The sequence below is a fragment of the Streptomyces sp. SS8 genome, assembly GCF_054072955.1.
This window is the reverse complement of record NZ_JBSVCZ010000023.1, coordinates 54,201-110,152: the sequence shown is the minus strand read 5'-3', so window position 1 is coordinate 110,152 and position 55,952 is coordinate 54,201. Positions and strand designations below refer to the sequence as shown.

The window sequence follows — 55,952 nt, the reverse complement described above, 5'->3', positions numbered from 1 at the left end:
CGGCCAGCTTCCACGCCAGGTTGTGCGCGTCCTGGATGCCGGTGTTGGAGCCGAAGGCGCCGGTGGGGGACATCTCGTGAGCCGAGTCGCCGGCCAGGAGGACACGGCCGGCCCCGTACCGCAGGGCCACCCGTTCCGCCGCGTGCCACGGCGCCCTTCCGGTGATCTCCACGTCGATCCCGGACACTCCGACCGCGCGGCGGATGTGCTCGGCGCACCGCGCATCGGTGAAGTCCTCCAGCGTCTCGCCCCTCTCGGGGTGCCAGGGGATGTGGAAGACCCAGTGCTCCCGGTTGTCGACCGGCAGCAGCGCCCCGTCCGCTTCCGGGCCGGTCAGATAGCACATGACGAAGCGCCGGTCGCCCACCACGTCTGCCAGTTCCCGGGAGCGGAAGGTGACGCTCACGTTGTGGAACAGCTCGCCGGGGCCGCTGTGGCCGATGCCCAGGCGCTCGCGCACCGGGCTGCGCGGGCCGTCCGCGGCGATGAGGTAGTCGGCGCGGACGGTGGTGCGCCCCCCGGTCTCCCTGCTCCCGACCACGGCCGTGACCCCGTCCGGGTCCGGTTCGAACCTGATCAGCTCGGTGGAGAACCGCAGGTCGCCGCCGAGTTCGCGGGCGCGCTCCAGCAGAACCGGTTCCAGGTCGTTCTGGCTGCACAGGCACCACGCGCTGGGGCTGATGCGGGCGAGCGCGCCGTCCGGGTCGATCTCCTGGAACAACCACCGGCCCTCGTCCCCGGTCAGCGAGGGGGTCTGGAGGATGCCGTGGTTGCCGGACAGGACCGATGCCGCCTCCCTGATCCCCGCTTCGACGCCCGCCACCCGGAACAGTTCCATCGTCCGCACGTTGTTGCCGCGCCCCCGCGGGTGGGTCGAGGTCCCCGCATGCCGTTCGACAAGGGTGTGCCGCACACCGAGGCGGCCGAGGAACAGCGAGGCGGACAGGCCCACCAGGGAACCACCGACGATGAGGACGGGGGTCCTGTGGTCGGCTTCTTCGTTCATCTCTTTCCTCCAGCACATCGATTCCACGGTTGCGCGCACACACGCGCCCCGGACGGTTATGGATGCCACCGAGGCATCCTTTTCGCCCGCCCTTCACCCGGTTGATTCCGACGGTTTGCGGGACCGGAAAGAGCGTCACATGATCAGTTCTCATGACGACTGACGCCGAGTCAACGCCCTCGGCAGTCCCACCGTTCGCCAACGGAAAGGTTCCCAGGATGACGCTCCCGGGTCGCGCGCCCCAGGTGCCGGACCGTGTCTCCCAGTCGGTGTTCGACGGCTCCCGGCTCCGGGCCGTCCTGCTGGTGGACCTTCAGGAGGGAGCCCAGCAGCGCTTCCTCGACGCCTACGAGCGCATGTGCGCCCAGGTGGCCTCCGTGCCCGGCCACATCAGCGACCAGCTCTGCCAGTCCATCGAGAACCCGTCCCAGTGGCTCATCACCAGCGAGTGGGAGAGCGCGCCGCCCTTCCTCGCCTGGGTGAACAGCGAGGAACACCTGGAGACGGTCAGGCCGCTGCGCGCCTGCGTCCGCACCATGCGGCCGCTGCGTTTCGGCATCCTCAGGGAGACCCGCGGCGGCGGGCGCGCCGCGGCCGCTCCGGACGGGGAACGACCGCCCGTCCGTCTGGGCGACGGAACGGTGCACCACGCCCTGACCTACACCGTCCGGCCCGGCAGCGAGTCCAAGGTCGCGGAGATCCTGTCCGGCTTCGCCCCGCCCGACCCGGAGGTGGACGAGACCACCCGGCTGCTGCGCACCTCGGTGTTCCTGCACGGCGACAGGGTCGTGCAGACCGTCGAGGTGCGAGGCGACCTGTCCGCCGCCCTCGGCCACGCCATCGGTCGGCCCGAGGTCCGCGCGGTCGAGGAGGCCCTCGCCCCCCACCTGGAGCGGGAACGCGACCTCGGCGACCCGCAGTCCGCCCGGGTCTTCCTCACCCGTGCGGCGATGCCGGCCGTGCACCGCACCGCGTCCGGCGGGCCGAAGCCGCCCCGGGCCCGGCGGCACGCCCTGTACTACCCGGCCCGGGAGGGACGCGGCACGGACCTGGCGCGGCTGATCGCCCGGCAGGAGGAGAGCGCCGCGAACGACCCGCACGATCCGGTCCGCGCCGTCACCGTCTTCCAGCGCGACGACATCGTCGTACGGATGGTCGAGATGGAGGCCGAACCGGACTCCGTCCCCGCCCGGGTCCTCGGCCTCGGCGAACCGGACGCCCTCGGCGAGGCCGCCGGCCTGCTCGACCTCGAAGCGCTCGGCCTCGACAGCCCCCCGGCCGACGAACGCGGCCTCCTGCGCCTGCTGGCGCACGCCGGCATGCGGCTGCTCACCGACCGGGGAGCACCGCACTCCTGAACCCCCGCCGGCCACAGCGCCGGCCGGCCCCGCCCGCGCACCTCCCGCCCCTTTCCACTCCCCTGGAGCGAACGACCATGACCCAGCAGCCCCCTCGCATCGTCGACCTCTCTGAGACCGCGCCCAACCGCAGGCGCGGAGGAGACCTGCGCGCCATGCTCACCCCCACCACCGTCGGCTCCACCAGCGGCTTCATGGGCCTGGCCATCGTGGAGCCCGGCGACCGCATCGGCGAGCACTACCACCCGTACTCCGAGGAGTTCGTCTACGTCGTCAGCGGCCGCCTCGAGGTGGACCTGGACGGGGAGCCCCACCCCCTCGCCCCGGACCAGGGCCTGATGATCCCCGCCTACATGCGGCACCGGTTCCGCAACGTCGGCGACACCGAGGCCCGCCTCGTCTTCCACCTGGGTCCGCTGGCCCCCCGCCCGGAGCTCGGGCACGTCGACACCGAGGAGACCACGGCGGACCGGGCCGCCGGCGACCGGGCCGCGCAGCCCACCGGAGTGTCCTCGTGACGCGACGCGTGGCCGTCACCGGCCTGGGCGTGGTGGCCCCCGGCGGCATCGGCGCCGGGGCCTTCTGGGACCTCCTGGCCAACGGCCGCACCGCGACCCGGGGTATCACCCTCTTCGATCCGGCGGGCCTGCGCTCACGGATCGCCGCGGAGTGCGATTTCGAACCACTGGCGCACGGCCTGACGGTGGAGCAGACCGAACGCTGCGACCGCTACGTGCAGTTCGCGCTGGTCGCCGCCGCGGAGGCGGTCGGCGACGCCGGTCTGGACACGGAGCGCGAGAACCCCTGGCGCCTGGGTGTCAGCCTGGGGACCGCGGTCGGCGGCACCACCCGTCTGGAGCACGACTACGTCCTGGTCAGCGAGCACGGCTCGCGCTGGGACGTCGACCACCGGCGGGCCGGTGCGCACCTGCACCGCGCGTTCTCGCCCAGCACGCTCGCCTCGGCGGTCGCCGAGGAGTTCGGCGCCCGCGGCCCGGTGCAGACCGTCTCCACCGGCTGCACCTCCGGGCTGGACGCTCTCGGCTACGCCTTCCACGCCATCGAGGAGGGCCGCATGGACGTCTGCCTCGCCGGCGCGGCGGACTCCCCCATCTCACCGATCAGCATGGCCTGCTTCGACGCCATCAAGGCCACCTCCCCCAACAACGACGACCCCGCGCACGCGTCCCGGCCGTTCGACGCCGACCGCGACGGCTTCGTGATGGGAGAGGGCGGCGCGGTACTGGTGCTGGAGGAGCTGGAGCACGCCCGGGCACGCGGCGCACGCGTGTACTGCGAGATCACCGGCTACGCCACCTACGGCAACGCCTACCACATGACCGGACTGACCGGTGAGGGCCTGGAGATGGCGCGGGCGATCGACACCGCCCTGGACCACGCCCGTCTGGACGGCACGGACATCGACTACGTCAACGCACATGGCTCGGGCACCCGGCAGAACGACCGCCACGAGACCGCGGCGGTCAAGCGGTCCCTGGGCGCCCACGCCTACGACACGCCCATGAGCTCGATCAAATCCATGGTGGGCCACTCCCTCGGCGCCATCGGCTCCATCGAGGTCGCCGCCTGCGTCCTGGCACTGGACCGCCAGGTGGTGCCGCCCACCGCGAACTACGAGACCCCGGACCCCGAGTGCGACCTGGACTACGTGCCGCGCGCGGCGCGTGAGCGGAGGCTGCGGAACGTGCTGTCGGTGGGCAGCGGCTTCGGCGGCTTCCAGTCCGCGGTGGTGCTGAGCGGGCCGGGCTGGAGGACACCATGAACCCGCCAGGCGCGCGGCGCGCGGTCGTCACCGGCATCGGAGTCGTCTCACCGGGCGGAGTCGGCGCGGATGCCTTCTGGAAGTCGGCCGCGGAGGGCCACAGCCTCCTGGACCGGATCTCCCGGGAGGGCTGCGGCCATCTGCCGCTGAAGGTCGCGGGCGAGGTCCGCGGCTTTGACCCGGCCGCCGTGATCGAGGGCAGCCACCTCGTCCAGACCGACCGGTTCACCCACTTCGCCATGGCCGCCACCTCCCTCGCCCTGGAGGACGCCCGGCTCGGCCACGCCGACATCGGTTCCCCGTACTCGGTGGGCGTGGTCACCGCCGCCGGGTCCGGAGGCGGTGAGTTCGGGCAGCGCGAACTGCAGAAGCTGTGGGGACAGGGCTCGCGCCACGTCGGCCCGTACCAGTCCATCGCCTGGTTCTACGCCGCCAGCACCGGCCAGATCTCCATCCGCGGCGGTTTCAAGGGACCCTGCGGTGTGGTGGCCGCCGACGAGTCGGGCGGTCTGGACGCCCTGGCGCACGCCGCCCGCGCCGTGGTGCGTGGCACCGACACCGTCGTCGCCGGTGCGGCCGAGGCTCCGCTGGCCCCGTACTCGATGGTCTGCCAGCTGGGCTATCCCGAACTCAGCACCGAGGGCGACCCCGAGCGCGCCTACCGGCCCTTCACCGCCGATGCCCGCGGCTTCGTCCCCGCCGAGGGCGGGGCGATGCTCGTGCTGGAGGAGGAGGGCGCGGCCCTCGACCGCGGGGCCGAGCCCCGCGCCGTGGTGGCCGGCCACGCCGCCACCTTCACCGGGGCATCCCGCTGGGATCGCTCCCGGGCGGGGCTGGCCCGGGCGATCGGCACCGCGCTGGCAAAGGCGGGCTGCGCACCCGAGGAGGTCGACGTCGTGTTCGCCGACGCCCTCGGCACGGCCGAGGCCGACCGGGCCGAGGCGCTGGCGATCACCGACGCCCTGGGCCCGCACGGCCGGCGCGTGCCCGTCACCGCTCCGAAGACGGGGACCGGCCGCGCCTACTGCGGGGCGCCCGTGCTGGACGCCGCGGCGGCCGTGCTCGCCATGGAGCACGGTCTGGTACCCCCCACACCCAACGTCTTCGAGGTCTGCCACGACCTGGATCTGGTGACCGGCCGGGCGCGCTCCGCAAAGCTGCGCACCGCCCTGGTCCTCAGCCGGGGACTGATGGGCTCGAACGCGGCGCTCGTGCTGCGGCGCGGCGCCGAACCCTCCACCGACCGAAGGAGTGCATCCGCATGACCGACCAGATGACGGGCCAGGTGACCGTCGAGGAACTGGCCGCGCTGATGAAGCAGACGGCGGGCGTCGCCGTGGACCCCGGTGACCTGCGGCAGCGGGCCGGCTCCGGTTTCGACGCCTTCGGCCTCGACTCGCTCGGGTTGCTGGGCGTCGTGGGCGAACTGGAGAAGCGCTACGGCCGGGACATGCCGGAGCGGGCCGAGCAGTGCAGGACTCCCCGCGAGTTCCTCGACTTCGTCAACGGCGTTCTGACAGCGGAAGCATGAGATGGCCGGGCACACCGAGAACGAGATCGTCATCGACGCGCCCCTGGACCTCGTCTGGGAGATGACCAACGACATCGAGAACTGGCCGCGGCTGTTCAGCGAGTACGCCTCCGTGGAGATCCTCTCGCGCGACGGCGACACCACCACCTTCCGCCTGACCATGCACCCCGACGAGAACGGCACGGTGTGGAGCTGGGTGTCACAGCGGACCGCCGACCGCGACGCCCTCACCGTACGGGCCCACCGCGTGGAGACGGGCCCCTTCCAGTACATGGACATCCGCTGGGAGTACGCGCAGACCTCCGAGGGCGTGAGGATGCGCTGGACGCAGGACTTCGCGATGAAGCCGGACGCACCGGTCGACGACACGTGGATGACGCGGAACATCAACCGCAACTCCCGCGTCCAGATGGCCCTGATCCGGGACCGGATCGAGCAGCGCGCCCGGCGGGCCGGCGAGCCCGCGGCGATGGCCGACTGAGAAGGGATCCCTTCCGTGCACCACACCCTGATCGTCGCCCGGATGGAACCGGGGGCGGCCCCTGACATCGCGAAGGTGTTCGCCGAGTCCGACCGCGGCGAGCTGCCGCATCTGGTGGGCGTCGCCCGGCGCAGCCTCTTCCAGTTCGGCGACGTGTACATGCACCTCATCGAGAGTGAGCGGGACCCCGGACCGGCCATCGCCCGGGCCGTGGACCACCCGGAGTTCCGCTCCGTCAGCGAGCGGCTGACGGCGTACGTACGGCCCTACGACCCCGAGACCTGGCGCGGCCCGAAGGACGCCATGGCGCGGTGTTTCTACCGCTGGGAGCGCGACGGCGCGACCGTGCCGCCGCGCTGACGGGCCCGCCCTGTCTCAGGGGCCGGGACGACCGGGCTGACGGGACCGGTGGAACCGCTCTCCGTCCGCCCGGTCGTCCTGATCTTCCGCACTCCTTCGGATGCACCGTCCCCGGAAGACGGGCCGGCCCGCGCCGCCGGGGCGTGACGGCCCGGTGCCGCCGCCCGTTGCGGGCCGGCCGGGGGCGGTGACGGACGCGGCGGAGGCCGACTCGCCCGGCAGCCTCCGCCGCGTACCGGTCCCGTCACGTCCGGGCGGGGAGGGGCGGCGGCACCGGTTCCTCCGCAGCGGCGGGGGAACCGGTGGATCACGGAACGCACGACGGGGGTGTCCGGCCGGGGCGGCGGGGTATCCGGCGTACCGGTCGACCGCTTCACCGTCCTGTCCGTTCCGTGTCCCCCGAGGAGTCCACATGCCGTCCGCCGAGTCCGACGTCGTCGAACTGATCCTGCGCGACCACCGCAGGATGGAGGACCTCTTCCGCACGATGCGCAACGCCGAGGCCGACCGGGCCGGCGCGCTGGGCGAGTTCGCCGGCCTGCTGGTCGCCCACTCGCTGGCCGAGGAGGAGAAGGTCTACCCGGCCCTGCGGCGCTACAAGAACGTCGACGACGACGATGTCGAGCACAGCGTGCACGAGCACGGTGAGGCCAACGAGGCGCTGCTCGCCCTGCTGGAGGTGGAGGACACCTCCTCGAAGGAGTGGGACGAGAAGCTGGAGGCGCTCGTCACCGCCGTCAACCACCACGCGGACGAGGAGGAGCGCACCCTGCTCAACGACGCCCGCGAGAACGTCGCCGGCAGCCGGCGCGCCCAGCTCGGGGAGGCCTTCGTGAAGGCGCGTGCCGGACACCTGGAAGCCGGCTGCGGAAGCGTGGAGAACGTCCGCGAGATCGTGGCCTCCAGCGGCGGCTGACCGGACGGCGCCGAAGGGCGCGGGCGGACGGGCGGGCCCGCGCCCTCTCACCGGCCGGCCGCGGCCGGCCGTCCTCCGCCGTGGCCGTCGCCGAAGACCGTTCCGCGTCCGGTGGGCGCCTGGTTGAGGACCCACAGGCCGATCAGGGTGGCCAGCACGAACACGACGGTCACCAGGACCGCCAGGACCAGCCGGCGTCTGCGCTCCCTGCGCAGCCAGCCGCCGCGGGCGGCGCGGTAGGCGTCGGGGGCCGCGTGAACGCCCCCCGCCATGGCCTCCAGTGCCTCTTGGAGTCTTTCCTCCGTGCCGGGGTCGCCCGGGGCGCCGGGTGTGCGGGGGGTGCTCATCTCCGGGCCTCCATCGCCTGGGTCAGGGCCGCGATGCCGCGCGAGGTGTGGGTCTTGACCGAACCGGCCGATATCCCCATGGCCGCGGCGATCTCACTCTCCTTCAGTCCCAGCCAGTGACGCAGGACGAGGGCCTCGCGCTGCCGGGTGGGAAGCCGCTGGAGCGCGTCGATCAGCACCCGCTGGTCGTCGCGGAGGAGCGCCGAGTTCTCGGCGGAGGCGACCGGCTCGGACGGCGGCGGCTCCATGTGCTTGCGGGCCACCTGGAGATGGCGTATGCGCATCCGGGTCAGATTGCAGACCACGGACCGCAGGTAGGCCTCCGCGGAACCGGGCTCGCGCAGCTTCCTCCACTTCCGGTAGATCTGGTAGTAGGCCTCGGCCACGATGTTCTCGGGGTCGTCGGCGCCGAGCAGTGTGGCCAGCCTCAGCATCGGTGTGTAGTGCAGGCTGAACAGGCGGGCCACCTCCGCCTCGCGCTCGGGCTCCAGCCCCTCGGCGGCCGCTCGCGGCGGCGCCGGCAGTGCGGACGGACCCGGCTGCACCGGACCGCGCCCGGCCGGGGCGGGTGGCAGGACGGCGGCGCGGGCGTCCCTGCCGAACCGGCCGCGGATGGGTCTCATGGTGTGCTCGCTCCCGTCTCGGGACGGTGTCTGAGGACGATCCGGGGCGGGAGGGTGGTGGTGTCCGGACCACGGGGGACCCCGGCACGGTCGAGGGCGAACGTGGCGGCCACCGCGACGGCCAGGTTCGGCAGCAGGGCCGCGAGGCCGGCGTAGACCTCCAGGCCGGACGACCCGAAGGGCACCACCGGGGAGAACCCCTCGCGTACGACCATGAAGGTGCCGACCACCATTCCGGCGGCCCAGCCGGCGAGCAGCGCTCGGTGGTGCAGGCGGCGGGTGAAAAGCCCTGCCGCCACCGCGGGGAGGGTCTGCAGGATCCATACGCCGCCGAGCAGTTGCAGGTTCACGGCGTCCTGGTCGCGCAGGCCGAGGACGAAGGCGATCGCCCCGGCCTTGGCGGCGAGCGAGACCGCCCTGGCGACCCTGACCTGGTGCTTGGGGGTGGCCGTGGGGTGGCAGTACTCGACGTACACGTTCCGCACGAACGAGGTCGCCGCAGCGATCGACATCACGGCGGCGGGCACCATCGCGCCCACCGCCAGTGCCCCGAAGACCAGTCCGGCCGCCGGCCCCGGCATCAGCCGGTCGACCAGCATGGGCACCGCCGCCTCCGCGCCGCCGTGCGGGGTGTGCACCCCATGGGCCAGGGCGGCGATGCCCAGCAGCCCGAACAGTCCGAGCACCGCCGTCCACAGCGGCAGGGCGGAGGAGACCCTGCGCAGCACCCCTGTGCCGGAGGCTGCGAACCCCGCGGTGAGCACGTGGGGGTACATCAACAGGGCGAGTGCCGAGCCCAGCGCGAGGGTGGCGAAGGCCGAGCGCTGGCCGGGGGCGAGGACGAGCGGGGCGCCCTCCGCGCCCCGCTCGGCAAGCGTGCTCCCGGCCGCGGCGAACATGGCGCCGGGGCCGCCCAGGTGGTCCAGGGCCAGCCAGACGGTGGCCAGGACCGAGCCGAAGACGGCCACGCCCTTGAGGGCGGATATGACGGTGGGAGCCCTCAGCCCGTGCCGGTAGGTGGCCACCGCCAGTCCGGCGAACAGCGCTGCCGTCGCCAGGTCCCCGGTGACCGCGTCCGGGTACAGGCCGCCCGCTGTGAGCACCGCGCGGATCCCCAGCAGTTGGAGGGCCAGGTAGGGCATGGTCGCGAGGATGCCGGTGAGGGCGACCACCAGCGCCAGCGGCGGCGAGCCGTAGCGCCCGCGGACGAAGTCGGCGACGGTGACGTAGCCGTGGCGGCGGGCCACGGACCACAGCCGGGGCAGCAGGGCGAACGCCAGCGGGCAGACGATCACGGTGTAGGGGAGGGCGAAGAAGGCGGTGGCCCCGTTGCCGTAGGCCAGCCCGGGCACGGCGGTGAAGGTGTAGGCGGTGAAGACCGTGCCGCCGAGCAGCAGCCAGGTCCACACGGTGCCCAGGCTCCGGTCCGCCAGCGCCCAGCCCTCCAGCGACGGCAGGCGGTCGCGGGTGTGGAGGCGGCGGGCGGTGGCCGCCAGGAGCGACGCTCCGCCGATGACGGCGAGGAACGCCGTGGCCATGGCGCCGTCGGCCATCGATCACCGTCCTCGGGGTGCGCGGGCCCCTCGCCCGCCGGTTACCGGCCCGCTGCCTTCCGCCGGCAGGGAGACCAGGGAAATCCGCCGTGAATCCGTTGTCAACCCGATCGCGGCGACCGGCAACTCTTGCACAGACCACAGGAGCCGGCCGGCCCCGCGGCCTGTGGCCCTGATACCGCTGTCCACCGGGGCTGTGAACCAGTGACGAGTCAGCGACGACCCGGCAAGGAGCCGCCATGTCCACACCCTCCGCACCCTCCGCACCCTCCGCACCGACCGAACCACCGAAGAACAGGCCGAGATCGGTTCTGCTGTGGATCGTCGTCGCCCTCCTCGGCGCGGCCGGCTGGGGCATGCTGGCCCTGGCCCGGGGGGAGGAGATCTCCGCGATCTGGCTGGTGGTGGCCGCCCTGGGCTCGTACGCCATCGCCTACCGCTTCTACGCCCGCTTCATCACACGGCGCGTCCTGCGGCCCGACGACAGCCGCGCCACCCCGGCCGAGCGGCTGGAGGACGGTGTCGACTACCACCCCACCGACCGCCGTGTGCTGTTCGGCCACCACTTCGCCGCCATCGCGGGGGCCGGACCGCTGGTGGGCCCGGTACTGGCGGCCCAGATGGGTTATCTGCCGAGCACCATCTGGATCGTCGTCGGTGTGATCTTCGCCGGGGCGGTCCAGGACATGATGATCCTGTTCTTCTCCATGCGCCGGGACGGCAAGAGCCTGGGCCAGATGGCGCGCGACGAGATCGGCAGGGTGGGCGGCGCCGCGGCGCTCATCGGCGTCTTCGCCATCATGGTCATCCTGCTGGCGGTGCTCGCGCTGGTCGTGGTCAACGCCCTGGCTCACTCCCCCTGGGGCACCTTCTCGGTCGCCATGACCATCCCCATCGCCCTGTTCATGGGCTTCTACCTGCGCTACCTGCGGCCGGGCCGGGTCGTGGAGACCAGCGTCATCGGTGTGGCCCTGCTGCTGCTGGCCATCCTCGCCGGCGGCTGGATCCAGGCCTCCTCGCTGGCCGACGCCTTCGTCTGGAGCCCCACGACCCTGGTGTTCTGCCTGATCGGCTACGGTTTCGTCGCCTCCGTGCTGCCGGTGTGGATGCTGCTGGCCCCCCGTGACTACCTGTCCACCTTCATGAAGGTGGGGACGATCGTGCTGCTGGCGGTCGGTGTGGTGATCGCCGCACCGACGCTGAGGACCGACGCGGTGACCCCCTTCGCCTCCTCGGGCGAGGGCCCGGTCTTCGCCGGCGCGCTGTTCCCCTTCCTGTTCATCACCATCGCCTGCGGCGCGCTGTCCGGCTTCCACGCGCTGGTCTCCTCCGGCACCACGCCGAAGCTGATCCAGAAGGAGTCGCAGGTCCGGATGATCGGCTACGGCTCCATGCTGATGGAGTCCTTCGTGGCCGTCATGGCGCTGGTCGCGGCCTGTGTCATCGACCCGGGCCTGTACTACGCGATGAACGCCCCGGCGGGCATGCTGGGCACCACCGTGGAGAGCGCCTCGCAGGCGGTGGCCAACCTGGGCTTCAGCATCACTCCCGAGCAGTTGGCCGCGGCGGCCAAAGCCGTCGAGGAGGAGACCCTGATCGCGCGCACCGGCGGCGCGCCCACCCTGGCGGTCGGCATGGCGGAGATCTTCTCCCAGGTGTTCGGCGGCGCCGGGATGAAGGCCTTCTGGTACCACTTCGCGATCATGTTCGAGGCGCTGTTCATCCTCACCACGGTGGACGCGGGCACCCGGGTCGGCCGCTTCATGCTCCAGGACATGCTGGGCAACGTCTGGAAGCCCATCGGCCGGGTCACCTGGAAGCCGGGCATCTGGATCACCAGCGCCCTCGTCGTCGGCGCCTGGGGCTACTTCCTCTACGTCGGCGTCACCGACCCGCTCGGCGGGATCAACCAGCTCTTCCCGCTGTTCGGCATCGCCAACCAGCTGCTCGCCGCGATCGCCCTCACCCTGGCCACCACCTTGCTGATCAAGGCCGGGAAACTGCGCTGGGCGTGGGTGCCGGGCCTTCCGCTGGCGTGGGACGTGGCGGTCACCTTCACCGCCGGCTGGCAGAAGATCTTCTCCGGCGATCCCAAGGTGGGCTTCTTCGCCAACCGCGAGCGCTTCGTGGACGCCATCGAAGCCGGTCAGGTGCTGGCCCCGGCCAAGAACATGGACGAGATGCACACGGTGGTGCTCAACCAGACCGTCGACGGCGTGATCATGGCCCTGTTCCTGCTGGTGGTCGCCACTGTGATCGCCAACGCGGCCGTGGTGTGCGTACGCGCCGTACGGTCCGCCGAGCCGCTGCCGACCACCGAGGTGCCCTACGTGGAGTCCCGGATCGAGGTCCCGGCCTCGTGGTCGTCGGGCGAAGGAAGGGAGAAGGACCGGGAGCCGGTGGGGGCGGGCGAACGATGACGGCCGCACTGCTCGACGGGGCGGCCCGGCTGCTGCGGGGGGTGCGCTGGTATCTGCGCGAGTTCTCCGGTGAGGCGGACTACGAGCGTTTCCGCCTCAGGCACCTGCGCGAACACCCGGGCGAGCCGGTCCCCTCCTGGCGCGACTACGAACGGCAGCGTGCCCGGCACCGGGAGGAGCACCCGCAGAGCCGCTGCTGCTGACACCCTCGGGACGGCCCTCGGCCGGCGCCGGCTGAGGGCCGTCCCGGCTTCCCCGGTCTCCCGCCCGGATACTGGTCCCCATGGGCTCACCCGCACCGGGCGGGAAGCCCGTGGGGAGGTGTGCGGTGCCGCGGCGGCCTACGGCGAAGTCCCTCACCCCCGCGCAGCGGCGGGCGGTCCTGGCGTCCGATCCCGCGACGGGGGAGCTGGCGGGGAGCCCTGCGACGGGTGCCGCGCTGCGGGACAGGGGCCTGGCCGTGGCGTACGGCCCGGCGGGCAGGTACTACCTGACCGAGGCGGGGCGGGCGGTGCGCGAGGGGTTGTACGCGGAGTCGAGTCAGGGGTCGGTTCCGGCCACGTCCGGTCCCCCGGCCACTCCCGCTCCGGCCACTCCCGCCGGGGTCGCGGGTTCCGGCGCGTTCGCCGCGGCGACCGGCGACGGGCCGCCGCAGGAGGAGGCCGGGCGGCGCGCCGCCGCCGTGGCCCGCGCCTGGGCCGGGGTGCTGGAGATACGCCGTGTCACGGACGGCTCCACCGGCACCGGTCCGGGTGTCCCGGCGCCCTGGGAGCGGACACGGATGGTCTGGGCGGTGTCCCTGGCGCTGGAGGCCGCGGGCATGCCACCGTCGGCGGTGGACGCGGACGGACACCGGATCAGCGCGGGGTACCGCGTCCTCGACTCCGGCGAACCGGGCACGGTACGTGTGGAATGGCGGGGCCCCACCGCCTCCACCGGACGCGAGCGGGCCGAACGGGAGCTGAGGGCCTGTGCGGAGCGTCTGACCGGGTGCGGCTGGGAGGCGTTGCTCTACTGGGGGGCTCGCCGTACCCCTTTCCTGCTGGTCACACCCGGCGGGCCGTGAAACTCCGGGTGGCGCGCCGCCCTTCTGGACCTGTGGAGGTGCCGCGCCGGGGCCGCTCCGGGGACACGGTCAGCGCACCGGGGCGGAGACCGGATCCCCGTGCCCGGCGAACGCGTCGGCGCGGACGTTGGGCGTGGGGCTGCCGGTCACACGGTAGCGGCCGTTGGGCAGGTCGTCACAGACGGTGACGCGGACGGTGAGCGGGCCGGCCCACTCGTAGCCCTTCCGCTCCCCGTGGCGCGCCAGGCTGTCCGCCAGGAGCTGGCCTATCTGGCCGCCGCGCCGCGCCAGTTTCCCGTGCGCCGCGGCGGAGAGTTCGACCTCGTAGGCGTTGGGGACCACCACACGGCTGTGGCTGCACACCACGGCGTGGTCGTCGCACTCGCGCCGCAGGGCGTCGAGGAGTTCGACCGGTTCCCTGCGGAGCATCCTGGCCAGCAGCGAGTGCTCCCAGCTCTCGACCTTGCGTTCCCATCGCTTCAGAGTTCCCATGACAGATCGCGTGCCCGGGGCGGATCGCCACATGCGCACCCGGATGGCCGGATACTTCCGGTTTCGCATCCGCGCGCGGATGCCACCCGCACATCCGGTGAACGGCGCCCCCGTTCCCGCGGTGGCCGCACGGCGGGAACGGGGGCCGGGGGCGTTGGGCCGGGAACGGAGGGGGCGGGCCGCGGAACGGGGCAAGGCCGCCGCTTCCCGTGAAGCGGCGGCCTTGCCCCGTCACGGATCACCCGGCGGTTCGGCCGGCCGGCTCGCGCCGGCACCGGGGCGGGCAACGGCGGGGTTCCCGTCCCGTGGTGGCCGCGTCTCACGCGGCGCGCTCGTCCTCGAGCGGGGCGGCGGACCGCGACGGCCCGTCCGCCGGAAGGTCCGGCACGGCCCTCAGGTGGCGCTCGCCCGGGGCCTCGGCCGCGGACTCCGGGCCGGCCTCGCCCAGCATGCGCTCCTCGTACCGCCCGAGGGCGAGCATCACGCACAGCAGCAGGGGAGGTATCACAAAGGCAGTGACAGCCACGGGGGACTCCTTCGGGAAGGAACGGGATCGACTCTGTTCCGCGTTGCCTCCCTCACCGGACGGAAACCCCTTAAGGCCCCTTTCGGGGCATTCGGGCGGCCCGTGCCGGCCGTCACAGCCATCCGTTGCGGCGGAAGGACCGGTACAGGAAGCCGGAGGCGGCGGCCATCGCGGCCAAGGCCAGCGGATAGCCGAAGTCCCAGCCCAGTTCGGGCATACGCTCGAAGTTCATGCCGTACAGGCCGGCGACCATGGTGGGGATCGCGAGGATCGCCGCCCATGCCGAGATGCGGCGCATGTCGTCGTTCTGCCAGGTGCCCACCCTGGCCAGGTGGGCGTCGAGCGCGGAGTTGAGCAGCTCGTCCAGGGACCGGACCTCGGTGTCGGTACGGTTCAGGTGGTCGGCCACGTCCCGGAAGTAGGGCAGCAGCTCCTGCGGCCACCGCGACCGGGACTGGGCGGCGAACTCCTGCACCACCGGGACCAGGGGGCGGACGGCGTCGCGGAACTCCAGGACCTCGCGCTTGAGCGAGTAGATCTCCTCGGTGAGGTCGTCGCGGGACGCGGAGAAGACGCAGCGCTCCAGCCGGGTGAGGTCGGCGCGCACCTTCTCGGCGGCGTCGCCGTAGGCGTCCACCACCACGTCCAGGACGGCGTGCAGGACCGAGACGGGGCCGAAGCGCAGCGTCGCCGGGTCGGCGGCCAGCCGGCGGGCGGCCTCGGCGGCCGGGTCGGCCGGCCCGTGACGGACGGTCATCACGAAGCGGGGGCCGAGGAAGACCATCATCTCCCCCGTCTCCACCTCTCCCGCCTCCGCTCCCGGCCCCTTCCCGACGTACCACAGCGTCCTGAGCGCCACCGCGTGCACATCGCCGTACCGCTCGTGCTTGGGGCGCTGGCGCGCGTGGACCGCGTCCTCGACCGCCAGCGGGTGCAGCCCCAGCTCGGCGGTCAGCTCGGCCACCTCCCGCTCGGCGGGAGAGTCCAGGCGCACCCAGCCGAACTCCCCCTCGCCAAGATCTCGCAGGTGCTTGAGCACCGTCCGCCCCGCCTCGTCGGGCCGCTCGCAGCCGGCCTGCCGGGCCGTGCCGTCCTCTTCCCGGTAAATCACGCACTCCATGTCACACGGATGCTTCACCCGCCCCGTTCCATGCGTGACCGCCCCATGGCTCCGGTACCCGCGCCGCCTCGAGGGCGCTGCCGAACGCCGCCGCGACACGGGCGGCCGAGGTGCCCGGGCCGGTCGGCCCGTGGGGGAGGCGCGGCGGCCCTCCCACCGGACGGCGCAGCTCGGACTCCGTGTAGCGGCGGCATCCCTGGTGCCAGATGAGGATGCCGGCCATCCAGTGCTGGAGCTCGCGCGCGTAACCGGTGAGCGTGGCGCGGACCTCGGCGTCGAGGGCGAGGTCCGCGAACATCCGGGGCAGCTCAGTGGAGACGACACGCTCGAACTCGCGCATCCGGGAGTCGGCCAGATCCCCGACGATCTTCAGGGCCTCGGCCGTGCCGCAGTCGAGGAAGTTCCGCACGACGAACACGCAGTTGTGGATCTCCCCCTCGAACTCGATCTCCTTCCGGTAGGAGAACAGGTCGTTGAGCAGGCCCGCGTAGTCCCCCGCCGCGTGCTCCATCGCCATGACCGGACGGGCCCGGTAGATCTCGGCCGGCACCGTTCTGCCGTGGGAGAGCCTGGACAGGCTCATCGTGAAATCCGCGCCGAACGTCTTCCTGCGCATCTCGACGTAGTCGACCGGGTCCGGGACGCGGTGCGCCGCCTGGTTGGCGAGCTCCCACAGCCAGCTGCCGACCATCTCCTCGATGGTGCCGCGGAAGGTGCGGCGGGCGTCCACCGCCATCGGGCCCGTCGTGCGGGCCCACAGGTCTGCAAGACCCCGTTCCAGCGCGTTCGACGGCGCCGGGACGTCACCGGAATCCACCGGCATGAAGGACGACAGGCGCGCGGTGCACACCTTGGCGCCCGCCATGTCGCCGGTGCGTCCGAAGACGACCGGGTAGTAGTCGTCGCCGTAGGTGCCCCAGGTGAGCCAGCCCGTGGTCAGGTCCAGTCGCGCGGGCGAGGCGTCGGGGTGGATCCCGGCCGCGCAGAGGGCGAAATCGAAGGCCCTCAGCTTGTGCTCGTCCCAGATACCGGAGAAGGGGACACCGGGCACGGTGTCCAGCATCCCCATCCGGTGTGCCCAGCCCACGACGTTCTCGCGGGAGGCGTCCAGGTGGGGGCTGAGCCGGGTGGTGTACGGCATGCGCAGTTTCGGGACGCGCACCGGCCCGACCCTCTCGTACGGGGGGTGCGCATGGCTTCTGAGTCTGGCCGGCAGGGTTGACGCCACCGAGGCTGCGATGCGGGCGGCCGAGGTGCCCGGGCCGGTCGGCCCGTGAGGTAGCCCCGCCCCGCCCGGCAGGGGGGCGCCGCGCCCACCGGCCGGGCCGTCGTTCATGTAGCGGCTGGAGCGCATGTGCCACTCGTGGCCGCCCGCCTGCCAGTCCTGGAGGCCCTTGGCGTACGCGAGCACGTCGGCGCAGGACGAGTGGTCCAGGCCGTGTTCGGCGAACAGCGGTGGCAGTTCGGTGAGAACCGTGTGCTCGAACTGGTGGAGCCGGGAGGTGATCAGGTCGTTGACGGCGTCGGCGGCCTGCTGGGTGCCGCAGCCGAGGAACGTCTCGAAGACCAGGACACCGTTGGAGAGTTCGCCCTCCTCCTCCACTTCACGCTGGTAGGAGAAGAGGTCGTTGCGCAAGTGCACCGCGTCCGAGAAGGCGTCCCTGAGCACCCGGACCGGGCGGCTCGCCGCGACCGCCCCGGGCACCTCGGCTTCCGCCGCGAACTCCACCAGGCCCGCCGACCAGGGAGCGCCGCCGACCTTGCGGCGCATCTCGATGTACTCCAGGGGGTTGGCGATCCGCCCCTCGCTGATGTTGGCCAGTTCCCACATGCTCTCCTCGAGCAGATGGCGGGTGGCCTGCGCGAACCGGTTGCGCCAGCCGTCCGACATGGCCGGTACCGTGCGGGCCCACAGGTCGGCCAGACCCCGCTCCACCGCGTTCTCCGGCGCACCGGGGGTGTCGGCGCCCCGGGCCGTTCCGCCGGGACCGGCCGGCATGAAGGCCCGCAGCCTCTCCAGGTACTCCCCGGCACCCGCGATGTCCCGGTCGCGTTTGAAGCTCTCCAGGAAGTGGTCGTCGAAGAAGAACACCCACACGTACCAGTCGGTCACCGTGGCCAGCCGATCGGCGGACGCGTCCGGATGGGTGTAGGCGCACAGCAGGGCGTAGTCGTGGGAGTCGTAGTCGTCCTCGTCCCAGACCCCGGAACCCTCGATCATCCCCATCCGCCGGGCCCACTGCTTGGAGTGCGTCCTGGCCGACTCCAGGTGGGGGTTCAGCCGCGCCGGATACGGCTCGTAGAAGTCCGGCAGTTCGAAGGGCCGCGACACGCGCGCCTCACTCTCCTCGTGTCGTCCCGGACCGCCCATCACTCCCCTTCGCGGGCGATCTCGACGTTCTCCAGGACGCCGAGCGCATCGGGCACGAGCACCGCGGCGGAGTAGTAGGCCGTGACGAGGTAGGAGATGATCGCCTTCTCGTCGATGCCCATGAACCTCACCGACAGGCCGGGTTCGTACTCGTCGGGGATCCCGGTCTGGTGCAGACCGATGACGCCCTGGTCGTCCTCCCCCGTACGCATGACGATGACGGAGCTGGTGCGCTCCCTGGTGATGGGGATCTTGTTGCACGGCAGGATCGGCACGCCCCGCCAGGCCGGTACGTGGTTGCCCATCAGGTCGACGTGGTCGGGGTAGAGGCCGCGGGCGTTCATCTCGCGGCCGATGGCGGCGATGGTGCGCGGGTGGGCCAGAAGAAATTTCGAGCCACGGCGACGGCTGAGCAGTTCGTCCAGGTCGTCCGGGGTCGGCGGTCCGGAGTGGGTCTGGATCCGCTGGCTGTACTCGGCGTTGTGCAGCAGGCCGAACTCGGGGTTGTTGACCAGCTCGTGCTCCTGGCGCTCGCGCAGCGCCTCGACGGTGAGCCGCAACTGCTGTTCGGTCTGGTTCATCGGCTTGTTGTAGAGGTCCGCCACGCGGGTGTGAACCCGCAGCACGGTCTGGGCGACGCTGAGTTCGTACTCGCGCGGGCGGAGTTCGTAGTCCACGAACGTGCCGGGCAGTTCGGGCTCTCCGCTGTGGCCGGACGCCACGGCGATCTCGGCCTCGCCCCGTTCGTTCTGCCGCTGCCGGGGGAGGGCGGCGAACTGCGCGACGTGGTCCCGCAGGGCGGGCGAGCTCTCCATGACGGAGGTGAACTCCCGCCGCTGGAGGGCGAGGAGAGTGCCGCCGGTGACGGCCTTGGCGGTGTACTCCCAGACCGCTTCACCGTCGAGCAGGCTCTGCTCGCCGAAGCGGTCCCCGTCGCCGAGCACACCCAGACGGGTGGGCTCGCCGTACGGGCCGCTACCGGTCTTCTGCACCTTGCCGTGCGCGATCAGATAGATGTGGTCGGCCGCGCCGCCCTCCTCCGCGAGTACCTCGCCCGCCTCGAAGTCGCGCTGGACGAAGCGGTTGGCCAGGGCCGTCAGCACGCCCACGTCCCCGAAGCCGCGCAGTACCGCGAGTTCGCCCAGCTCCCGCGGGATGACCTGGACCCGTGAGCCGGTCTTCACGAACTCGATGCGGCCGTCACCGACCGTGTAGGTCAGACGGCGGTTGACACGGTAGACACCGCCCTCGGTCTGCACCCAGGGGAGCACCTTGAGCAGCCAGCGCGAGGTGATGCCCTGCATCTGGGGTACGGACTTGGTGGTGGTGGCGAGGTTCCGCGCGGCGGCGGTGCCGAGGCTGAGGCTCTGGTCCTGCTGCGCTTCACCGGCTGCTTCTACCGACATCGGCCGTGTCTCCTTCAGGTGGACGTGCGCGGTGTGGGACATACGGCGAGGACCCGGCTCCCGGGCGTGGGGCGCGGGGTCCTCGGCGGTCGAGCAGCACGCTAGGCGGGCGCCGGGGGCCGGGGCCATGGCGGTCCGGTCCTTCCCACACCATCGGATGCTCTTGATCGCCAGACGTTTATCGATCTTGGCTCTGAAAGGGGGTCCAAGACCGGATGAAGTCCCGTCGACCGGGGCAGAGCGGGCAGCAAGCACCACCTGATCACCGACGCCACCGGCATCCCGCTCGCCGCCAACCTGACCGGCGGCAACCGCAACGACGTCACTCAGCCGGTCCCGCTGCTCCAGGCCGTGCCGCCGGTGCGGGGCAAGCGTGGCCACCCCGGCAGCGCCCGGACGCGGTGCCGGCTGACCGCGGCTACGACCACGACAAATACCGCCGCATGGTCTGGGACCTTGGTGTGAAGCCGTTGATCGCCCGCCGTGACACCGAGCACGACTCCGGGCTGGGAACCCAACGGTGTTTCGTGGAGCGCGCGTTCGCCCGCTTGCGCTGGTTCCGCCGCCTGCGCATCCGCTGGGAGATCCGCGACGGCATCCACGAAGCCTTCCCCACCCTGGGCCGCGCGCTGATCTGCCGGCGACGTCCGAACCACACATCGCGATGAGCTTCAGGACGGCGCGGGGCGTAGGTGAGAACCTCCTGGGCCGACGTGCCGTCCTACGCTGCACGCCGTCGCTTCATCGGGAGGTCGTCCGTTACCGCGGACGGCAAAAGCCAAAGGCAAGGAGGTTCCCACTCCTTGCCATGCTCAACGTATAGCGCACCGGGGGGCTTGCGGCAAGGCCCCCGTCAGGCCGCAGAATCGCCGACCGAGGCCAGTACCTGCAGAAACGGGAGTCGCGTAGTGCGTGTGTTGTTGTCGACGTATGGGTCGCGCGGGGATGTCGAACCGCTGGTGGCGCTGGCGGTGCGGTTACGGGAACTCGGCGCGCAGGTGAGGGTCTGTGCGCCGCCGGACGAGGTCTTCGCCCGGCTGCTGGCCAGGGCCGGCGTGGAACTGGTGGCGGTCGGCAGGCCGATGGGCACGATGACGGCGCCGTCGACGGAATCGGCGGCCTCCCGGCGTGTGACCGAGCTGGCCGCGCAGTTCGGCACGGTCGCCGCGGCCGCCGAGGGATGCGACGTCCTGCTGGCGACCGGTCTCGCGCACTTCTCCTCGCGGTCGGCGGCCGAGAAACTCGGTATCCCCTACGTGTACGCGACCTTCTGCCCGTTCCTGCTGCGGTCGCCGCACCAAGCGCCCCCCGCGCTGCTGGCGGGCCAGTCGTTCCCGCCGGAGGTGACCGACAACCGGGCGCTGTGGGACCTGAACGCCCGGACCTTCAACGCGCTGCACGGCGGGGCGCTCAACGCCCACCGGGCCTCGGTTGGTCTGCCGCCGGTGGACGACGTCTACGGTTTCATCTTCACCGACCGGCCGTGGCTGGCGTCGGACCCGGTCCTGGGTCCGTGGCGGGAGACCCCGGAGCTCGACGTCGTGCACACCGGGGCGTGGATCCTGCCGGACGAACGTCCGCTGGCGGACGACCTGCTGGCGTTCCTGGACACGGGCACACCTCCGGTGTTCGTCGGCTACGGCAGCATGCGCGGCGTCTCCGCGGACATCGCCCGGGTGTCCATCGAGGCGATCCGCGCGCACGGCCGCCGCGCACTCGTCGGCCGCGGCTGGGCCGAACTGGCTCTGATTGACGACCGGGACGACTGTTTCGTCGTCGGCGAGGTCAATCAGCAGGCACTGTTCGGCAGGGTGGCCGCCGTCGTGCACCACGGCGGCGCGGGCACGACGACGACGGCCGCCCAGGCCGGAGCGCCGCAGGTGGTAGTGCCCCAGGCGGCAGACCAGCCCTACTGGGCCGGCCGGGTGGCCGCCCTGGGCATCGGTGCGGCACACGACGGCTCGGCTCCGACCACCCAGTCCCTGTCAGCCGCACTCGGGACGGCCCTCGGCCCCGAGACCCTCGCACGGGCACGGGCCGTGGCCGACGGCATCCGCACCGACGGAGCGGCAGTGGCCGCGAAACTACTGCTCGACACCGTCAGCCGGGAAAGGCCGTCGGTGCCCGCGTGAACCCCCACACGGGATCACCGAGCCGGGAAAGTGCCCAGCGCCGGGCTGCACCGCCGACGCGGCGTGCTCGAAGAGACCGGCGTACTCGGCGGCTTTCTGGTCAACGTCGGATACTCACCAGCGAGCGACAGCACTGGCCTCCGAAGAGCATTCGGTTAGGAGTCCCAAGCGCTCCGGCCGCTTCCGGGCACTTCGGGGCCGGACGCGTCCGCCCTCCCCCCAGCCGGCGCCGGCAGCCCCATCGGGTTGGGGAACCGCAGCGCCGCGGCGCTCGCGCGGGCCACGGGGGCGAGCAGCCGGCGCAGCCGGTCCCCCGTCGCCTCGTCCAGCTCCCGCCAGGGACGTGCGGCGGCACGGTCGGTCGCCTCCTCGACGGCGCGGTGGACCAGCCGCCCCTCGGTTGTCGCCCTGCCACCGGGCCCCAGCAGGCCGCGGGCGGCCAGCCGGCGTTCCGCGGCCCGCCACTCGTCGTCGCTCCAGCCCCGATAGGGCTGGAGTTCGCCGCGGGGGAGGTCGATGCCCGCCCGCAGGACGAGGACCTCGCAGCCGTCGAATCCCGCGGCGACCAGGGCCGCGACGTGTCCGTCGCCCCGGTGTTCGCGCAGTACGGTCGCCGCGTGCCACAGGCTCTCCACCGGATCCTGCGGAACGGGCAGCGCCCGGTTGGCCGCGGCCAGCACCCGCCCGGCGCAGTCCAGTTCCCGGATCACGGGCAGCAGGAGACCGGCCGCCTCCTCCACCTCGCGGCCGTACCCGGACAGCAGGCGCCGCAGCGCCGCGCCCGCTCCGGTCCGCCGCGCGTCGAGGGCCCGCCCGGGCGTCACCGCCGCCCAGAGGCCGGGCAGGGCCCGGGCGACCATGGCCGGGGCGAAGCCGAAGAACGCGGCCGTGACCGGTCCGGGCCCGCTCTCCCCCAGCGGCGCGGCGCGCCCGGCGAAGTAACCGCGCCAGAAGCCGCGCAGCCCCGCGGCCTCGAACGCCCCCCGGGCCTCCGGCGCGAAGTAGGTCACCGCGTGGATCGGTTCGAGCAGGGCCCACAGCGCGCGTGCGGTGTGCGACGGATCCTCCACGTCCTCTCCCCTCCCCTTCTCTCCTCGACGGCTCACCAGCTGTTGCTTCCCGCCCGGCGACCGGTTCACCCGGTGCCGGGGTGTCCCGTTCCGCCTTGTCCGGCAGGGATCCTGAGCCGATGTCACGGTTGCCCGCCCTGGGCACCCCGCGTCCGGAAGAACGGCCGCACTCGCGTGATCGAACGTCTGGTCAGGTCACATGATCGTGGCTACGCTCCTGCGTGGCCACCGGCTCCCCGGCGGCCGCGGCGGCCCCGTGTCCTGCTCGGGCGCCGCCTCCGAGCACGTACCCGAACACCTGAACACCTGCGAGGAAGAGGAATCGGCGGGCGCCCTGTCGTCCCCGGTTCAACGCGCGTCGACCGGCGTCGTCACCCGACGGTCCGGTCGGCCGGACCGTCCCCCGGCCGGGCCCCACCGGTCCGCCGCGGGAGTTCGATCAGCGACTCGTGCCGGCTCCGATCGCCGGCGCCCGGGAGGCTGTGTGAGGCACGACAGCGGCAGGAGCGCAAAGAGCGGCGGGAAGATCCCGGACGACGGGATGGAGGCGGTGTTCACGGAAGTGGACGCGATCCGCCGGGAGCTTCCGGACCGCTCGTCGTTCCGCGAGAGGGACACGCTCAAGATCCTGGCCGAACGGATCGAGGGATCCCCGGAACTGTCCCGCAGACCCGTGGTGCGGGCCTTCCTGGAGGACATCGGCTCCTTCACCCCCGGCGACCGGCTGGACACCGTCAAGGGTCATGTCAACGGCCGCCACGACAACCACGTCTTCTCCCTCTTCGACGCCTCCTACTTCCCGAAGCTGTCGCTGGACTACCTCACCTACGAGGAACTGCCCGCCGATCCCCACCTGGCCGAGCGCTACGCCAGTCCGACGGCCCCGGTCGTCATCACCGGGCGGTCCCAGGGCTTCACCTCGCGCGTGGTGGTGGCGCTCTTCCCGGAGAACCACATAGACGGCCTTCAGCGGCCGGACGACCTGATCTTCTACTTCATCGACAAGTTCGTCGAACGGCACAACCGCATCACGCGGAAGATGATCGACGCCGTGATGGCCGAGGACAGCTTCCCGCGCATCCAGGGAGCGCCGGACGAGCGGATCCGGCAGGCCTCGTCCTGGTGGGTGCGGCTGCACGAATACCACCACCGGCAGGGCGACATGCCCATCCCCGAGTTCCTCCCGGCCAAGAAGTACAAGCCGCTGGCGGGTCTGGAGGAGCTGCGCGTGGACGTCTCCGCCATGCTGGCCCTGCTCGGCGACCGCGCGCTGCCGCGCGAGGAGGCGTACACCGCCTACGAGTACATCCTGGCCGAGCGGCTGCTGCGCTACGCCGTGGAGGGCATCCCGCGCCCCAACTACGACGCCGTGGCGTCCCAGTTGCTCTTCGGCTATCTGAGCGAGCACGGCGGCATCCGCGTCAGGGACGGGGTGATCGAGCTCGGCGCGGCGGTCCCCACGGCCCTGGCCGAGTTCCTCGGCGAGATCCAGCACATCGAGGCCGCGATCCACCGGGAGCCGGTGGAGGCCGTCCGGGGGCGGCTGCTGGAGTTCACCAACCGGTACACCGACTACGACCCGGTGGCCCGGGACTACCGGTACGTGCCGTTCTTCGCCGAGGTCAAGGAGCGGCTGGGCGTCTAGGCCCACTCCCGCCGCAGGTCCCCGCCCCCGGCCCGGCGTTTCCCGGCGGGCCCCTGCGGCGGGGCCCTGCTCCGTCCGTGTCCGAACGCCCCCTTTCGCGCACCATCCGTACCCCTGCGCACACCACCCGTCGGATCCCCTGGAGTGATCGTGACCATTGCCCCGGAGTTCTCGCCCGCCGACCGCGACACGCTCGACGAACGGATCGAGGAGGAGATCGACAAGGCGCGCCTTCGGCGCGCGGACAACGGCTTCTTCGGTGCCGCCCGGAGCGTCGAGGCCGTCAGCCCGCAGGCCGGACTCGCCATCGCCCAGTGGTGGCGCGCGATGACCAAGGGCTTCATGTTCACCACCCTGGCCGGACTGGGGGTGATGGCCCGCTCCTTCGCCGGCGAGAACCCCTCGCGCGAGGTCCTGGGCGCCTTCCAGACGGTGTACCAGGTCATCGGCGACGACCTGGACAACGCCGCCCCGGAGTTCCGGGCGGTGGCGCCGCGCGGACCGGCCGGCATCCACTACGTGTGGTGGGAGGACACCGTCATCGCCCCGCTGCTGCCGCACGTGTCCGAGGAGGAGCGGCGGGCCGCCGCCGAGCTCCCCGCGCCCGTGAGGGACCTGCTGGAGAACATGGACCGCCTGGCGGCCTCTCCGCTGGGCGCGGCGGTGCAGCTGCGGGTCGTGGAGACCATCGCCCTGGACATCGCGGTGGGCTTCCGCCGCATGTACGCCAAGGTCCTGTCCGGCGGCGAGCAGGTCTTCACCGACAAGGAGCAGTTCGCCTGGATCGACGCCCACATCAAGGCGGAGACCGTCCACGCCCAGCAGGTCAGCGACGACGAGACCGGTATGACGAGCCTGGTCGGCGACAGTGCGCGGGCGGCCGAGTTCGTGGAGCTGGTCACCGAGTACGCGGACAGCTGGTCCCGCGCGCTGGAGTGCTTCGGGGACCGCCTGACCCGGCGGGCCTGAGCCCTCCGGAGAGGGAGATCACGCCGTGCCGGTCCTCCCCGGCGGGGAGGACCGGCACGGCGCCCGGCAGCAGCCAACCGTCCGGCCCGGGAGTGGTGCATGGAGATCGTGGACAGATACGGCCTGTCGCTCGCCCTGATCGAGCCGCACGAGCTGGCCGCCGAGCCCTGGACCGCGGCGGCCGGGCGGACCGCGGGCGTGGGCGTGGATATGGACGTGGACGTGGTCAGGATGGAGCGCCCGCCCGCCGGGTTGTGGGACGAGCTGGCCCGGCGGGGCTTCCTGCGCAAGCCCGCCACCGTCACCTGGGTGGCCGAACTGGCCCGAGACGAGGAGGAGTTCCTGGCCCGGCTGGACACCAAGGCGCGGCAGGACGTACGGCGCGCCCGCCGCCGGGCCCAGGCGGCCGGGCTGCGCGAGGTGGTCGAGGAGCCGGTCTCGGAGCGGACCCTGGAGGCGTTCCTCGCCCTCTACCGGGAGCGTGTGGCACGGATGCGCTTCGGCGTCCCCTTCGCCCTCGGGTACCGGGACGCGGTGCTGCACGGACCGGAGAAGTTCTGCGGGGTCTTCGCGTACGCCGGGGACGAGCTGGCCGGGGGCTGCCTGGTGCTGGAGCTGCCCGAGAGGGACGCCGCGGTGGTGCGCTTCTCCGCGGTCAGCGCCGAATGGCGCAGGCACAGCCTGGCCCGCGCCCTGTACTTCTCCGCGATGCGCGTCGCGCGGTCCAAGGGCTACGCCCGGGTGACGCTGGGGAACGAGCCGAACCTGCTGGGCCATCTCACCCGGCCGGGCCTGTTCCACTTCAAGACCGGCATGGGCTTCACCGCCGTCCCCTCCCAGGAGTTCGGCGACCCGGACGGCCATGACGAGGCGGACCTGGTGCTCTCCCTGCGCACCCTGGGCGATCCCGCCCTCGTGCTGGCCTACGCAGGTCCCGGCGCGGACCCGGAGCGTCCGCTGGCGGCACGTCTGATCAGCGACTCCCCGGTTTCCACCGCGCCGTACCGGGCGCCGTTCCTGGCAGAGGTGACCCGGTCCGCCCCCCTTCCCGGAAGGCGGACCGGTGCCTGAGCCGATGCCACTGGGGCGTGTCGCAGAGGCCTCGTCCGCGGGGCGGACGGCGCTGCTTTCAGCACCCGCCCTAGGCCACGGGCACGGCGCGGGCGGCCACCCGGTCCGGGTCTCCGCCGAGCACGGACCCGCGCACCAGTGCGTTGATCTCGTGCGGTGTGCCGAGCGGTATCTCTCCCGCCTCCTCCAGGCGGCGCGTCTGCTCGTCGGTGAGCGCGATGTCGAGCGCCGCGAGGTAGTCCTCGAGCTGGGCGGTGCTGCGCGGGCCGATGACGGGGACGAGCGCGGTGGTGGAGCGCGCGGCGCGGGCGCGCAGCCAGGCGAGCGCTATCCGGGCGGGCGGGGTGCCCGCCTCGTCGGCCACCTCCCGTACGACGTCGACGACGGCCGCGATCCGGTCGGTGTTGTTCCGGGGGTGGCGGCGGTTCTCGTCACTGACCCAGCCGGCCTCGGTGCGGCGGTACTTGCCGCTCAGCAGCCCGCCGCCCAGCGGCGACCACAGGGCGGCCCCGAGGCCGAGCCCCTCGGCCATGGGCAGCAGTTCGCGCTCGGCGGTGCGGTTGAGCAGGTTGTACTCGGCCTGGATTCCGATGACCGGCGACCAGCCGCGCAGTTCGGCGATGGTGACGGCGCGGGAGGTGCGCCAGGCGGGGAAGTTCGACAGCCCGGCGTAGAGGATCTTGCCGCTGCGTACCAGGTGGTCGACGGCGGCCAGGATCTCCTCGGTGGGGGTGAGGGTGTCGGGGAAGTGCGCCCAGTACAGGTCGATGTGGTCGGTGTTCAGGCGGCGCAGGCTGCCCTCGACCGAGCGGATCATGTTCTTGCGGCTGTTGCCGGTGTCGGAGATCCCCGGGTTCCGGGAGTCTCCGCCGCTGTACTTCGAGGCCAGGACGAAGTGGTCGCGGTCGGCGGCGAGGAACTCGCCCAGCAGGCGTTCGGCCTGGCCGAAGTGGTAGCAGTCGGCGGTGTCGATCAGGGTGCCGCCGGCCTCGGCGAAGCGCTCGAAGATCCTGCGGGCCTCCTCCCGGTCGGCGCCGTCGCCCCGTCTGCTCCACATCAGGTCGGCGCCGCCGGCGTTCTCGCCGTAGGCGGCGCCGAAGTTGGCGGTTCCCAGGGCGAATTCGGAGACCCGCAGCCCGGTGTTCCGTCCGAAGGTCGTGTAGCGCATGGTTCTCCCGGTGCTCGGTGTCGTACGGCCGGTGCTCCGGCCGGCGGCCAAAGCGGGGTTCGGCGGTCCGCCGTCAGGCGGAGGGGCCCTCCTGGACCTTCCGCTCCACCCAGTCGTAGACGCCGGCCAGCACCTGCCGGTGCTGTTCCGTGCCCAGGACGCTCAGAAAACCGGGAACGGGATTGACCTCGAGAATCATGTAACCGCCCTCGTGCGGAAGTACGTCGAGCCCCGAGAGGGTCATTCCCAGGGCCCGGGTGGCGCGGACCGACAGATCGACCAGTTCGTCCGGCGCGTCGATCCGCTCGAAACTCGCACCCTCCAGTGTCTTACAGCGCCAGGAGCCGACCGGAGGGAGCTTGAGCATGTTTATCGGCGTGGTATCCCCTGCCACACTGATGCGGTATTCACCGCCCTCTGTCGGGTAGTAGGGCTGGCAGAGGACGGTGGAGAACCGTGTCAGCAGATCCTCCGCCACCTCTTTCTGTGAACCGAAATCATGGATGCGCTCGACATCCTGCCCCCGGTATCCGTAGGAGGGTTTGAGGATGATGTCGCCCCATTCCTCGATGGCGGTCTCCACATCCGCGAGCGAAACCGCCGAGCGCACCGGTGGGACGGGCAGTCCGGCGGCGGCGAGTTTCTGCGCCATGAGGAACTTACTGTAGCCCGTCAGCCATGCGTCCACAGGGTCGAACAGCATCGGACCTGCGGCGTTGCTCAGCATGGCCAGCCGCTCGACCCGGTCGCGCCAGTCGTCCCCGTAGAGCTTCGAGCGATTGATCACAGCGTCGAAGGAAGCGGCCGGCTCCCCCTTCAAAGTCAGCTCCACCCCTTCCGGACCGGGATGGTACGCGATTTCCTCGAGCGTGAAGAAGGAGGTGTCGTGACCGCGCTCCCGCCCGTATTCCACCAGGCTCGTTCCGTCGGGGTCGATCCCGGAATAGTCCCATCCGAGCAGGCCAATCTTCACGGTGCCTCCAGAAGCGCTCTCGTGCGCTGCAGACAGTGTCGGACGCACGGCGCAGCCTGACCTTGCAACTTCCCATCTGTCAAGGCGCCAAATCCTCTGCCCATGCGAAAGCCCGTTGCTCCCCGATGGGTCGCCATGCCCACTCCTGTCGCTTTTGCGACACGTTTACATGAATTACACGTCCGCCGAACAGGATGTTATTCGAAGGGGGTACCGCGATCCGTGTTCCGTACTCTAGGCTCGGCGGTCGGATTCGTGCTCGAGTACGAGAGGGACCGCTTGTGGGCGACTGGGAGACGCTGGTCAGGCCGAGACCCGAACAGGCCGCCGAGTACCGGGCCGCGGGCTGGTGGCGCGAGGAGACGTTCCTCGACGACCTCGACGAGGCGGCGCGCCTCAGGGGCGGGCACCCCGCGATCATCGCCTACGAGGGCCGGGACCACTCGCGCACCATCGACTACTCCGGGCTCCGGCGCCTGGTCGAGCGCTTCGCCGCCGCCCTGGCCGAACTCGGCGTGGGGCGCGGGGACGTGGTCGCCCTCTATCTGCCGAACCGCTGGATGCTCACTCCCCTGTACCTGGCGTGCCACCGCGTCGGCGCCGTCGGCTGCCCGGTCATCCCCGCGCTCGACGTGCGGGAGCTGTCGGACGTGCTCACCCGCAGCGAGGCGAAGGTCTGCGTGACCGCCGACCGCATCGACGGGACAGACTACGGCGCCCGTCTGGCCGAGGCCGCGCCCGCCTCCCTGAAGCACCGGGTGGTCGTCGGCGACGCCGACGCGACCGGCGCGGTCGACTTCGAGGACTTCTTCGTCCGCACGCCCTGGGAGGAGCGCCGCACCGTCGCGGAGGCCGACCGGCTGGGGCCCGACGACCCGTCGCTGCTGCTGTACACCTCCGGCACCACCGGCCGGATGAAGGGCGTGGTGCACAGCCAGAACACCCTTCACGCCGCCGTGCTCGCGGTCTCCGTACCGCACCGGCTCACCGCGGACGACGTCATCTCCATCCCCAACTACGCCACCCACATGGCCGGGCTGACCTACGCCTGCTACATGCCGCTGCTGCTGCGCGCCACCTGCGTGATGCAGGAGGCGGGCCGCGACATGGAGCTGCTGCTGGACCTGCTGGCCGGGCACCGCGTCACCTGGGCGTACGTGCCGCCGGCGTTCCTGGTGTCGATGCTGGAGGCGCAGCGCGGGAAGCCGCGCGACACCTCCAGTGTGGTGCAGGTCGTCTCCGGCTCGGCGCCGATCGCGCCCCAGCTAATCGCCGAGATGCGGGAGGTCTTCGACGTCCCGGTGCGCGCCCTGTGGGGCATGACGGAGAACGGCGCGGTCACCGTGACCCGCGCGGACGACCCGGAGGGCTGGGCGGCGCACAGCGACGGGCGCCCCGAGCCGTCGATGGAGATACGCATCGACACCGCGCCCGGCGAAGACACCGGCCGGCTGCTGGTGCGCGGCGCCTCCCAGTGCCTGGGGTACCTGGGTCAGCGTGAGGTCTACCAGGCGTGCCTGGACGAGGAGGGCTGGTTCGACACCACCGACCTGGCCCGTGACGACGGGCGCGGCGGCATCCGCATCACCGGCCGCAGCGTCGACCAGATCACCCGGGCCAACGGCATGAAGGTCTCCACGCTCTACGTGGAGTCCGTGCTGGTGCGGCACCCCCTGGTGAAGGAGGTCGCCCTGGTGGGCTACCCGGACCCGAAGGTGCCCGGCGCGGAACTGGTGTGCGCCGTGGTGGTGCCGGGCGATGAGCCGCCCACCCTCCAGTCGCTGCACGCGCTGCTGGCCGGGGAGAAGGTGGCCCGGGCCCTGTGGCCGGACCGGGTGCAGTTCGTGTGGGAGCTGCCCAGGAACTCGCTGGGCAAGATCCTGCGCCACCCGCTGCGCCGCCGCCTGGAGATCGAGTACGAACGCGCCGCGCGCCGATGACGGCGGCGGCCCGGGTCGCGGCGGACGCCCAGGAGCGGGGGCGTGTCCCTCGACGGCGGTCGGCCGCGCTGGCGGTGATCTCCGCGGCGCAGCTGATGTTCCTGCTGGACGCCACCATCGTCAACGTCGCGCTGCCGAGCATCCAGCGCTCCCTGGGGCTGGACGGGGCGGGCCTGGAGTGGGTCGTCGCCTCGTACTCCATCGCCTTCGGCGGTCTGCTGATGCTGGGCGGGCGGGCCGGGGACATCCTGGGCCGGCGGCGGATGTTCGCGGCCGGGCTGGCGCTGTTCACCTGCGCCTCGCTGCTGGGCGGCCTCGCCTCCGAGCCGTGGCTGCTGGTGGTGTGCCGCGCGGCGCAGGGCGCGGGCGCCGCCGCGGCCTCGCCCGCCGCGCTGTCGCTGATCGCCGTGACGTTTCCCCAGGGGCCGGAGCGCGACCGGGCGATCGGCTGGTACACGGCCGTCGCCACGGCCGGCGGCGGCCTGGGCCTGCTGGCGGGCGGTGTGATCACCGCCTGGCTGTCCTGGCGCTGGGTGATGCTCGTCAACGTGCCGATCGGGGTGGTGCTCCTGGCCGTCACCCGGCGGGTGCTGCCCGAAACGCCCCGGCGGCACGGGGTGTTCGACGCCTCCGGCGCCGCCACCGGCACCCTGGCGGCGCTGCTGCTGGTGTACGGGCTGGTCTCCGCCTCCTCCGGGCACGGCGGCCGGACGCGGCCGGAGGTGCTCGCCGCGCTGGGCGCCGCGACCGTGCTGCTGGTGGTCTTCGTGGCGGTCGAGCGGCGCGGGGCGCAGCCGCTGGTCCCGCCGCGGCTGTTCACCGGCGGGCGGCGGGCCGGCGTCTACGCGGTGCTGGCGCTGACCAGCACCGCCATGTTCGGCGTCTTCTTCTTCCTCACCCTCTTCCTCAGCCGGGTGTGGGGGTACAGCTCCCTGCGGATCGCGGTCGTCTACCTCCCGCTGACCTGCCTGCTGGTCGCCGGGGCCAGGGTCGGTCCGCGTCTGGTGGCCCTGTTGGGGGCCCGTACGCTGGTCTGCTGCGGTCTGCTGACCGCGGCCGCCGGAATGGCGTGGCTGTCGCGCATCGGTGAGTCCGGCGGTTACACCACCGGGATGCTCGTGCCGACCGTGCTGGTCTACGCGGGGCTCGGTGTCACCGGCGTCCCCCTGACGCTGGCCGCCCTGGCGGACGTCGCCGACGAGGACTCCGGCGCCGCGTCGGGCCTGCTCACCATGGCCCGGCAGATCGGTGGCGCGACGGGGCTGGCCGTGCTGGGCGCCGTCGTCTGGGCGGCGGCCGGCTCCGCCGGGCACAGGGGGACGGAGGTCACGGACGCGGCGCTGTCCTCGGGGATCTCCCAGGGCTTCCTCGCGGCGGCCGCGGTCACCGCGCTGTCGCTGCTGCCGGCGGCCCTCGCCGTGCCGGGAAAGCCCGCCGCGGACGTCTCGGACGGTGCGGACCTCCCGGACACCGGGAACGCCGAGGGCGCCGGGAACGCCGGGAAAACGACCGGACCGGACGAGGGGTGAGCGGCGTGGACGACTTCCTGGTGGTCGGCGGCGGCATCGCGGGCGCCGCGGCCGGCTGGTTCCTGGCCCGGCACGGCCGGGTGACGCTGCTGGAGGCCGAGCGCGTCCCGGGCGCGCACTCGACCGGGCGGTCCGCCGCGGTGTTCTCCGAGTACTACGGCGGCCCGGTGGTGCGAGCCCTGACCGCGGCCGGCCGCGCCTTCTACACCGATCCTCCCGAGGGCTTCTCCCCCACCGCCCTGCTGCGTCCGCGCGGCGTCCTGGCCCTGGAGACCCCGGGGAGCCCCGGCCTGTTCGAACAGGCGCTGGCCGAGGGGGCGCAGGCTCCCGAACCGGCCGTCGAGATCGGCCGGCCCCGCGCCGTGGAGCTGTGCCCGGTGCTGCGCCCGGACTCCTTCGGCCGCGCCCTGTACCGGCCGGGGGTGTGCGACATCGACGTGGACGCCGTCCACCAGGGCTTCCTGCGCGGTCTGCGCGCGGCGGGCGGGACCGTCGTGACCGGGGCCCGGGTCCGCTCCCTGCGGCGGCGACGCGGCCGCTGGTACGCGGCCACGCCCGCCGGTGAGTTCTCCGCCGCGGCCGTGGTCGACGCGGCCGGGGCCTGGGCCGACGAGGTGGCCCGGCTGGCGGGCGCGGCGCCGGCCGGGCTGGTGCCGCGCCGCCGCACCGCCGCCGTCGCCGAACTGCCGCCCGGGCTCGACGCGTCCGGCTGGCCGATGGTCTGCGACGTGGCGGACACCTTCTACGCCAGGCCGGAGTCGGGCGGGCTGCTGCTGTCCCCGGTGGACGCGGCCCCGGCCCCGCCCGGTGACGTACGCCCCGACGACCTGGACGTGGCCGTCGCCGTCCACCGCTTCGAGGCGGTGGCCGCCCTCCACCTGCGGCGCATAAGACACGCCTGGGCCGGGCTGCGGACCTCGCCCGCCGACGACGTGCCCGTCATCGGCCCGGACCCCGGCACACCCGGTTTCCACTGGCTCGCCGGACTGGGCGGATACGGAATCCAGACAGCTCCCGCGGCGGGCGCCCTGCTCGCCGCCCTCGCCGTGGGGGACGGGCCGCCACCCGCGCTCGCCCCCCTGGTCCCGGACCTGACCCCCCGTCCGTGACCCGCGCGGCTCCCCTTCAGCGCGCCGTCCCGTCACCAGCAGGGAGTGCACAGATATGTCGACAGACACGTCGGACGACCTCCGGCTTTCCGCCGGCGGCAGCGTCGACCACGGCCCCTACCGTCCCGTGACCGCGCTCATCGAGGAACAGACCGACCGGACCCCCGACCGCCCCGCCCTGGTCTGGCGGGGGACGCGGGAGGAGAGGACCCTGACGTACGCGGAGTTCGACGCGCTCGCCAACGGGCTCGCCGCGCGGTTGTCGGCGGCCGGTGCGGGCCCCGGCTCGGTGGTGCCCGTGGTGGTGGGCAACAGCGTCGAACTCCCCCTGTGCATGGTGGCGCTGATGAAGACCGGTGCGGCGTTCGCGCTGTGCGACCCGGTGTGGCCGGAGGAGCGGCTGCGCTCGGTGCTGCGGACGCTGGACGCGCCGCTGGTGCTGACCTCCGGGCCGCCGGTGTGCGCCGGCCGGCCGGCGACGGTCGTGCGCGCGGCCGGGATCACGCCGACCGCCGAGCGTCCCGGCATCCTGCCCGGCCCCGGCGACATCGCCTACGGGGTGTTCACCTCCGGCACGACCGGCACCCCCAAATGCGCCCTCAACCTGCACGGCGGCCTGGCCAACCGGTTCGGCTTCATGACCCGCCGCTTCCCCGCCACCGGAGGGGAGGTGGTGCTCCAGAACAGCCGCCACACCTTCGACTCCGCCATCTGGCAGCTGCTGTGGCCGCTGATCACCGGCGGGCGGACGGTCGTCCCCGAGCAGGGCGAGTTCCTCGACCTGGAGCGGACGGTGGAGACCATCGACCGCCACCGGGTCACGGTCACCGACTTCGTCCCGGCGATCCTGGGCATGCTGGTGGCCCTGCTGGAGGCCGACCCCGCGGCCGTGCGCCGGGTCTCCTCCCTGCGGCATCTGGTGGTCGGCGGCGAGGAGATCGTGCCGCGCGCCGTCCACCGGCTGCGGGAGATGGTCCCCGGCCTGGAGGTCTACAACGGGTACGGGCCCTCGGAGACCGCCATCGGCATGGTCTTCCACCGCGTCCGGGGCGACGAGGGCGACCACATACCCCTCGGGCGGCCCATCGACAACTGCCACGCCCTCGTCGTCGACGACGCGCTGCGGCCCCTGCCCGCGGGCGCCACCGGCGAGATCCTGGTCGGCGGCGCCTGCGTGGGGGCGGGCTACCTGGGTGATCCGGAGCGCACCGAGCGGGCGTTCGTGCCCAATCCCTTCCCCTCGGTCCCCGGCGAGCGGCTGTACCGCACCGGTGATCTGGGCTGGTACGACGAGCGGGGGCTGCTGCGCTTCGCCGGACGGCACGACCGGCAGGCCAAGGTGGACGGCGTACGCGTCGAGCCGGCCGAGATCGAGACCGCCGCCGAGGGCTGCCGCGGTGTCGTCCAGGCCAAGGCCATGACGGTGCGCCGGGCCGGGCGCACCCGGCTGGTGGTCGCGGCGGCGGCCGAGCCGGGCGTCACCCCGGCGGCGCTGCGCTCCCATCTGGCGTCCGTGCTGCCCCGCATCCAGGTGCCGCGCCACTGCTTCGTGCTCCAGGCCCTGCCGCTGACGGACAACGGCAAGGTGGATCTGCGCGCGCTGCGCGCGATCGTGGAGGACAAGCTGGAGTCCGAGGCGAGACCGGCCGTGCGCGGGCCGTCGGGCGCGCAGGCGCCCGCCCAGCACATCGCGCATGTGATGGGCTCGGTGCTCGGACTGCCCGACTTCCGCACCGGCGACGACTTCCTGGCGCGCGGCGGCGACTCGCTGTCCGCCATGAGCGCGACGCTGCGCATCCGGGAGGCCGTGGGCGCCTGTGTGAGCCTGTCCGATCTCTACGAGCACCGCACGCCCGAGCGGCTGGCGGCGGCCCTGGACAAGCCCGGCGCGCGTGGCGTCGGAGGGCCCGGAGCGCCCGCCGGGGACGAGGAGCGCTCGATGGAGCTCGACGCCCGGCTCCCGGCGGACCTGACCCGCCTGGCCCGCCGGGCGGCGGGAGCGGCCCCGGCCGTACCGCCGCGCACCGTCCTGGTCACCGGGGCCACCGGCTTCGTCGGGGCCCGGACCGTGCACCGGCTGGTGACCTCCACCGGGGCGCGCGCGGTGTGTCTGGTGCGCGCCCGCGACGACGCGCACGCCCGGGAGCGGCTGGCGCGCACCCTGCGTTCGCAGGGACTGTGGGACGCGGACGTCGCCGCTCGCGTCGAGGCCCGCCGGGGCGATCTGGAGCGGCCCCGCTTCGGCTGGCCGCGCCCGCGGTGGGAGTCCCTCGCCGCCGGATGCGACGCCGTGCTGCACATCGGAGGACTGGTCAACTTCCTGCTGGACTACCGCTCCCACCGCCCGGCCAATGTCACCGGCACGGCCGAGGTGCTGCGTTTCGCCCTGTCGGGGCGGCCCAAGCCGCTGCACCACGTCTCCACCCTCGGCGTCCTGGACCGGCACGCGGCCGGTGCGGCGCAGCCGTTGGGCGAGGACTTCGACCCCCGCGACGCGGCCCTGCCCGCCAGCGGCTACAGCCGGTCCAAGTGGGTGGCCGAGCGCATGGTGCTCGCGGCGCGGCGGATGGGCGCCCCGGTGGTGGTGCACCGACTGGGCGAGGTGATGCCGGCGGCCGACAACGGCGTGCCCAATCCCGCGGCGCTCACCCATCTGCTGCTGTCGGCCTTCCTCCAGCTGGGCGTGCGGCCCGGCGTGCCGATGGTCTCCGACTACACCCCCGTGGACGAGACGGCCGCCCGGCTGGTCGCCGCGCTGACCGAGCCGCCGCCCGGGCCGCCCGGCCACGGCGTGTACCACGTCTTCCGCCCCGGCGGCGTGGACTTCACCGCGCTCGACCTGACCGCTCCGGGCGGTGCGCGCACCCTGCGCACGGTGCCGGCGGCGGAGTTCGCGGCGATGCTGCGGGAGGCGGCGGACGGCGACAGGGAGTCGGCCGCGGCCGTGCTGCACGCCCTGCTGACGGCCCTGCCGTCGGCCGCGCCCGGCGGTCCGCCGGACTTCCGGCGCCTGCTGTCGGACAATCCGGGCCTGTTCACCAGGCGGGCGTGCGACGCCCTGGACGCCCGGCACGGCCTGCGCCAGGGGCCGCTGGAGGCGGCGGTCGCCGCCTACCGCGCCACGCTCACCTCCTGAACGGTGCGCCCGGCGGCCGGGCGCACCGGGGGTACGCCAGAACACCGAGAGTTCCGAGAGAAACGAACCGAAAGGACGACAGTGCACTACCGAAGCATGGGCCGGCTGGGCTGGGACGTCAGCGAGATCGGCTACGGCATGTGGGGCATCGGAGGCGGCCCCGGGGGCTTCACCGGCTGGGACTACGACACGGCGCCGGACTGCCTGGACCTGGCGGTCGAGCTCGGCTGCACGTTCTTCGACACCGCCTGGGTCTACGGCCGCGGTGTCAGCGAGCGGATGCTGGGCGACCTGCTGCGCAGGCACCCCGGCCGCTGGCTGTACGTCGCCACCAAGGTCCCGCCGCTGAACCGGCAGTGGCCGCCGCGCCCGGACGACACCCTCGACGACGTCTTCCCGCCCGGCCATGTGCGCGAGTACGTCCACCGCAGCCTGGAGAACCTCGGCACCGACCGCATCGACCTGCTGCAGTTCCACGTCTGGGAGGACCGGTGGAGCGATGACGAGCGCTGGCAGCGGGTGATCTCCGACCTGAAGGCCGAGGGCGTGATCGAGGGCTTCGGCATCAGCGTCAACCGCTGGGAGCCGGAGAACTGCCTGCGGGCGATCGACACCGGCCTGGTCGACGTCGTCCAGGTCATCTACAACATCTTCGACCAGGCCCCCGAGGACGAGCTGTTCGAGCGCGCGCTGCTCGACGACATCGGCATCATCGCCCGCGTCCCCTTCGACGAGGGCGGTCTCACCGGAAGACTCACCCACGACACCGTCTTCCCCGAGGACGACTGGCGGGCGGTCTACTTCGGCCCCGACAACCTGGGCCCGACGGTCGAACGGGCCGAGCGGCTGAAGAAGGTGCTGCCCGAGGGCATGACACTGCCCGAGCTGTCGCTGCGCTTCATCCTCCACCACCCGGCCGTCAGCACCGTCATACCCGGCATGCGCAGACCGGAGCACGTCCGCGCCAACCTGGCCGTCTCCGACGGCCGGCGGCTGGGCCGCCCCATGCTGGACGAGCTGCGCGGCCACCGCTGGGACCGCCGCCCGACGGAGTGGTCGATGTGACCGTCATAGCCATGTGGGCGCACCCCCGGGCGGTCTCCACCGCCTTCCTGCGCATGATGGCCGAACGCGGCGACGTGACCGTGGTGCACGAGCCGCTGGTGCTGCTCACCGACCACGGCGAGGTGTCCGTGCCCGGCCCGGACGGGGGCACGGTCGTGTTCCGCTCCCCCGGCGATCTGCTGGCCCACCTCACGGCGCTGGGCGAGGAGCGGCCGGTGTTCTTCAAGGACACCCTGGAGTACCACTACCAGCACCTGTTCGACCATCCGGAGCGGATCGCGGGCTTCCGGCACACCTTCATCGTCCGCGACCCGGCGCGCGCCATCGCCTCGCACCACGCGGTCAAACCCGAGGTGACCTGCTCCGAGATCGGCTACGAGCACCAGTGGGACCTGTTCGAGCTCGCCTGGAAGACCACCGGCGAGCGCCCGGTGGTGGTCCGTGCCGAACGGCTGCTGGCCGATCCGGCGGGTGTGGTCTCGGCGTACTGCGAGCGGGTCGGGCTGCCCTACGTCCCCGAGGCCCTGAACTGGCAGCCGGGCGAGCGCGCCGAGTGGCGGCCGAACCGGCGCTGGCACCTGGACGTCATGGCCAGCTCGGCCTTCCGGGCGCCGGAGCGGGAGTACGCCGTCACCGTCGACAACGACGAGCGGCTGCGCTCCTTTCACGAGCACCACCTGCCGTACTACGAGCGCCTGATCGAGCACGCCCTGTGAGACAGCCTGTGAGACGGCCTGCGACACACCCCGTGACATGCCCCGTGACACGCCCCGTGAGCCCCGCGGGCCCAGCACCAGGAGGGACCGGACCATGAACGCCACCGCGACCGCCACCGAGCGGGGCGGCCCACCGCCGGCCGCGACCGCACCGGCCGCCGCGCCCTCGCCGGGCGAGGAGTTCGCCCGGGCCTTCGCCGAGGCGCCGGACAGCGCCGAGGTCCACTTCGGCTTCACCGTCACCGACGCCTTCCAGCCGGGGAAGGAGAGGCACCGGCTGACGGCCCGCCACCTGTTCCGCAAACAGCGGGCCGGATCCGGCCCGGTGCGCACCTGGTTCGAGACCAGGCCGCCCGGGCAGGCGCCGGACCGCGATGGCCGGCTGCGCGAGGACTCGTTCCTGTTCGCCCCGGCCGACCACCACGTCGCGCCGATCACCGCCTGGGTGCGGGTCCCCGACGGGCTCGCCGGGGACCCGGCGGCCCTGGCCGCCTTCGTGGACCGGCGGCTGATGGTCCGGCTGGGCACCGCGGAGAACCGGGCGCTCACCCATGACGTGCTGCGCCATCCGGACGTGGCGCCCCTGCCCTACCGGGGCTCGTACGCCGCCGGTCTGCTCGCCGCCTTCGACGAGATCGAGCAGACCGGCGGGACCGGGCACGCGGTGATGGTCAACCCCCGCGACTACTACGGGCAGCTGGTCGGCTCCGGCAGTCTGCTGGCCGACCTCGCCCGCGAGGGCGTCATGGTCTGCCGCCACCGGCAGGTCGCGCCCGGCTGCGCGCTGGTCGGGGACTTCGCCATGGCCGCCGTGCTCCTGGACGCCGAGCGCTCGGTGATCAAGGTCGCCGAGCCGCCGCCGGGAACCTTCGACGAGCCCGGGGGCACGGCGGTGTGCGCGGTGGTCCACGAGTCCGTCGCCGTCCAGCTGCCGACCCACTTCTTCCACGTGGTGCCGGGCTGACCCGTGCCGGTGCGGGCGCCGTCGCGTCGGGCGCCCGCACCGGCCCGTCAGGTCTGTGCCAGCCAGATGCTCAGGTTGAGCGCGGCGGCGAAGGCCGTCCACAGCAGATAGGGCGCCAGCAGGTACGCAGCCACCGGGCGGACGCGGTGGAACGCCACCGCCGTCGCACCGGCGGCGGCGAGCAGCAGGCAGATGTCGGCGAAGGCGAGCCCGTACCGGCGGGCACCGAAGAACAGCGGGGTCCACGCCGCGTTGAGCAGCAGCTGGACGCCCCACAGTCCCAGCGCGGCACGGGCCCGCGGCCCCCTGGCGCGCCAGACCAGCCAGGCGCTGAGAGCGATGAGCGCGTAGAGCACCGTCCACACCGGGCCGAAGAGCCAGGGCGGCGGCGCCCAGGCGGGGCGGTCCAGGGACTGGTAGACCCTGCCGGAGTCCGCGGCGGCGAGGGCCCCCACCGCCGCGGCGGCGTAGGCGAGAGCGGTGAACAGCACCAGGGACGGCCAGGAAGCCCGCCCCCGCGTCGCGGTCCTCCTCCGGGATGCGCGGTGTGCCGGCATGCGGTCCTCCTCGCGGGTCGTCCGCTCCCTCCGGCACCGCCTACCCCCTCGGGACCGCTTCACCGGGCCGGCTCCGCGGCCCGGCCGGAGCCCTCCGCCGCCGCGCGGGCCGGAGCAGACTGGAAGAGGATGGCCCGAAGGAGGCGGCGCGTGGTCCTCCCGGCGCCCCGGGAGGACCACGCGTCGGCCCGGACACCCGGCGGCAGGCCGCCGGGCGATCCTCCGGCCCGACGGACGAAAGGTGCCGACATGACCGCGAACAGCCCGTACGAGCAGCCCCCGGGACACGGCCCGCAGAGCTCGCAGGAGGCCCGGGTGGAGACGCTGGAGACGCAGGTGCAGGCGCTGGCCGAGGCAGTCCGGGCGCTGGCCCGGGGCCTGGAGCAGCCCCCTTCCCAGGACACGGCGCTGCCCGAGGAGGCGGCCCGCGGGGCCAGGCTGGCGCACGAGATCCTGCTGGCCCAGCGCCTGTAGACGGCCCTCTTCGGCCGTCTACGGCCCGCCCGCCCGACGGGCGCGGCCTGCGGAGCGCTGACAGACTGGGGAGGCGAGGGGGCGAGAGACTACCCGGAGGCGGCTATGACGAGTTCACAGGGGCGTCGGCCGATCGTGGTGGGCGTGGATCCCGATCCCTCCCGGCGGGCGGCTCTCGCCTGGGCCGCGGACGAGGCCGCCCGGCGGGGCCTGCCGCTGCGCGTGGTGCACGCCCAGGGCGTGCCGACCGGCGGTTACTGGTCGTCGGAGCTTCGGCCGTCCTGGGAGCAGTGGAACGAGGCGCTGCACGAGGCCGGCGAGCGGGTGCTCGGCGACGCGGTCGCCTTCGCCGAGGAGCGGCAGCCGCGGGTGGAGATCTCCTGGCTGCTGGCGGAGGGGCATCCCGCCTGGGTGCTGCGCGAGGAGTCGCGGAACGCGGCGATGGCCGTGGTGGGTTCCTGGCACCTGTCCTCCGCGCAGGAGCTGTTCGGCTCCACCGCGGTGGGGCTGCCGCTCACCGCCCACGCCACGTGCCCGGTGGTGGTGCTGCGGGAGCCGGAGCACGTCACCCGGCGGCCGCCGTACCTCGTGGTGGGCGTCGACGGCAGTCCGGACTCCGCCGCGGCCGTCGACTTCGCCTTCGAGGAGGCGTCGCTGCGCGGCGCGGCGCTGCGGGCGCTGTATGTGTGGCATCCGCCGCTGCTGGGCTCACTGGACGAGGACGCGGCGGAGCAGGAGGCCCGCCGGCTGCTGTCGGAGTCGGTCGCGGGCCGCACCGCCGCGCATCCGGAGGTGGACCTGCGGCACGAGTTCGTACGGGGCCATCCGGTGCAGGTCCTGGCCGAGGCGTCCGAGGAGGCTCTCGGCCTGGTCGTGGGCAGCCGGGGACGCGGGGGCTTCACCGGGATGCTGCTGGGCTCGGTGAGCCAGGGCGTGCTCCACCACGCGCGCTGCCCGGTCTTCACCGTCCCCGCCGCGGGCGGGCGCGCCGCCTGAAGCGGCGCTTCGCCGTCCGGATGCGGGACGCGGTGGAGCGGACCAGAATGGAGTACCGGGCCGGATGTCCGAGGACGCCCGGGCGCCCGGGCCTCTCCCACCGAAGCCGGGTCCACCGCGTTCGCCGGATCGGCCGAATCCGCCGGGCCCGCCGAATCCACAGCATTCACCGCGTTTCCGATGCGAGGAGACTGCCATGACCACTGCCCGGGACATCATGCACACCGGCGCGGAGTGCGTCGGGGAGCACGAGACGCTGGACGCCGCGGCGCGGCGCATGCGCGACCTCGACGTGGGCGCGCTGCCGATATGCGGCGACGACGACAAGCTGCACGGAATCATCACCGACCGCGACATCGTGGTGAAGTGCCTGGCCACGGGGGGCGATCCGGCCAGGATGACCGCCGGTGAGCTGGCCCAGGGGCGGACGTTCACGGTGACCACCGACACGGACGTCGAGAAGGTGCTGGACACGATGGAGAAGCACCAGATCCGCCGGGTGCCGATCATCGACGAGGAGAAGCGGCTGGTCGGCATGGTCAGCGAGGCCGACCTGGCGCGCAACCTCCCCGAGGCCGAGGTCGGCCGGTTCGTCGAGGCCGTGGTGGCCAAGCAGATCTGACCGCCGCCCCCGCGAGACCGGGGATCCGGTCCCGCGGGGGAGCGCGGGCGCGTCAGCGGGCGCCTGCCGGGGGCGGGCCGAAGCGGACGTCCACGCGCGGCGCGTACAGCACGCTGACCGGGTCTCCCTCCGGGGCGGGCAGCCCGCAGGCGACGACGAGGTCCTCCTGGCACTCCAGGAGTTCTGCGCGGTGCAGGGGCCAGGTCCCGTGGACGTTGGGCAGGTACACCGTCCTGCCGCCGTACCAGGCCGTGTGCAGTCCCCAGCGGGCCGTCAGGAAGTGCTCCAGGGCGGTGGGCCCGGCGATCCGCTCCCCCACCCGCACCCGGATCCGGGTGGCCGGACGGCCCCGGCCGCGCGGCCCGATCCTGGCACTGGTCCACAGCAGGTCGCGGTCGCGCCCGGCGCGGCGGCGCATGGAGGCCCAGCGGTACGGCAGTCGCAGTACGGCCCGCGCCCCGAGTACCGGCAGCAGCCGCGCGCACTCCAGGGTCAGGAACACCACCCCGCGCCGCCCCCGCCGGTCCACGCCGTACACGCGCACGTTGGTCTCCGGGAAGCTCCCCAGATACGGCAGTCCGGGGCCGCGGCCGAAACCCAGACCGTGCATCCGGAAGGGCACCAGCCCCACGTGGGCGGTGCCCTCGTGCACGTCGGGGCGGACCCCGTCGGGCAGCAGCGGGGCGACCGCCTCCGGGGCCACCGGCCAGTGCAGGAAGGTCACGTCACGCCAGGACTGCGTCAGCAGCGCCCGCCCGACCGGGCGCGGGCCGACCACCGTGACGGGTTCGGCGGGTTCGCCTTCCCACCGGCTCATGGGCGCTTCCCCTCACTCCCGGCCGTCCGTGCGGGCCGCGCACGCCGTGCGGCCCACCGCACAGTAACCGCGACGGGCCGGGCCTCGCCGTAGGCTGGCCCGTGTGCGCACCGTGGAGTTGCTTCCGGACGGCTCGGGCGATCTGGCCGTGCGCCGGGCCTGGCGCCATCTGGCCGCGGCGGGGATGCCCAGCCAGGAGGCGCACACCCATCCGACCAACCGCCCCCACCTCACCCTGGCCGCCGCCGAAGCGCTCCCGGACTCGGCGCGCGAGAAGGTGACCGAGGCCCTGGCCGCCCTGCCGCTGGGGCTCTGCCTGGACGGGCTGCTGCGTTTCGCGGGCCGCACGCACGTCCTGGCCTGGGCGGTGCGGCCGGATCCGGAGCTGTTGCGGCTGCACGAGGCCGTCTGGCGGGCGCTGGCCGCCTCACCGGGGACCGGCGGGACGAACCCGCTGCACGCCCCCGGCCGGTGGGTTCCGCACATCACCCTCGGACGCAGCCGCCGCCCGGCCTGGGACCGGCCGGACGCGGAACTGCTGCCCTCCGGTCTGCGGGAGCCGGTGCGGGGCCGCCTGACCGGTGCCCGCAGCTACGACTCGGCCGGCCGCACCACCGAGGTCCTCGCGCCGTAGGGGCGCGTCCGGACCGCGCCGCCCGTCAGCCGGCGGTGCGGCCCTCCCGGGCCACCAGCGCGAAGGTGTGCCCGGCCGGGTCGGAGTACAGGCGCGCGTCGCGCGGGCCACCGTTGTCCTTGGTGTCGACCGGGCGCGCCCCGTGCCCGACCGCCTCGCGCTCGGCCTCGTCCATGCCGTCCTGCGGGACCAGGATGTGCAGGTGTGCCTGGAGCGAGTCGTCCGGGCGGGGCCAGCTCGGCGGTGTGAAGCCGTGGTCGCGCCGGATCGCCAGACGGATCCCCTCCCCACCGGTCACCTCGATGAAGTCCGGGTCCACGCCCCGGCGCGCCTCGGCGCCCAGGAGGTTCGCGTAGAACTCCGCCAGCGCCTCGGGTTCGGCGCAGTCCAGCACCAGCACGCTCGTCTTCTGCACGGGCACGGGTCACCCCCACGGGTCGTCGTCGGCCGTCCGCCGTCCGTCGGGACCCGTGTACCCCCGAATCGACGGAACAGCGGCCGAATCCCCCAACTCCTTTGATTTCCAGGACTGTTCACGATTACGGGATCTTGCGTACCGCATGTGCACGGCAGGTGTGCGGGGGCTTCGGAGCGCTGTGGAGCGGATCGGCGCAGAACGGACACACCCGGCGAGGCTGTCGCACGGGGTCCGTGGGTAGGTTCCGTTCATGACTGATGTCGTGGACGCAGACGAACTCCTCCGTCGCATCCGGGTCGCACGCGACTGGGCGGCCGAGAGGGAGGCCGAAGCCGGGAGCCTGCCCGGTGCCGGCGAGGGCGCCGACCCCACGGCGGCCGGCGTCGACCGTGTCGCCTTCTCGGTGGTCCGCGAGGTGCTGGACGAGATCATCAATCCGGGGACCCACTCCCGCTCGCGGTAGGTTCTTCCGGCTCCGGCTCCGGCTCCGGGGCCTCGGCGCGGGCCGGCGGGAACCGGCCCGGCTCGTGCCGGCTGCCGCGCGGCCGTGAGCACGCCGGCGCGGTGGCGGCGGTCGCGCCGCGGATCGGCCGGGCGGTCCGGCAGGCACAGGAGGCGGTCGGCGTCATGGGTTCCGCCCTCGAACGCGCGCTGGGCGCCTTCCGCACCGTCAAGGCGGCCGGCGCGGAGCCGCTGGAGACCGCCCGTCTGCACGAGGCGGCCGACGGCGCCCGCCGGGCCGGCGTCCGCGCCGCGGGCTGGGAGGCCGTCTCCGCGACCGCCGGAGGCGTGGCCGTGCAGGTGGCGTTCCTGGCGGTGCTGGGGGTGGGCGGCGCACGGGTGGCCTCGGGGGCCACGGACGTCTCCACGCTCGTGGCCTTCCTGCTCTACCTCTTCTCACTGGGGCCGCGCGTGCACCAGCTCGTCGACGTCGTGGGCCGGTTCCAGACGGGTTCGGCCGCGGCCCTGCGCGTGCTGGAGGCGGAGTCGTTGCCCGCCGAGCACGCCGGTGGCGGCTCCGCCCCGTCCCCCGCGCCCGCCGGAGCGGGTCACCCGGGGCCGGCCTCGCTGGTCCTCGACGCGGTCCGCTTCTCCTATCGGGCCGGGCTGCCGCCCGTGCACCGCGGGGTGAGCTTCACCGTCCCGGCGCGGGGGGTGACGGCTCTCGTCGGGCCCTCGGGCGCGGGCAAGACCACCGTCTTCTCCTTGGTCGAGCGCTTCCACGAGCCGGATTCCGGGCGCGTTCTGCTCGACGGCCGGGACGTGCGGGACTGGCCGCTGGCCGACCTGCGGGCCACCATCGGATACGTCGAGCAGGACTGCCCCGTCCTGTCCGGAACCCTCCGCGACAACCTGCTGTTCGGCGTCCCGCCGACCGGTGGACGGGACCTGGGCGACGTGCTGCGCCGCACCCGGCTGGAGTCCCTGGTGGCCCGGCTGCCGCAGGGGCTGGACACCCCCGTCGGCCATCGGGGCGACCGGCTCTCGGGAGGCGAACGGCAGCGCATCGCCGTCGCGCGCGCCCTGCTGCGCTCCCCCAGGCTCCTCCTCCTGGACGAGGCCACCTCCCAGCTCGACGCGGCCAACGAGGCCGCTCTGCGGGACACCGTCGCCGACGCCGCCCGGAGCACGACCGTGCTGGTGGTGGCCCACCGGCTGTCCACCGTGACCGCGGCCGACCGGATCGTGGTCATGGAGGAGGGAAGGGTCAGGGCGGTGGGCACCCATGACGAACTGCTGGCCCGCGACGCCCTCTACCGCGAGCTGGCGGCCACTCAGCTGCCCGGCCCGCTCCCCGGGGAGCCCGGGCGGAACGGCACCGGGCGGGCGGGGGCGCGAATCCGCCCGGACGCGCGGCCGCGCGGCGAAGCGGCCGGTCCTCACCTCCGCCCGCGGCTCCGCGGTGGTGGGATACGGCCATACCGATACCATGAGGACGAACGGGGCTTTTCATCCGTCCACTCCCCGCGGGAGGGGAAGATGACGAAGAAGAAGGACAGGAAGTTCCGCAAGGGGGACAGGGTCTCCTGGAAGAGCCACGGGAGCGAGGCCGTCGGCAGGGTCGAGAAGGAGATCACCTCCCGTACCGAGGCCGGCGGGCGCACCGTGGACGCCTCCCCCGACGATCCCCAGTACCAGGTCCGCAGCGAGAAGTCCGGCGGCCGGGCGGTCCACCGCCCCGACGCCCTCCGCGAGAAGGAGTCCGGGGATGGCTGAGCACCGCGAGGACCGCGACGGGACCGTCTCCGAGTTCGGGAAGCTGGTCAACCTCACGCCCAAGCAGCTCCAGGACTGGCTGGAACGGGAGGAGTCCAGGGCCGCCGGGCAGCACCGGGGCGGCGGGGAGAGCACCGGCCACGCCTCCGGCCGCCGCATCGTCGAGCTGCTGCGGACGTCGAAGTCCGACCTCAGCGACGAGGACGTGGCCCACATGCGCAAGGTCAACGGCTACATCAAGCGGCACCTGGCCCAGCGGCCGTCGGGCGACGTCACCGACACCACCTGGCGGCACTCCCTGATGAACTGGGGGCACGACCCCCTCAAGGAGGGCTGAAGCCGCCCGGCCGCCGTACCGCCTCTCACCTCGCAGGCGTGCGGGAGGACGCGGGTTGCCGGTGCACGGCGATCCTCTCCCGGGAGCCGACCGGATCGCCCGGTGGCTTCCGTGCGCCGCGGGCCGGCGGCGCACGCGCCGGCTCCTCAGTCGGCCGCCTTCGCGGCCTCGGGTACCTCCGCTCGCCCTCCTCCCCCGGTGGCAGCCCGGGGCTCGGCCCGCAGGATCCCGGCGGCCCCGGCCGCCACGGCACACAGGGCCACGGGCAGCAGAAAGGCGACGTTCAGCGGTACGAGATGGGTGAGCGGCCCGATGACGGCCGGCCCGGCGAGCATGCCGAGGTAACCGAGCCCCGCCACCCGTGAGACGTTGGCCCCGGCCGCTTCCGGGTCGGCGTGGCCCGCGGCGCTGAAGAGCTGGGGCACGCAGCCGGACAGCCCCATGCCGAAGACGGTCCAGCCGGCCAGGGCCAGGGGGATCCAGGGCGAGACCACCACCGCCGACAGGCCGACCGCCGCCAGGAGGGAGCCGTAGCGGACGATCGCGACCGGACCGAAGCGCGCGGCCACCCGGTCGGTGAGCAGGCGTCCTACGGTCATGGCGGTGGCGAAGGCCCCGTAGGCGAGGGCCGCCGTGGCGGCCGGTGCGCCCAGGACGTCCCGCAGGGCGAGCACGCTCCAGTCCCCTGCCACGCCCTCGGCGAGCATCAGCATCAGCGCGAGGGCGGCCAGCGCCCAGATCCGCCCCGGCGTCCCGCGCCCGGTCCCGGTCCCGGCTTCGGTGGACGTCTTCGGGGCCTCCCTCCCGGGGCCCGCGGGTCCGGCGGGTTCGGGGCGCAGCAGTGCGGGGGCCGCCAGGACGGCGACCAGGAGCCCGGCCGCGCCCATCCCGGCAAGGGTCGCGGCGGCGTTCCAGTCCCAGCTGAGGGTGCGGGCGCCGACCAGGGCCGCCAGCACCCCTCCGACGGAGAACACCGCGTGGAAGGCGGACATGACGGGCCGCCGGTAGCCGCGCTCCACCTGGACGGCGTGGGTGTTCATGGCGACGTCCAGGCAGCCGTTGCCGAAGCCGAACACCAGCAGGGCCGCGCCCAGGGGCCAGGCCCCTTCGGCCAGGCCCGGCAGCACCAGGGACGCGCTGCACAGCACCGCGCTCAGCGGCACCACCGCGCGGGCTCCGAAGCGGTCGGCCAGCGGGCCGGTCAGCCGCATGCCCGCGAAGGCTCCGCCGCCGAGCAGGAGCAGCAGCCAGCCCAGGACGGCGTGGCTGATCCCCGCGCGGTCCTCCACCACCGGGATGTGGACGACCCACATGCCCATCAGGAAGCCGTTGAGGCCGAAGTAGGCGAAGGTGGCCAGCCGTGCGAGCCGCAGCTTTCTCTCCATGTTCCAGAATTTAACAAACAGGATTGCTGTTCGAAAGATTGAATTTCACACACTGTTTGTGTTCAATTTCCGGCGTGGCGAGCGCGGAACGACTGAGACGGATCACCGAGGCCGTACGCGAGGCCGGGCGGTTGAGCGTGGCGGAGCTGGCCGGGCTCACCGGTGCCTCGGAGATGACCATCCGGCGCGACCTGGAGGTCCTGGCGGACCGGGGGGTCCTGGAGCGCTATCGCGGCGGGGCCAGCAGCCTGCTGCTGCGCGGCGAGGAGCCGCCGTTCGGGCTGCGGGAGCTGGAGCGGCCGGACGCCAAACGGCGGATCGCCGCCGAGGCGGCCTCCCTGCTCGCCGACGGCGAGTCGGTCGTCCTCGACAGCGGCACGACCTGCCTGGAGGTGGCCCGCGTCCTGGCCGGCCGCCGGCTGACCGTCATGCCGCTGTCCCTGCACGCAGCCAACGTCCTCACCGGCGCCCCCCGGCTGAAGCTGCTGCTGCCCGGCGGGGAGCCGCGCCCGGGCGAGCTGGCGCTGACCGGACCGCTGACCGAGGCGTCCCTGGCCGCGCTGCGCTTCGACACCGCCGTCATCGGCTGCTGCGGACTGAACGCGGCGGACGGGCTGACCGCGTACGACCTGGCCGACGCCGCCGTCAAGCGCGCCGCGATCGCCTCGGCCCGCCGGGTGGTCGCGGTCGCCGACGCGGCCAAGTTCTCCCGCACCGCCCTCGCCTCCGTCGCGCCGGCCTCGGCGCTCGACGCGGTGGTGACGGAGGAGGGCGCCCCCGAGGAGGAGACCGGCGCGCTGGCCGCGGCCGGCGTGGCCGTGCGGAAGGTGTGAGCCGCCGCGTCCCGCCGGACCGTCTGCGGACCGGCCGGGACGCGGCGGTCACCGCTCCTTCAGCAGCCCCGTGACCACCCGGCCGAACAGCAGACGGGCCGCCCAGGCCGTCGGGGTGTCCAGCAGGCGCGGCAGCCCCCGCACCCGCACCTCCTCGCTCCAGACGGCCAGCGATCCCCCGTCGGCGGGGACCACCTCCGCCTCGGCCCAGCCGAGCACGACCCTCCCCCGCTTCTCCACACGGCAGCGGCCGGGGCGGTCCGCGGTGGGCGGCTCCCAGCGCACGACCTCCATGGGGTCGTCGAACCCGGCGCGCCCGGTGCCCGTACGCGCCGTGAAGCGCGTGCCGACGCCGGTGGGCGGCGCGGTGGTGACCGTGATCGCGGTGAACGGGACGTGGCGAGCGTGGTTCTCCCAGGTGGTCAGCCGGCGCCACGCCTCTCCGGCCGGAAGTCGGGTGCGGCGCTCGATCCGGATGAGGGGCATACCGCGACCGTAGACACCGCGCGCCCGCACATCCGGCCGACCCGCCGAGCGCCGCCCCGGGTGGCGTCCGCCGGCCGGGGCACCCGTACCGGCCGGCGGACGCCGGGTCACTCGGCCGGGGTGACCAGCCCGTAGAGGCCGTCGCGGCGGCGGTGGAGCAGGGCTCCGCGCTCGGTGGCGGTGTCGACGAAGAACACGAACGGCAGGCCGGTCGCCTCCAGCCGCCACACCGCCTGCTCGACCCCCATGCGGGGCGCCGGGATCCCGCTGACCCCCAGCGGAACGGCCGGCGGAGCGGCCGGCGGGAGGTCCGACGGCGCCGGCGCGGAGGCGTCCCCGCGGGCGCGGGCCAGCCGGTGGCCGCCCCCCGCGTCCCGGTAGACCACGCTGTCCACGCCCGAGGCGGCGTCGGTGAACAGGTGGAAGCCGTACCCCAGGGCCTCCATCCGGTACACCGCCTGGGCGGGGGTCATCCGGGCGGGGCCGTGGGCGCGGCGGCGCACGACACGACGTCCCTGCCCGATGCGCGAGCCGGGGCGCGGCCCGCCGCCGTGGTGTCCGCGGCGGTGGACGCGGGAGAGCCGGCCCGCCAGCCGGTCGCGCAGCAGGTCGATCGCCTCGGGCATGGTGTCGGCGGCGACGTGGGCCCGCACCGGGCGGCCGTTGACGTCCACGTTCACCTGGGCGTGCGCCGGGTGCCGCACGGAGGCGCCCGCCGCCTGGCTCAGCTTCACCCTGGTGCCCAGGACCGGCTCCCCGACCTTGCCCAGCGCCGCCAGCACCTTGGTCCGCGCGTACTCGGCCGCGTCCCCGGGCACCTCGCCCCGGACCTCGACCCTGACCTCCGGGAGGGGACGGATCTGCGAACGGTTCATGGTTTCCTCCTGCCGTCGTGGCACCTTCAGGCTCCTCCCGCGCCGGTTTCCCCGGCAGGGCCGAAGGTCCCCGGGGCCGGTGCCGTCCGTACCCCGCGAGGAGGGGAGGCAGGGGCCGGACCGCCCCCGGACGGCCTGCGTGCCGGCCGGGGCACGGCGCGGGGGAAGCGAAAGGCCGTCCCCCCCACGGTCAGCAGGCGGTCAGCAGATCCGGGGCAGCTGCTCGCCCAGCGGCAGGTCCACCACACGGGTGCCGCCGAATCCGGTGCGGGCCACGACCATGCCCGGGTGGTCCTCCACGCACTCCCCGACGACCGCGGCCCCCGCTCCCTGGGGGTGCGCCCGCATCGCGGCGAGTACGGCGTCGGCCCGCCCGCGCGGGACGAAGGCCACCAGGCGGCCCTCGTTGGCCACGTACAGCGGGTCCAGGCCGAGGAAGCCGCAGGCGGCCGACACGGCCTCCGGCACGGGCAGGGCCCGCTCGTTCAGCACGACGCCGGTGCCGGACGCCGCCGCGATCTCGTTCAGCGCCGTGCCCAGCCCGCCGCGGGTGGGGTCGCGCAGCGCGTGGAGGTCCGGGGCGGCCGCGAGCATCGCCTGCACCAGGCCGCCCAGGGGGGCTGTGTCGCTGGAGACCTCCACTCCGAACTCCAGCCCCTCGCGGACGCTCATGATGGCCACTCCGTGCATCCCGACCGGCCCGCTGACGATCACCACGTCGCCGGGTTCGGCGCGCTGCGGGCGGATGTCGACGCCTTCGGGGATCAGTCCGATGCCGGCGGTGTTGACGAAGATCCCGTCGCCGTGCCCGGCGTCGACCACCTTGGTGTCGCCGGTGGCGACGGTGACGCCGGCCGCCGCGGCGGCCGTGCCGACCGCCTGGGCGACCCGCCGGACCACCGACAGCTCGGTGCCCTCCTCGATGATGAAGGCGCACGACAGGTACGCGGCCCGCGCGCCGCTCATGGCCAGGTCGTTGACGGTGCCGTTGACGGCCAGGTCGCCGATGCAGCCACCGGGGAAGAACAGCGGGCGCACCACGTAGGAGTCGGTGGAGAACGCCAGGCGCGCGCCGCCCAGCGACAGAGCGGCCGAGTCGGCGAGCCCGGCCAGCGTCTCGTTGCCGTAGGCGGGGACGAAGAGGTGCTCCACCAGTTCGGCCGAGAGGGCCCCGCCGCCGCCGTGCCCCATGACGACCACCGGGTGGTCGCGCAGCGGGGCCGGGCAGGTCCACTCGGCGGGGTCCACGGGTTCGGCGGTCGTGCCGGTGCTGCCGGTGGTGCCGGTGGTGCCGGTGGTGCCGGTGGTGTCAGCCAACGGAGGTCGCCTCCCTCACCGGCTCGGTGCCGCGCTCCGGGCCGCCCAGGCGCCGGTAGAGGTGGTAGGCGGCGCAGGCGCCCTCGCTGGAGACCATGGTGGCGCCCAGCGGGTTGCGGGGGGTACAGGTGGTGCCGAAGGCCTCGCACTCGTTCGGTTTGATCAGCCCCTGGAGCACCTCGCCGCTGCGGCACACCCCGGACTCGCGCGTCGCGATGCCGCCGACATCGAAGCGGTGCTCGGCGTCGTACTCGCGGAACGCCTCCGACAGCCGCCAGCCGCTGGCCGGGATCACCCCGATGCCCCGCCAGGCGCGGTCGGTGACCTCGAAGACCTCCTCCAGCATCCGCCGCGCGGCGGGGTTGCCCTCCTCCCGCACCGCCCGGGGGTAGGCGTTCTCCACCCGGTGCTCGCCGCTCTCGAGCTGGCGGACGGTGCGGCGCACGCCTTCGAGGATGTCCAGCGGTTCGAAGCCGGTGACCACGATGGGCACGCCGAAGCGGTCGGCCAGCGCCGGGTACTCGGCCGTCCCCATCACGCTGCACACGTGGCCGGCGGCCAGGAACGCCTGGACCCGGCAGTGCGGCGCCCGCATGATCGCCTCGATGGCGGGCGGCACACGCACGTGCGAGATCAGCATGCTGTAGTTGCGGATACCGCGCCGCCGCGCCTCGTGGACGGTCATCGCGTTGGCCGGCGCGGTGGTCTCGAAGCCGACGCCGAAGAAGACCACCTCGCGGTCGGGGTGGCGCTGCGCGATCTCCAGTGCGTCCAGCGGCGAGTACACCACCCGTACGTCCCCGCCGGCGCTCTTGATCCGGAACAGGTCGCGGTCGGTGCCGGGGACGCGGAGCATGTCGCCGAAGGAGCAGAAGACCACCTCGGGGCGGGAGGCGATCTCCAGCGCCTTGTCGATCATCTCCAGGGGGGTGACGCACACCGGGCAGCCGGGGCCGTGGATGAGTTCGATGTGCCCGGGCAGCAGCTGGTCGATGCCGTGCCGGATGATCGAGTGGGTCTGGCCTCCGCAGACCTCCATCATGGTCCAGGGGCGGGTGGCGGTGGCGTGGATGTCCTCCAGCAGCCGCTTCGCCAGCTCCGGGTCGTTGAACTCCTCGATGTACTTCACCTGGTGACCTCCTTCGCCGCGGCCGGCCGCTCCGTGCGCCCGCCGGCCGTCTCCGCCGGGGCGGCCTCGGGCCGGTCCTGCCCGGCCTCGGCCGCCGCCCTGTCCCATGCGTCGCCGAACTCCTCGTCCAGCAGACCCAGTTGCTCGAACAGCTCCAGCGACGCCCTGGCCGACTCCTCGTCCAGCCGCTGCAGCGCGAAGCCGACGTGGACGATCACGTACTCGCCGACCTCCGCTTCGGGCAGGTAGGCCAGGCACACGTCCTTGACCACCCCGCCGAAGTCGACATGCGCCATGCGCGTGCCGTCCCGTTCCTCGATCCCGGTCACCCTGCCGGGCACCGCCAGGCACATGTGCGTTCTCCGTCCGTCGCCGGTGAGTTCACTGATGGGTCGTGAGGTTTCGCCGGGGCCCGTCAGGGAGCCCCGGCGCGCGCCGCCACGAGCAGCTGGCCGAGGGCCAGGCCTCCGTCGCCGGGCGGCACGCGGTGGTGGCGCAGCACCGTGAAGCCGGCGGTGCGCAGCCGCCGTTCGCACTCCTCGTCCAGCAGTGCGTTGGCGAACACCCCGCCGGACAGGGCGACGGTGGCCGCCTCGGTGTCCCGGCGCGCCCGCCGGCAGATCTCCTCCACCGCCCCGGCCACGGCCCGGTGGAACCGCGCGGCCACGACCGGGGCGGGGGCGCCGGAGCGCAGGTCGCGGACGGCCTCGCGCAGTACGGGCGCGGGGTCGAGTACGGTCGCGCCCGTGCCCTCCGGGGCCGGCCTGCGCAGGGTGAAGGCGTACCCGGGCCCGTCCTCGTGCCAGGCCGCCGCGGCGGCGGCCTCCAGCTCGACGGCGGCCTGCCCCTCGTACCCGGCCCGGTGGCACACCCCGGCCAGCGAGGAGACCGCGTCGAACAGCCGCCCCATGCTGGAGGTGGGCACACAGGCCAGCGACCGCTCCAACTGCGCCTCCAGGAGGCGCCGTTCCTCCGGTGTGCAGGCGGCTGCGCACGGCAGGTCCGGATCCCAGGGGATCCTGGCGGAGCGCAGATGGGACAGCGCCATGCGGCAGGGGTTGCCCACCCCGGCGTCACCGCCGGGCAGGGGCACGTACGCCAGGTGCGCCAGCCGCCGGTAGCCGCCGTAGCCGGCGAGCAGCACCTCGCCGCCCCATACGGCCCCGTCGTCGCCGTAGCCGGTGCCGTCGAAGGCGACGCCGATGACCGGGGCGCTGCCGTCCAGCCCGTTCTCGGCCATGGCCGAGGCGATGTGCGCGTGGTGGTGCTGCACCCGGTGCAGGGGCCTGCCTCCGGCGCGGTCGCGGGCCCACCGCGTGGAGCGGTAGCCGGGGTGGCGGTCGGCGGCCAGCAGCCGGGGCTCGACGCCGGTCAGCGTGCGCAGGCGCTCGTGCGCGCCGTCCAGCGCGCGCAGGGCGGCCAGGTCGTCCAGGTCCCCGATGTGGGGCGAGAACCAGGCGGAGTGCCCCTCGGCGAGGCAGATAGCGTTCTTCAGGTCCGCGCCGGCGGCCAGGGAGGGCTCCACCGGCACGGGAAGTGTGACGGGGTCGGGGACGTGGCCGCGCGAGCGGCGCAGAACGACCTCGCTCCCGTCCGCGCGCACCCGCACCACCGAGTCGTCGCAGGGCGCCGCGATGGGTCTGTCGTGCCACAGCCAGGCGTCGGCCAGTCCCGCGAGCCGGGCCAGGGCCTCGCGGTCGTCGGTCACGATGGGCTCGCCCGACCGGTTGCCGCTGGTCATCACCAGCACCCCGGGGCCGGGCGGGTCGCCGGGCAGGCCGAACAGCAGCCGGTGCAGCGGGGTGTAGGGCAGCAGCACCCCCACGTCCGGGCTGCCCGGGCAGACCCCGTCCGCCAGCGGGTCCTCCCCCCGCTCGCCGGGCCGGTGGCGGCGCAGCAGCACGATGGGGCGCAGCCGCCCGGTCAGCGCCCGGTGTTCGGCGGGGCCGACGCGGCCGAGCCGGGCGGCGGCCCGTGCGTCGGGGCACATCACCGCGAAGGGCTTGGCGCCACGGGCCTTGCGCTCACGCAGGGCGGTGACGGCGGCGGGGTTCGTCGCGTCGCAGGCCAGGTGGTAGCCGCCGATGCCCTTGACCGCCACGACCGCTCCCTCGGCCAGCAGTCGGCGGGCCCCGGCCAGCGCCTCCTCGCCCGTGGCCGCGCCCGTGGCCGCGATCACGCCGCGGGCACGGGTGAGCCTCAGCCGGGGGCCGCAGTCGTGGCAGGCGACCGGCTGGGCGTGGAAGCGGCGGTCGGCGGGGTCGGCGTACTCCCGTGCGCAGTCCGCGCACAGGGGGAAGGCGGCCATGGTCGTGGTCGCGCGGTCGTAGGGCAGCGCGGTGGCGATGGTGAACCGCGGGCCGCAGTGGGTGCAGGTGACGAACGGGTGCCGGTGGCGGCGGTCGGCCGGGTCGGCCAGCTCCCGCAGGCAGTCGTCGCAGGTGGCGGTGTCCGGCGGGATCAGGGTGCGGCCCCCGCCCCGCTCGGAGGGGCGGATGGTGAACCCTTCACCGTCCGGGCCCGCCTCCGGTCCGGTTCCCAGCGGCGGGATGTCCTCGGCCGCCACCGAGGAGACGACCGCCAGGGGCGGCGCCTGCTCCGCCAGCCCCCGGCAGAACGCCTCCACCGCAGCGGGCGCGCCCTCGACCTCGGCGACCACCCCGCCGGCGTTGTTCAGCGCATGGCCCGACAGTCCCAGCCGCGAGGCCAGTGCGTGGACGAAGGGGCGGAAGCCCACTCCCTGCACGGTGCCGCGCACGGTCAGGCGCCGCCGTACGCGGTCCGCCCCGGTGTCCGGGCCCGGCCGGCCCTCGACGGTGGCCGTCATGGTGCTCCTCTCCGCCCGTCCCCGTCCGCCGCTACCGTGCGGGCAGGCCGGCACCGGGCAGCGCGCCCGGCCCGCCGGGGTGCGTGTGCGGGTGCTCGTGGTCGCGGGGGTGCCCGTGGCCCTGTTCGCCGCCCTGCTCGTGGCGGTGTTCCCGGCCGTGCTCGTGGCGGTGTTCGCGCAGGTGCCGTCCGGCGAGCGGGGGCCGGTGGGGGCGGGCGCCCTCGCACACGGCCAGCACCCTGTCCAAAAGCGCGTCGACGCCCTGCCCGGTGCGGGCGGAGGTGTGCAGCACCTCGACCCCGGGGTTGACCCGCTCCACGCTCTCGGCGAAGACGTCGCCGTCGAACCCGGCCGCCTCGCCGATATCGGTCTTGCTCAGCACGACCAGGTTCGCCAGGCCGAAGGCGGTGGGGTACTTCACCGGCTTGTCCTCGCCCTCGGTGACCGACATCAGCACCACCCGCAGCGTCTCGCCCAGGTCGTAGGCGGCGGGGCAGACCAGATTCCCCACGTTCTCCACGAACAGCACCCGGGTGCCCTCGGGCGGCCAGCCCTCCAGATGACCGCGCATCTGGGCGGCCTCCAGATGGCACAGCCCGCCGGTGAGGACCTGCTTGACCGGCGCGCCGGACCTGGCCAGCCGCCGTGCGTCGTTCTCGGTGGCCAGGTCGGCCGTGAGGGCCGCCGTCGGCACGCCGCGTCCGGCGGCGCGGGCCAGAAGGAGCTCCAGCAGGGCGGTCTTGCCGCTGCCCGGGCTGGACAGCAGGTTGACGGCCGCGATCCCCCGGCCGTCCAGTTCGCGGCGCAGCCCGGCCGCCAGTCCGTCGTTCTTCGCCAGTACGGCCTGCCGTACGTCCACGACCCGGCACATCACGCGACTCCTCCCTGTCGTTCCCCCTGTGGCACCGAGCCGCCGCCGCGGGACGCGCCGGCCGGCGGGAGCGTGACGTCGACGATCTCCAGTTCCCGTCCGGCAACCAGTTCCGTCGCGCCCTCCCCGCACTCCGGGCACCACAGCCGCAGCGGGACGCCGGGGGCGAACTCCAGCGCGCAGGCCGCGCAGCGGGCGCGGGCGGGGACGTCCTCGACGACGAGTTCGGCGCCGGCGAGTTCCGTGCCCTCGGTCACGACCTCGAAGGAGAACCGCAGCGCGTCGGCGACCACGCCGGACAGTTCGCCCAC

The 55,952-nt window shown here is 73.6% G+C and carries 54 protein-coding genes and 2 pseudogenes (2 of these 56 cut by a window edge); 32 read left to right on the top strand and 24 right to left on the bottom strand.

Annotated features, from left to right (window positions below; all coding sequences use genetic code 11):
* Positions 1-1,006, bottom strand: partial view of an FAD-dependent oxidoreductase gene (locus ACW69E_RS21330; RefSeq protein ID WP_457499880.1) — the 5' portion only. Its footprint begins 635 nt before the window's first position; the window shows 1,006 of its 1,641 coding nt (coding positions 1-1,006); its start codon is at positions 1,004-1,006; its stop codon lies beyond the left edge, outside the window.
* A gap of 218 nt (positions 1,007-1,224) precedes the next feature.
* Here ACW69E_RS21330 and ACW69E_RS21325 point away from each other — a divergent pair, with 218 nt between their 5' ends.
* From ACW69E_RS21325 to ACW69E_RS21290, 8 genes are all read left to right on the top strand, one after another.
* Positions 1,225-2,364 carry a SchA/CurD-like domain-containing protein gene (locus tag ACW69E_RS21325; protein WP_457499879.1) on the top strand — a complete coding sequence of 380 codons (1,140 nt, stop codon included), beginning with the start codon at positions 1,225-1,227 and terminating at the stop codon, positions 2,362-2,364.
* A gap of 77 nt (positions 2,365-2,441) precedes the next feature.
* The gene (locus ACW69E_RS21320) at positions 2,442-2,882 is read left to right on the top strand and encodes a cupin domain-containing protein (protein ID WP_457499878.1); all 441 of its coding nucleotides are present in this window, start codon (positions 2,442-2,444) and stop codon (positions 2,880-2,882) included.
* Positions 2,879-4,147, top strand: a complete 1,269-nt coding sequence (locus ACW69E_RS21315) for a beta-ketoacyl-[acyl-carrier-protein] synthase family protein (RefSeq protein ID WP_457499877.1) — start codon at positions 2,879-2,881, stop codon at positions 4,145-4,147. Before ACW69E_RS21320 ends, ACW69E_RS21315 begins: the two co-directional genes overlap by 4 nt.
* Positions 4,144-5,412 carry a ketosynthase chain-length factor gene (locus tag ACW69E_RS21310; protein ID WP_457499876.1) on the top strand — a complete coding sequence of 423 codons (1,269 nt, stop codon included), beginning with the start codon at positions 4,144-4,146 and terminating at the stop codon, positions 5,410-5,412. Before ACW69E_RS21315 ends, ACW69E_RS21310 begins: the two co-directional genes overlap by 4 nt.
* The gene (locus ACW69E_RS21305; RefSeq protein WP_093848769.1) at positions 5,409-5,678 is read left to right on the top strand and encodes an acyl carrier protein; all 270 of its coding nucleotides are present in this window, start codon (positions 5,409-5,411) and stop codon (positions 5,676-5,678) included. The genes ACW69E_RS21310 and ACW69E_RS21305 overlap by 4 nt, the downstream gene beginning before the upstream one ends.
* 1 nt (position 5,679) lies before the next feature.
* Positions 5,680-6,159 carry an SRPBCC family protein gene (locus ACW69E_RS21300; protein ID WP_457499875.1) on the top strand — a complete coding sequence of 160 codons (480 nt, stop codon included), beginning with the start codon at positions 5,680-5,682 and terminating at the stop codon, positions 6,157-6,159.
* Positions 6,160-6,174: 15 nt separating this feature from the next.
* Complete coding sequence (locus ACW69E_RS21295; protein ID WP_457499874.1) at positions 6,175-6,519, top strand: TcmI family type II polyketide cyclase; 345 nt, start codon at positions 6,175-6,177, stop codon at positions 6,517-6,519.
* A gap of 412 nt (positions 6,520-6,931) precedes the next feature.
* Entirely contained in the window at positions 6,932-7,435 is a 504-nt protein-coding gene (locus ACW69E_RS21290; protein ID WP_457499873.1) for a hemerythrin domain-containing protein, read from the top strand.
* A 47-nt stretch (positions 7,436-7,482) separates the two neighbouring features.
* Here the strand turns inward: ACW69E_RS21290 and ACW69E_RS21285 are convergent, their stop codons facing one another.
* Genes ACW69E_RS21285 through ACW69E_RS21275 form a run of 3 tightly spaced genes read right to left on the bottom strand, consistent with a single transcriptional unit; the run spans position 7,483 to position 9,958 of the window.
* A complete protein-coding gene (locus tag ACW69E_RS21285; protein WP_457499872.1) occupies positions 7,483-7,782 on the bottom strand; it encodes a hypothetical protein in 300 nt (99 codons plus the stop codon).
* Positions 7,779-8,405, bottom strand: a complete 627-nt coding sequence (locus ACW69E_RS21280) for a SigE family RNA polymerase sigma factor (protein WP_457499871.1) — start codon at positions 8,403-8,405, stop codon at positions 7,779-7,781. Before ACW69E_RS21280 ends, ACW69E_RS21285 begins: the two co-directional genes overlap by 4 nt.
* The gene (locus tag ACW69E_RS21275) at positions 8,402-9,958 is read right to left on the bottom strand and encodes a sodium:solute symporter family protein (RefSeq protein ID WP_457499870.1); all 1,557 of its coding nucleotides are present in this window, start codon (positions 9,956-9,958) and stop codon (positions 8,402-8,404) included. Before ACW69E_RS21275 ends, ACW69E_RS21280 begins: the two co-directional genes overlap by 4 nt.
* A 239-nt stretch (positions 9,959-10,197) precedes the next feature.
* On the opposite strand from ACW69E_RS21275, the gene ACW69E_RS21270 reads away from it, so the two are divergent.
* The 3 genes from ACW69E_RS21270 to ACW69E_RS21260 all read left to right on the top strand — a co-directional run bounded on the left by ACW69E_RS21270 (position 10,198) and on the right by ACW69E_RS21260 (position 13,444).
* Positions 10,198-12,378 (top strand): carbon starvation CstA family protein, encoded by a 2,181-nt coding sequence (locus tag ACW69E_RS21270; protein ID WP_457499869.1) that lies wholly within the window; start codon positions 10,198-10,200, stop codon positions 12,376-12,378.
* On the top strand, positions 12,375-12,581 hold the full coding sequence (locus ACW69E_RS21265; protein ID WP_457499868.1) for a YbdD/YjiX family protein: 207 nt from the start codon (positions 12,375-12,377) through the stop codon (positions 12,579-12,581). Before ACW69E_RS21270 ends, ACW69E_RS21265 begins: the two co-directional genes overlap by 4 nt.
* Before the next feature lie 125 nt (positions 12,582-12,706).
* Complete coding sequence (locus tag ACW69E_RS21260; protein ID WP_457499867.1) at positions 12,707-13,444, top strand: hypothetical protein; 738 nt, start codon at positions 12,707-12,709, stop codon at positions 13,442-13,444.
* Positions 13,445-13,513: 69 nt separating this feature from the next.
* Here ACW69E_RS21260 and ACW69E_RS21255 read toward each other — a convergent pair whose 3' ends face one another.
* From ACW69E_RS21255 to ACW69E_RS21235, 5 genes are all read right to left on the bottom strand, one after another.
* Entirely contained in the window at positions 13,514-13,936 is a 423-nt protein-coding gene (locus ACW69E_RS21255) for a DUF3662 domain-containing protein (protein ID WP_457499866.1), read from the bottom strand.
* Positions 13,937-14,255: 319 nt separating this feature from the next.
* On the bottom strand, positions 14,256-14,462 hold the full coding sequence (locus ACW69E_RS21250) for a hypothetical protein (RefSeq protein ID WP_457499865.1): 207 nt from the start codon (positions 14,460-14,462) through the stop codon (positions 14,256-14,258).
* 112 nt (positions 14,463-14,574) lie between these two features.
* Positions 14,575-15,582, bottom strand: coding sequence for a magnesium and cobalt transport protein CorA (locus tag ACW69E_RS21245; protein WP_457499864.1), 1,008 nt, complete (start codon positions 15,580-15,582; stop codon positions 14,575-14,577).
* Between the two features lies 1 nt (position 15,583).
* Positions 15,584-17,914: a terpene synthase family protein gene (locus ACW69E_RS21240; protein WP_457499863.1), complete on the bottom strand. Its 2,331-nt coding sequence runs from the start codon at positions 17,912-17,914 to the stop codon at positions 15,584-15,586.
* Between the two features lie 38 nt (positions 17,915-17,952).
* Positions 17,953-19,359 (bottom strand): family 2B encapsulin nanocompartment shell protein, encoded by a 1,407-nt coding sequence (locus ACW69E_RS21235; RefSeq protein WP_457499862.1) that lies wholly within the window; start codon positions 19,357-19,359, stop codon positions 17,953-17,955.
* Between the two features lie 219 nt (positions 19,360-19,578).
* On the opposite strand from ACW69E_RS21235, the pseudogene ACW69E_RS21230 reads away from it, so the two are divergent.
* Positions 19,579-20,027, top strand: a pseudogene (locus ACW69E_RS21230) (transposase); the annotation flags it as partial.
* Positions 20,028-20,267: 240 nt separating this feature from the next.
* Positions 20,268-21,491 carry a glycosyltransferase gene (locus ACW69E_RS21225; RefSeq protein WP_457499861.1) on the top strand — a complete coding sequence of 408 codons (1,224 nt, stop codon included), beginning with the start codon at positions 20,268-20,270 and terminating at the stop codon, positions 21,489-21,491.
* Positions 21,492-21,646: 155 nt separating this feature from the next.
* Here ACW69E_RS21225 and ACW69E_RS21220 read toward each other — a convergent pair whose 3' ends face one another.
* Complete coding sequence (locus ACW69E_RS21220; RefSeq protein WP_457499860.1) at positions 21,647-22,561, bottom strand: SCO6745 family protein; 915 nt, start codon at positions 22,559-22,561, stop codon at positions 21,647-21,649.
* A 484-nt stretch (positions 22,562-23,045) separates the two neighbouring features.
* Between ACW69E_RS21220 and ACW69E_RS21215 the strand changes: the two genes are divergently transcribed.
* The 3 genes from ACW69E_RS21215 (at position 23,046) to ACW69E_RS21205 (ending at position 26,246) form a co-directional block, all read left to right on the top strand.
* Positions 23,046-24,206 carry a DUF6421 family protein gene (locus tag ACW69E_RS21215; protein ID WP_457499859.1) on the top strand — a complete coding sequence of 387 codons (1,161 nt, stop codon included), beginning with the start codon at positions 23,046-23,048 and terminating at the stop codon, positions 24,204-24,206.
* Between the two features lie 150 nt (positions 24,207-24,356).
* Positions 24,357-25,175, top strand: a complete 819-nt coding sequence (locus tag ACW69E_RS21210; protein ID WP_457499858.1) for a DUF6202 family protein — start codon at positions 24,357-24,359, stop codon at positions 25,173-25,175.
* A 99-nt stretch (positions 25,176-25,274) separates the two neighbouring features.
* Complete coding sequence (locus ACW69E_RS21205; protein ID WP_457499857.1) at positions 25,275-26,246, top strand: GNAT family N-acetyltransferase; 972 nt, start codon at positions 25,275-25,277, stop codon at positions 26,244-26,246.
* Positions 26,247-26,316: 70 nt separating this feature from the next.
* Here the strand turns inward: ACW69E_RS21205 and ACW69E_RS21200 are convergent, their stop codons facing one another.
* Both ACW69E_RS21200 and ACW69E_RS21195 read right to left on the bottom strand, forming a co-directional pair.
* Entirely contained in the window at positions 26,317-27,414 is a 1,098-nt protein-coding gene (locus tag ACW69E_RS21200) for an aldo/keto reductase (RefSeq protein WP_457499856.1), read from the bottom strand.
* Positions 27,415-27,487: 73 nt separating this feature from the next.
* Complete coding sequence (locus ACW69E_RS21195) at positions 27,488-28,387, bottom strand: ATP-grasp domain-containing protein (protein ID WP_457499855.1); 900 nt, start codon at positions 28,385-28,387, stop codon at positions 27,488-27,490.
* A 281-nt stretch (positions 28,388-28,668) separates the two neighbouring features.
* Between ACW69E_RS21195 and ACW69E_RS21190 the strand changes: the two genes are divergently transcribed.
* The 7 genes from ACW69E_RS21190 (at position 28,669) to ACW69E_RS21160 (ending at position 38,846) form a co-directional block, all read left to right on the top strand.
* Complete coding sequence (locus ACW69E_RS21190) at positions 28,669-30,327, top strand: AMP-binding protein (protein WP_457499854.1); 1,659 nt, start codon at positions 28,669-28,671, stop codon at positions 30,325-30,327.
* Positions 30,324-31,856: an MFS transporter gene (locus ACW69E_RS21185; protein ID WP_457499853.1), complete on the top strand. Its 1,533-nt coding sequence runs from the start codon at positions 30,324-30,326 to the stop codon at positions 31,854-31,856. Before ACW69E_RS21190 ends, ACW69E_RS21185 begins: the two co-directional genes overlap by 4 nt.
* A 5-nt stretch (positions 31,857-31,861) precedes the next feature.
* Positions 31,862-32,965 (top strand): NAD(P)/FAD-dependent oxidoreductase, encoded by a 1,104-nt coding sequence (locus ACW69E_RS21180; protein ID WP_457499852.1) that lies wholly within the window; start codon positions 31,862-31,864, stop codon positions 32,963-32,965.
* Between the two features lie 55 nt (positions 32,966-33,020).
* Positions 33,021-36,101 carry a non-ribosomal peptide synthetase gene (locus ACW69E_RS21175; protein ID WP_457499851.1) on the top strand — a complete coding sequence of 1,027 codons (3,081 nt, stop codon included), beginning with the start codon at positions 33,021-33,023 and terminating at the stop codon, positions 36,099-36,101.
* A gap of 81 nt (positions 36,102-36,182) precedes the next feature.
* Complete coding sequence (locus ACW69E_RS21170; protein WP_457499850.1) at positions 36,183-37,166, top strand: aldo/keto reductase; 984 nt, start codon at positions 36,183-36,185, stop codon at positions 37,164-37,166.
* Positions 37,163-37,882, top strand: a complete 720-nt coding sequence (locus ACW69E_RS21165; RefSeq protein ID WP_457499849.1) for a sulfotransferase-like domain-containing protein — start codon at positions 37,163-37,165, stop codon at positions 37,880-37,882. The genes ACW69E_RS21170 and ACW69E_RS21165 overlap by 4 nt, the downstream gene beginning before the upstream one ends.
* Before the next feature lie 94 nt (positions 37,883-37,976).
* Entirely contained in the window at positions 37,977-38,846 is an 870-nt protein-coding gene (locus tag ACW69E_RS21160) for a family 3 encapsulin nanocompartment shell protein (RefSeq protein ID WP_457499848.1), read from the top strand.
* A 47-nt stretch (positions 38,847-38,893) separates the two neighbouring features.
* Here the strand turns inward: ACW69E_RS21160 and ACW69E_RS21155 are convergent, their stop codons facing one another.
* The gene (locus ACW69E_RS21155) at positions 38,894-39,403 is read right to left on the bottom strand and encodes a TspO/MBR family protein (RefSeq protein WP_457499847.1); all 510 of its coding nucleotides are present in this window, start codon (positions 39,401-39,403) and stop codon (positions 38,894-38,896) included.
* Positions 39,404-39,652: 249 nt separating this feature from the next.
* On the opposite strand from ACW69E_RS21155, the gene ACW69E_RS21150 reads away from it, so the two are divergent.
* The 3 genes from ACW69E_RS21150 (at position 39,653) to ACW69E_RS21140 (ending at position 41,495) form a co-directional block, all read left to right on the top strand.
* Positions 39,653-39,877: a hypothetical protein gene (locus ACW69E_RS21150; protein WP_457499846.1), complete on the top strand. Its 225-nt coding sequence runs from the start codon at positions 39,653-39,655 to the stop codon at positions 39,875-39,877.
* Positions 39,878-39,982: 105 nt separating this feature from the next.
* Complete coding sequence (locus ACW69E_RS21145; RefSeq protein ID WP_457499845.1) at positions 39,983-40,873, top strand: universal stress protein; 891 nt, start codon at positions 39,983-39,985, stop codon at positions 40,871-40,873.
* Positions 40,874-41,069: 196 nt separating this feature from the next.
* Positions 41,070-41,495 carry a CBS domain-containing protein gene (locus ACW69E_RS21140; protein ID WP_457499844.1) on the top strand — a complete coding sequence of 142 codons (426 nt, stop codon included), beginning with the start codon at positions 41,070-41,072 and terminating at the stop codon, positions 41,493-41,495.
* A 52-nt stretch (positions 41,496-41,547) separates the two neighbouring features.
* On the opposite strand, the gene ACW69E_RS21135 is transcribed toward ACW69E_RS21140, so the two are convergent.
* Complete coding sequence (locus ACW69E_RS21135; protein ID WP_457499843.1) at positions 41,548-42,312, bottom strand: YqjF family protein; 765 nt, start codon at positions 42,310-42,312, stop codon at positions 41,548-41,550.
* A 103-nt stretch (positions 42,313-42,415) separates the two neighbouring features.
* On the opposite strand from ACW69E_RS21135, the gene ACW69E_RS21130 reads away from it, so the two are divergent.
* On the top strand, positions 42,416-42,946 hold the full coding sequence (locus tag ACW69E_RS21130) for a 2'-5' RNA ligase family protein (RefSeq protein WP_457499842.1): 531 nt from the start codon (positions 42,416-42,418) through the stop codon (positions 42,944-42,946).
* Positions 42,947-42,971: 25 nt separating this feature from the next.
* On the opposite strand, the gene ACW69E_RS21125 is transcribed toward ACW69E_RS21130, so the two are convergent.
* Positions 42,972-43,367, bottom strand: a complete 396-nt coding sequence (locus tag ACW69E_RS21125) for a VOC family protein (RefSeq protein WP_457499841.1) — start codon at positions 43,365-43,367, stop codon at positions 42,972-42,974.
* 247 nt (positions 43,368-43,614) lie between these two features.
* On the opposite strand from ACW69E_RS21125, the gene ACW69E_RS21120 reads away from it, so the two are divergent.
* The 4 genes and pseudogenes from ACW69E_RS21120 to ACW69E_RS21105 all read left to right on the top strand — a co-directional run bounded on the left by ACW69E_RS21120 (position 43,615) and on the right by ACW69E_RS21105 (position 45,918).
* The gene (locus ACW69E_RS21120) at positions 43,615-43,827 is read left to right on the top strand and encodes a hypothetical protein (RefSeq protein WP_457499840.1); all 213 of its coding nucleotides are present in this window, start codon (positions 43,615-43,617) and stop codon (positions 43,825-43,827) included.
* Between the two features lie 92 nt (positions 43,828-43,919).
* A pseudogene (locus ACW69E_RS21115) lies at positions 43,920-45,143 on the top strand (ABC transporter ATP-binding protein); the annotation flags it as partial.
* Between the two features lie 201 nt (positions 45,144-45,344).
* Positions 45,345-45,581, top strand: a complete 237-nt coding sequence (locus ACW69E_RS21110) for a DUF2945 domain-containing protein (protein ID WP_457499892.1) — start codon at positions 45,345-45,347, stop codon at positions 45,579-45,581.
* Positions 45,574-45,918: a DUF3140 domain-containing protein gene (locus tag ACW69E_RS21105; protein ID WP_457499839.1), complete on the top strand. Its 345-nt coding sequence runs from the start codon at positions 45,574-45,576 to the stop codon at positions 45,916-45,918. The genes ACW69E_RS21110 and ACW69E_RS21105 overlap by 8 nt, the downstream gene beginning before the upstream one ends.
* A gap of 146 nt (positions 45,919-46,064) precedes the next feature.
* Here ACW69E_RS21105 and ACW69E_RS21100 read toward each other — a convergent pair whose 3' ends face one another.
* Positions 46,065-47,303, bottom strand: a complete 1,239-nt coding sequence (locus tag ACW69E_RS21100) for an MFS transporter (protein ID WP_457499838.1) — start codon at positions 47,301-47,303, stop codon at positions 46,065-46,067.
* Between the two features lie 74 nt (positions 47,304-47,377).
* Between ACW69E_RS21100 and ACW69E_RS21095 the strand changes: the two genes are divergently transcribed.
* Positions 47,378-48,136: a DeoR/GlpR family DNA-binding transcription regulator gene (locus ACW69E_RS21095; protein ID WP_457499837.1), complete on the top strand. Its 759-nt coding sequence runs from the start codon at positions 47,378-47,380 to the stop codon at positions 48,134-48,136.
* A gap of 48 nt (positions 48,137-48,184) precedes the next feature.
* Here ACW69E_RS21095 and ACW69E_RS21090 read toward each other — a convergent pair whose 3' ends face one another.
* The 8 genes from ACW69E_RS21090 to hypA all read right to left on the bottom strand — a co-directional run.
* The gene (locus ACW69E_RS21090; RefSeq protein WP_457499836.1) at positions 48,185-48,622 is read right to left on the bottom strand and encodes an SRPBCC family protein; all 438 of its coding nucleotides are present in this window, start codon (positions 48,620-48,622) and stop codon (positions 48,185-48,187) included.
* Positions 48,623-48,729: 107 nt separating this feature from the next.
* The gene (locus ACW69E_RS21085; protein ID WP_457499835.1) at positions 48,730-49,497 is read right to left on the bottom strand and encodes a sigma 54 modulation/S30EA ribosomal C-terminal domain-containing protein; all 768 of its coding nucleotides are present in this window, start codon (positions 49,495-49,497) and stop codon (positions 48,730-48,732) included.
* A 201-nt stretch (positions 49,498-49,698) separates the two neighbouring features.
* Entirely contained in the window at positions 49,699-50,688 is a 990-nt protein-coding gene (gene hypE / locus ACW69E_RS21080) for a hydrogenase expression/formation protein HypE (protein WP_457499891.1), read from the bottom strand.
* 118 nt (positions 50,689-50,806) lie between these two features.
* Positions 50,807-51,943: a hydrogenase formation protein HypD gene (hypD, locus tag ACW69E_RS21075; protein WP_457499834.1), complete on the bottom strand. Its 1,137-nt coding sequence runs from the start codon at positions 51,941-51,943 to the stop codon at positions 50,807-50,809.
* A complete protein-coding gene (locus tag ACW69E_RS21070; RefSeq protein ID WP_457499833.1) occupies positions 51,940-52,296 on the bottom strand; it encodes a HypC/HybG/HupF family hydrogenase formation chaperone in 357 nt (118 codons plus the stop codon). The genes hypD and ACW69E_RS21070 overlap by 4 nt, the downstream gene beginning before the upstream one ends.
* Positions 52,297-52,358: 62 nt before the next feature.
* On the bottom strand, positions 52,359-54,770 hold the full coding sequence (gene hypF, locus ACW69E_RS21065) for a carbamoyltransferase HypF (protein ID WP_457499832.1): 2,412 nt from the start codon (positions 54,768-54,770) through the stop codon (positions 52,359-52,361).
* 31 nt (positions 54,771-54,801) lie between these two features.
* The gene (hypB, locus tag ACW69E_RS21060) at positions 54,802-55,641 is read right to left on the bottom strand and encodes a hydrogenase nickel incorporation protein HypB (RefSeq protein WP_457499831.1); all 840 of its coding nucleotides are present in this window, start codon (positions 55,639-55,641) and stop codon (positions 54,802-54,804) included.
* Positions 55,641-55,952 carry the 3' portion of a hydrogenase maturation nickel metallochaperone HypA gene (gene hypA / locus ACW69E_RS21055; RefSeq protein WP_457499830.1) on the bottom strand. 96 nt of this gene lie beyond the right edge of the window, so 312 of the gene's 408 nt are visible here — the last part of the coding sequence; its start codon lies beyond the right edge, outside the window — the gene reads right to left on this strand; its stop codon occupies positions 55,641-55,643. Before hypA ends, hypB begins: the two co-directional genes overlap by 1 nt.

Coding starts and splice junctions, on each gene's coding strand:
- ACW69E_RS21325 (WP_457499879.1), top strand. CDS start 1,225: ATGACGCTCCCGGGTCGCGCGCCCCAGGTGCCGGACCGTGTCTCCCAG.
- ACW69E_RS21320 (WP_457499878.1), top strand. CDS start 2,442: ATGACCCAGCAGCCCCCTCGCATCGTCGACCTCTCTGAGACCGCGCCC.
- ACW69E_RS21310 (WP_457499876.1), top strand. CDS start 4,144: ATGAACCCGCCAGGCGCGCGGCGCGCGGTCGTCACCGGCATCGGAGTC.
- ACW69E_RS21305 (WP_093848769.1), top strand. CDS start 5,409: ATGACCGACCAGATGACGGGCCAGGTGACCGTCGAGGAACTGGCCGCG.
- ACW69E_RS21300 (WP_457499875.1), top strand. CDS start 5,680: ATGGCCGGGCACACCGAGAACGAGATCGTCATCGACGCGCCCCTGGAC.
- ACW69E_RS21290 (WP_457499873.1), top strand. CDS start 6,932: ATGCCGTCCGCCGAGTCCGACGTCGTCGAACTGATCCTGCGCGACCAC.
- ACW69E_RS21285 (WP_457499872.1), bottom strand. CDS start 7,782: ATGAGCACCCCCCGCACACCCGGCGCCCCGGGCGACCCCGGCACGGAG.
- ACW69E_RS21280 (WP_457499871.1), bottom strand. CDS start 8,405: ATGAGACCCATCCGCGGCCGGTTCGGCAGGGACGCCCGCGCCGCCGTC.
- ACW69E_RS21275 (WP_457499870.1), bottom strand. CDS start 9,958: ATGGCCGACGGCGCCATGGCCACGGCGTTCCTCGCCGTCATCGGCGGA.
- ACW69E_RS21270 (WP_457499869.1), top strand. CDS start 10,198: ATGTCCACACCCTCCGCACCCTCCGCACCCTCCGCACCGACCGAACCA.
- ACW69E_RS21265 (WP_457499868.1), top strand. CDS start 12,375: ATGACGGCCGCACTGCTCGACGGGGCGGCCCGGCTGCTGCGGGGGGTG.
- ACW69E_RS21255 (WP_457499866.1), bottom strand. CDS start 13,936: ATGGGAACTCTGAAGCGATGGGAACGCAAGGTCGAGAGCTGGGAGCAC.
- ACW69E_RS21245 (WP_457499864.1), bottom strand. CDS start 15,582: ATGGAGTGCGTGATTTACCGGGAAGAGGACGGCACGGCCCGGCAGGCC.
- ACW69E_RS21235 (WP_457499862.1), bottom strand. CDS start 19,359: ATGTCGGTAGAAGCAGCCGGTGAAGCGCAGCAGGACCAGAGCCTCAGC.
- ACW69E_RS21205 (WP_457499857.1), top strand. CDS start 25,275: ATGGAGATCGTGGACAGATACGGCCTGTCGCTCGCCCTGATCGAGCCG.
- ACW69E_RS21200 (WP_457499856.1), bottom strand. CDS start 27,414: ATGCGCTACACGACCTTCGGACGGAACACCGGGCTGCGGGTCTCCGAA.
- ACW69E_RS21185 (WP_457499853.1), top strand. CDS start 30,324: ATGACGGCGGCGGCCCGGGTCGCGGCGGACGCCCAGGAGCGGGGGCGT.
- ACW69E_RS21175 (WP_457499851.1), top strand. CDS start 33,021: ATGTCGACAGACACGTCGGACGACCTCCGGCTTTCCGCCGGCGGCAGC.
- ACW69E_RS21160 (WP_457499848.1), top strand. CDS start 37,977: ATGAACGCCACCGCGACCGCCACCGAGCGGGGCGGCCCACCGCCGGCC.
- ACW69E_RS21155 (WP_457499847.1), bottom strand. CDS start 39,403: ATGCCGGCACACCGCGCATCCCGGAGGAGGACCGCGACGCGGGGGCGG.
- ACW69E_RS21150 (WP_457499846.1), top strand. CDS start 39,653: ATGACCGCGAACAGCCCGTACGAGCAGCCCCCGGGACACGGCCCGCAG.
- ACW69E_RS21145 (WP_457499845.1), top strand. CDS start 39,983: ATGACGAGTTCACAGGGGCGTCGGCCGATCGTGGTGGGCGTGGATCCC.
- ACW69E_RS21140 (WP_457499844.1), top strand. CDS start 41,070: ATGACCACTGCCCGGGACATCATGCACACCGGCGCGGAGTGCGTCGGG.
- ACW69E_RS21135 (WP_457499843.1), bottom strand. CDS start 42,312: ATGAGCCGGTGGGAAGGCGAACCCGCCGAACCCGTCACGGTGGTCGGC.
- ACW69E_RS21120 (WP_457499840.1), top strand. CDS start 43,615: ATGACTGATGTCGTGGACGCAGACGAACTCCTCCGTCGCATCCGGGTC.
- ACW69E_RS21110 (WP_457499892.1), top strand. CDS start 45,345: ATGACGAAGAAGAAGGACAGGAAGTTCCGCAAGGGGGACAGGGTCTCC.
- ACW69E_RS21105 (WP_457499839.1), top strand. CDS start 45,574: ATGGCTGAGCACCGCGAGGACCGCGACGGGACCGTCTCCGAGTTCGGG.
- ACW69E_RS21100 (WP_457499838.1), bottom strand. CDS start 47,303: ATGGAGAGAAAGCTGCGGCTCGCACGGCTGGCCACCTTCGCCTACTTC.
- ACW69E_RS21090 (WP_457499836.1), bottom strand. CDS start 48,622: ATGCCCCTCATCCGGATCGAGCGCCGCACCCGACTTCCGGCCGGAGAG.
- ACW69E_RS21085 (WP_457499835.1), bottom strand. CDS start 49,497: ATGAACCGTTCGCAGATCCGTCCCCTCCCGGAGGTCAGGGTCGAGGTC.
- hypE (WP_457499891.1), bottom strand. CDS start 50,688: ATGGGGCACGGCGGCGGCGGGGCCCTCTCGGCCGAACTGGTGGAGCAC.
- ACW69E_RS21070 (WP_457499833.1), bottom strand. CDS start 52,296: ATGTGCCTGGCGGTGCCCGGCAGGGTGACCGGGATCGAGGAACGGGAC.
- hypF (WP_457499832.1), bottom strand. CDS start 54,770: ATGACGGCCACCGTCGAGGGCCGGCCGGGCCCGGACACCGGGGCGGAC.
- hypB (WP_457499831.1), bottom strand. CDS start 55,641: ATGTGCCGGGTCGTGGACGTACGGCAGGCCGTACTGGCGAAGAACGAC.